Annotated in this window: 42 protein-coding genes; 18 read left to right on the top strand and 24 right to left on the bottom strand. The window is 40.9% G+C overall.

Translation table 11 applies throughout. The features are described from left to right. Positions 1-1,996, bottom strand: a 1,996-nt coding sequence (locus C727_RS19095) for an ATP-binding protein (protein ID WP_155949236.1), incomplete at its 3' end; no start/stop codon positions are given. A 69-nt stretch (positions 1,997-2,065) separates the two neighbouring features. Further along, complete coding sequence (locus C727_RS0112155; RefSeq protein ID WP_017445923.1) at positions 2,066-2,761, bottom strand: SDR family oxidoreductase; 696 nt, start codon at positions 2,759-2,761, stop codon at positions 2,066-2,068. A gap of 178 nt (positions 2,762-2,939) precedes the next feature. Here C727_RS0112155 and C727_RS0112150 point away from each other — a divergent pair, with 178 nt between their 5' ends. Both C727_RS0112150 and C727_RS0112145 read left to right on the top strand, forming a co-directional pair. Continuing rightward, entirely contained in the window at positions 2,940-4,055 is a 1,116-nt protein-coding gene (locus tag C727_RS0112150) for a DUF3083 family protein (protein WP_017445922.1), read from the top strand. Positions 4,056-4,115: 60 nt separating this feature from the next. After that, positions 4,116-5,471 (top strand): phospholipid carrier-dependent glycosyltransferase, encoded by a 1,356-nt coding sequence (locus tag C727_RS0112145; protein ID WP_017445921.1) that lies wholly within the window; start codon positions 4,116-4,118, stop codon positions 5,469-5,471. Positions 5,472-5,513: 42 nt separating this feature from the next. Here C727_RS0112145 and C727_RS0112140 read toward each other — a convergent pair whose 3' ends face one another. From C727_RS0112140 to C727_RS0112110, 7 genes are all read right to left on the bottom strand, one after another. Further along, positions 5,514-6,083, bottom strand: a complete 570-nt coding sequence (locus C727_RS0112140) for a CBS domain-containing protein (protein ID WP_017445920.1) — start codon at positions 6,081-6,083, stop codon at positions 5,514-5,516. Positions 6,084-6,127: 44 nt separating this feature from the next. Beyond that, positions 6,128-6,418, bottom strand: coding sequence for a hypothetical protein (locus C727_RS0112135; RefSeq protein ID WP_017445919.1), 291 nt, complete (start codon positions 6,416-6,418; stop codon positions 6,128-6,130). Positions 6,419-6,473: 55 nt separating this feature from the next. Beyond that, positions 6,474-7,256, bottom strand: a complete 783-nt coding sequence (locus C727_RS18505; protein ID WP_017445918.1) for a 3'-5' exonuclease — start codon at positions 7,254-7,256, stop codon at positions 6,474-6,476. Positions 7,257-7,258: 2 nt separating this feature from the next. Further along, positions 7,259-9,124, bottom strand: coding sequence for a DUF294 nucleotidyltransferase-like domain-containing protein (locus C727_RS0112125; RefSeq protein ID WP_017445917.1), 1,866 nt, complete (start codon positions 9,122-9,124; stop codon positions 7,259-7,261). Between the two features lie 3 nt (positions 9,125-9,127). Continuing rightward, positions 9,128-10,756 (bottom strand): BCCT family transporter, encoded by a 1,629-nt coding sequence (locus C727_RS0112120; RefSeq protein WP_026052698.1) that lies wholly within the window; start codon positions 10,754-10,756, stop codon positions 9,128-9,130. A 95-nt stretch (positions 10,757-10,851) separates the two neighbouring features. Further along, positions 10,852-11,988, bottom strand: coding sequence for a DUF1501 domain-containing protein (locus C727_RS0112115; RefSeq protein WP_017445915.1), 1,137 nt, complete (start codon positions 11,986-11,988; stop codon positions 10,852-10,854). A gap of 15 nt (positions 11,989-12,003) precedes the next feature. Next, positions 12,004-13,383 (bottom strand): DUF1800 domain-containing protein, encoded by a 1,380-nt coding sequence (locus C727_RS0112110; RefSeq protein ID WP_017445914.1) that lies wholly within the window; start codon positions 13,381-13,383, stop codon positions 12,004-12,006. A gap of 282 nt (positions 13,384-13,665) precedes the next feature. Here C727_RS0112110 and C727_RS0112105 point away from each other — a divergent pair, with 282 nt between their 5' ends. The 3 genes from C727_RS0112105 to C727_RS0112090 all read left to right on the top strand — a co-directional run bounded on the left by C727_RS0112105 (position 13,666) and on the right by C727_RS0112090 (position 17,419). Next, entirely contained in the window at positions 13,666-14,103 is a 438-nt protein-coding gene (locus tag C727_RS0112105; RefSeq protein WP_017445913.1) for an FKBP-type peptidyl-prolyl cis-trans isomerase, read from the top strand. A gap of 106 nt (positions 14,104-14,209) precedes the next feature. Next, positions 14,210-16,231 carry a GAF domain-containing hybrid sensor histidine kinase/response regulator gene (locus C727_RS0112095; protein ID WP_017445911.1) on the top strand — a complete coding sequence of 674 codons (2,022 nt, stop codon included), beginning with the start codon at positions 14,210-14,212 and terminating at the stop codon, positions 16,229-16,231. Positions 16,232-16,813: 582 nt separating this feature from the next. Beyond that, on the top strand, positions 16,814-17,419 hold the full coding sequence (locus C727_RS0112090) for a hypothetical protein (RefSeq protein WP_155949235.1): 606 nt from the start codon (positions 16,814-16,816) through the stop codon (positions 17,417-17,419). A gap of 208 nt (positions 17,420-17,627) precedes the next feature. Here C727_RS0112090 and C727_RS0112085 read toward each other — a convergent pair whose 3' ends face one another. Beyond that, positions 17,628-18,452 carry a DUF4198 domain-containing protein gene (locus tag C727_RS0112085; protein WP_017445909.1) on the bottom strand — a complete coding sequence of 275 codons (825 nt, stop codon included), beginning with the start codon at positions 18,450-18,452 and terminating at the stop codon, positions 17,628-17,630. Then, positions 18,452-19,489 carry a PepSY-associated TM helix domain-containing protein gene (locus tag C727_RS0112080; RefSeq protein ID WP_017445908.1) on the bottom strand — a complete coding sequence of 346 codons (1,038 nt, stop codon included), beginning with the start codon at positions 19,487-19,489 and terminating at the stop codon, positions 18,452-18,454. Before C727_RS0112080 ends, C727_RS0112085 begins: the two co-directional genes overlap by 1 nt. 194 nt (positions 19,490-19,683) lie before the next feature. Here C727_RS0112080 and C727_RS0112075 point away from each other — a divergent pair, with 194 nt between their 5' ends. Continuing rightward, positions 19,684-20,571, top strand: coding sequence for a LysR family transcriptional regulator (locus C727_RS0112075; protein ID WP_017445907.1), 888 nt, complete (start codon positions 19,684-19,686; stop codon positions 20,569-20,571). Positions 20,572-20,631: 60 nt separating this feature from the next. Further along, a complete protein-coding gene (locus C727_RS18500; protein ID WP_017445906.1) occupies positions 20,632-21,555 on the top strand; it encodes an alpha/beta hydrolase in 924 nt (307 codons plus the stop codon). Between the two features lies 1 nt (position 21,556). On the opposite strand, the gene C727_RS0112065 is transcribed toward C727_RS18500, so the two are convergent. After that, positions 21,557-23,644: an EAL domain-containing protein gene (locus tag C727_RS0112065; RefSeq protein WP_017445905.1), complete on the bottom strand. Its 2,088-nt coding sequence runs from the start codon at positions 23,642-23,644 to the stop codon at positions 21,557-21,559. 207 nt (positions 23,645-23,851) lie between these two features. Between C727_RS0112065 and C727_RS0112060 the strand changes: the two genes are divergently transcribed. Next, positions 23,852-25,303 carry an FAD-dependent oxidoreductase gene (locus tag C727_RS0112060; protein ID WP_017445904.1) on the top strand — a complete coding sequence of 484 codons (1,452 nt, stop codon included), beginning with the start codon at positions 23,852-23,854 and terminating at the stop codon, positions 25,301-25,303. A gap of 4 nt (positions 25,304-25,307) precedes the next feature. Here the strand turns inward: C727_RS0112060 and C727_RS0112055 are convergent, their stop codons facing one another. After that, positions 25,308-25,979 (bottom strand): phosphoglycolate phosphatase, encoded by a 672-nt coding sequence (locus C727_RS0112055; RefSeq protein ID WP_017445903.1) that lies wholly within the window; start codon positions 25,977-25,979, stop codon positions 25,308-25,310. Positions 25,980-26,143: 164 nt separating this feature from the next. Between C727_RS0112055 and C727_RS0112050 the strand changes: the two genes are divergently transcribed. Beyond that, positions 26,144-26,926, top strand: coding sequence for a DeoR/GlpR family DNA-binding transcription regulator (locus tag C727_RS0112050; RefSeq protein ID WP_017445902.1), 783 nt, complete (start codon positions 26,144-26,146; stop codon positions 26,924-26,926). 114 nt (positions 26,927-27,040) lie between these two features. Next, positions 27,041-27,250: a PsiF family protein gene (locus C727_RS0112045; protein WP_017445901.1), complete on the top strand. Its 210-nt coding sequence runs from the start codon at positions 27,041-27,043 to the stop codon at positions 27,248-27,250. A 47-nt stretch (positions 27,251-27,297) separates the two neighbouring features. On the opposite strand, the gene katG is transcribed toward C727_RS0112045, so the two are convergent. The 4 genes from katG to C727_RS0112025 all read right to left on the bottom strand — a co-directional run bounded on the left by katG (position 27,298) and on the right by C727_RS0112025 (position 33,599). Beyond that, complete coding sequence (katG, locus tag C727_RS0112040; protein ID WP_017445900.1) at positions 27,298-29,520, bottom strand: catalase/peroxidase HPI; 2,223 nt, start codon at positions 29,518-29,520, stop codon at positions 27,298-27,300. Positions 29,521-29,624: 104 nt separating this feature from the next. Continuing rightward, positions 29,625-30,176, bottom strand: a complete 552-nt coding sequence (locus C727_RS0112035) for a sugar O-acetyltransferase (protein WP_017445899.1) — start codon at positions 30,174-30,176, stop codon at positions 29,625-29,627. Positions 30,177-30,301: 125 nt separating this feature from the next. Beyond that, positions 30,302-30,946, bottom strand: coding sequence for a flagellar basal body-associated FliL family protein (locus tag C727_RS0112030; RefSeq protein WP_017445898.1), 645 nt, complete (start codon positions 30,944-30,946; stop codon positions 30,302-30,304). Positions 30,947-31,079: 133 nt separating this feature from the next. Then, positions 31,080-33,599 (bottom strand): glycoside hydrolase family 2 TIM barrel-domain containing protein, encoded by a 2,520-nt coding sequence (locus tag C727_RS0112025; protein WP_017445897.1) that lies wholly within the window; start codon positions 33,597-33,599, stop codon positions 31,080-31,082. A gap of 404 nt (positions 33,600-34,003) precedes the next feature. On the opposite strand from C727_RS0112025, the gene C727_RS0112020 reads away from it, so the two are divergent. Further along, complete coding sequence (locus tag C727_RS0112020; RefSeq protein ID WP_017445896.1) at positions 34,004-34,375, top strand: hypothetical protein; 372 nt, start codon at positions 34,004-34,006, stop codon at positions 34,373-34,375. Between the two features lie 93 nt (positions 34,376-34,468). On the opposite strand, the gene C727_RS0112015 is transcribed toward C727_RS0112020, so the two are convergent. After that, on the bottom strand, positions 34,469-36,091 hold the full coding sequence (locus tag C727_RS0112015; RefSeq protein WP_017445895.1) for a BCCT family transporter: 1,623 nt from the start codon (positions 36,089-36,091) through the stop codon (positions 34,469-34,471). A 238-nt stretch (positions 36,092-36,329) separates the two neighbouring features. Here C727_RS0112015 and C727_RS0112010 point away from each other — a divergent pair, with 238 nt between their 5' ends. Next, positions 36,330-39,440: an FG-GAP-like repeat-containing protein gene (locus tag C727_RS0112010; protein ID WP_017445894.1), complete on the top strand. Its 3,111-nt coding sequence runs from the start codon at positions 36,330-36,332 to the stop codon at positions 39,438-39,440. 92 nt (positions 39,441-39,532) lie between these two features. After that, positions 39,533-40,168, top strand: coding sequence for a thiopurine S-methyltransferase (gene tmpT, locus C727_RS0112005; RefSeq protein ID WP_017445893.1), 636 nt, complete (start codon positions 39,533-39,535; stop codon positions 40,166-40,168). A 64-nt stretch (positions 40,169-40,232) separates the two neighbouring features. On the opposite strand, the gene C727_RS18495 is transcribed toward tmpT, so the two are convergent. Beyond that, positions 40,233-42,743, bottom strand: a complete 2,511-nt coding sequence (locus tag C727_RS18495) for an Ig-like domain-containing protein (protein ID WP_193362572.1) — start codon at positions 42,741-42,743, stop codon at positions 40,233-40,235. A 246-nt stretch (positions 42,744-42,989) separates the two neighbouring features. Here C727_RS18495 and C727_RS0111995 point away from each other — a divergent pair, with 246 nt between their 5' ends. The 3 genes from C727_RS0111995 to C727_RS0111985 all read left to right on the top strand — a co-directional run bounded on the left by C727_RS0111995 (position 42,990) and on the right by C727_RS0111985 (position 50,332). Further along, a complete protein-coding gene (locus C727_RS0111995; protein WP_017445891.1) occupies positions 42,990-43,682 on the top strand; it encodes a DUF4328 domain-containing protein in 693 nt (230 codons plus the stop codon). A 93-nt stretch (positions 43,683-43,775) separates the two neighbouring features. Continuing rightward, positions 43,776-47,747, top strand: a complete 3,972-nt coding sequence (locus C727_RS0111990; protein ID WP_017445890.1) for a hybrid sensor histidine kinase/response regulator transcription factor — start codon at positions 43,776-43,778, stop codon at positions 47,745-47,747. A 173-nt stretch (positions 47,748-47,920) separates the two neighbouring features. After that, positions 47,921-50,332: an alpha-amylase family protein gene (locus tag C727_RS0111985; RefSeq protein ID WP_017445889.1), complete on the top strand. Its 2,412-nt coding sequence runs from the start codon at positions 47,921-47,923 to the stop codon at positions 50,330-50,332. An 88-nt stretch (positions 50,333-50,420) separates the two neighbouring features. Here C727_RS0111985 and secF read toward each other — a convergent pair whose 3' ends face one another. From secF to C727_RS0111970, 3 genes are all read right to left on the bottom strand, one after another. Continuing rightward, a complete protein-coding gene (gene secF / locus C727_RS0111980; RefSeq protein ID WP_017445888.1) occupies positions 50,421-51,323 on the bottom strand; it encodes a protein translocase subunit SecF in 903 nt (300 codons plus the stop codon). Further along, positions 51,316-53,184: a protein translocase subunit SecD gene (gene secD / locus C727_RS0111975; RefSeq protein WP_017445887.1), complete on the bottom strand. Its 1,869-nt coding sequence runs from the start codon at positions 53,182-53,184 to the stop codon at positions 51,316-51,318. The genes secF and secD overlap by 8 nt, the downstream gene beginning before the upstream one ends. A 136-nt stretch (positions 53,185-53,320) precedes the next feature. After that, complete coding sequence (locus C727_RS0111970) at positions 53,321-53,764, bottom strand: hypothetical protein (RefSeq protein ID WP_237742333.1); 444 nt, start codon at positions 53,762-53,764, stop codon at positions 53,321-53,323. Between the two features lie 92 nt (positions 53,765-53,856). On the opposite strand from C727_RS0111970, the gene C727_RS18490 reads away from it, so the two are divergent. After that, positions 53,857-54,105, top strand: a complete 249-nt coding sequence (locus C727_RS18490) for a thiol-disulfide oxidoreductase DCC family protein (protein WP_017445885.1) — start codon at positions 53,857-53,859, stop codon at positions 54,103-54,105. 94 nt (positions 54,106-54,199) lie between these two features. On the opposite strand, the gene C727_RS18485 is transcribed toward C727_RS18490, so the two are convergent. Together C727_RS18485 and C727_RS0111955 are read right to left on the bottom strand one after the other, a co-directional pair. Further along, positions 54,200-54,712 (bottom strand): hypothetical protein, encoded by a 513-nt coding sequence (locus tag C727_RS18485; protein ID WP_017445884.1) that lies wholly within the window; start codon positions 54,710-54,712, stop codon positions 54,200-54,202. A gap of 316 nt (positions 54,713-55,028) precedes the next feature. Next, positions 55,029-55,880 (bottom strand): LysR family transcriptional regulator, encoded by an 852-nt coding sequence (locus tag C727_RS0111955; RefSeq protein WP_017445883.1) that lies wholly within the window; start codon positions 55,878-55,880, stop codon positions 55,029-55,031. A gap of 157 nt (positions 55,881-56,037) precedes the next feature. Between C727_RS0111955 and C727_RS18480 the strand changes: the two genes are divergently transcribed. After that, complete coding sequence (locus C727_RS18480; RefSeq protein ID WP_017445882.1) at positions 56,038-56,706, top strand: FMN-dependent NADH-azoreductase; 669 nt, start codon at positions 56,038-56,040, stop codon at positions 56,704-56,706. Positions 56,707-56,767: the final 61 nt, after the last annotated feature.

Here is a 56,767-nt window from a genome sequence, read left to right as displayed (position 1 = left end):
AGCTTGTTAGGCAGTCGTATAAACTATCTATGTCTATTGGTTTATGTACGATACGGTCAAATCCTAATGCTTCGTATTCTGCTTTTTGTTCGGCGGTGGCATTAGCTGTCATCGCTATAATTGGCAAGTTTGGCTGTGCTTGGCGAATTAGGGTAAAGGCTTCAACGCCATCCATGACTGGCATTTGGATATCCATTAATATTAAATCACAAATTGTCTCATTCACGGCGTCTACCAGCAACCGGCCATTTTCAAAGATTTTTAAATCAGCCTTTGTGGGTTCAAGCATGTTGGCTAGTATAAGTTGATTGATTTCATTATCTTCAGCAGCATAAATAGTCATGCCGCTTAAATCAGGGCTTTTAGGGGGACTGTTTGATGGTGTCGGTCGTTCTAACAACTCACCAGCATTCGTGTTGGGCGCTTCTTCAATATAAGGCAATACTAGGTTTATAATAAACTCACTGCCTCGGCCTTCTTTTGTACTTACTACAATGTCACCATTCATCATTTGTGCTAAGTTTCTGGCGATGGATAATCCCAGACCCGTTCCGCCAAATTGCCTTGTTGTTGATGAGTCTGCTTGCTCAAATCTGTTAAATAAAGTGGGGATCTTATGATCAGCTATGCCGATTCCAGTATCTTTAACTTTTATTCGTATTTCGCCTTTTTTATTCGAGCTCTTTTTGCTGCTGCAATCGATGGTAATGGTGCCTTTATTGGTAAACTTTATCGCGTTGCTTAACAAGTTATTTAATATTTGCAATATACGGTAGGGGTCGCCAAACCAGAGGTCATGCATTTTAGGTGATACCCTCACAACGAGTTGAAGTCCTTTACGTTTGCACGCTTGCTCATGCTGACTACATACATGATCGATTAATGCGCTAATTGAGAGCTCGATATTTTCAAGCTTTACTTGACCAGCTTCTAACTTACTAAAATCCAGAATATCATTTACTATTACTTGCAAAGATCGGCACGAGACTAGAGCGGATTCAACAAGTTGATTTGCAGATTTAGTTGGATTGTTTTTTATTAGCTGTAACGATCCATAAATGCCATTTAATGGTGTTCGAATTTCGTGCGACATATTCGCTAAAAATTGACTTTTTGTTTCAGTCGCAATGAGGGCTTCTCTTTTAGTTTCTGACAAAGAGTAAAGTGCATAAGCAAAAAATAGTGAGATGATTGTTGTTAAAAGAAGAGGAAAATAAAACGAAAACCCGTTTGTAGCGATTTGGATCTCGGGGTTAATGTGGATAATAGGCAGTAGGCATACGAGTAGTGTGTTGCTTAAACACACAGCGATCAGCGAAGGCAGTGATAGGGTTAACGCTAAAATCATGATGACAAACGTTACATATATATAGGGCGTTGGAAAAAAATTTAACACCAAGTAGTTAATAGCTATCGTGCTCAATACAATCAACACAGACCGTTTTTGTAAATTGCCAAAGTTTACGTTTTGCCTAAATTGGGCAAATATCAATAATGCAGGGATAATAGATAGATTACCAACCAAATCACCAATAAACCATTGTGTTAAGATATCGATAAATGGCAACTGCATTTGGTAAGTTAAAATGGTTGAACCAATTAAAGCCCCCATAAATGCAGGTATCAGGCAAATGATACCTGTTAGTTTAAGGATCTCTATGGGCGGCAATTGAGAGCTTTTGTCTAAGCGGTAGTATGAGATCAAAAAACGTATCAAAAGAACAGCCACAAGGTTTGGCAAGGTAAATGAAATTGCTTCGCCCAACGGAGAACCGAAAGTCAAATTCGCACAAAAGTTGGCCGTCACGACCGCTATAGAGGCAAGTATACTTGCCTGGGCGGTTAACCGAGTCATTAAAAAACCTGCAACAGCATTTGGCAACCAAATCATGGCCACCGTATCTGGCTGACGAGCTATAAATAAACAATAACAAGCGATTAAATAATAACTTATAGTTATAATTACGATATTCGTAGAGGGCTTTAAGAACTGCAAAAGCGTTTCTCCAAAAATGAAAGCATGCTGGTATTTAATATAGAAGCCCACCAGCAAAATGCCACTAACTTAATAATTTTCTTCTGCTTGTGGTCTAATTACTAACTCATGTAAATGTGCGCTCGCATTCGTCTTTAGCGTTTGAATTATAGGTTTTGCGACCGCCTCAGCAGATAAATACTGAGGGCGTTCAGCCGCTCTAAAATCAGTGTTTACGCCACCAGGATAAACAGAGGTAAAATGAATGTTGTGAGTTCGCTGTTCTTTGCGCATCACTTTCATATAGGCATCTAGTGCTGATTTAGATGCGGTGTAAGCCGCTATGCCAGGGTTAGAGTACAGACAAACAGTTGAAAGTACATTAATAATACGGCCACTTTTCATTGCTTGCATCGGCGGTAATACGGCTTTACAAAATTCGATTGGCGCATAGCAGTTTATTTTCATCATCCAGTCCAAATCGGCTAACTCTACTTCGTTGCCTAAACCTCGAGCACTATTTAAACCGGCACAATTAATTAAAATATTAACATTACCATTCACTTTGCTTGCTTCGCTTACAAAAGCATGAATTTTATTGGTTTCTGATAAACAAAAAGTATCGGTATAGACTTGGCTATCCGGGGAAAGGTGAAGCAAGGTTTCAGCTAACTTAACTTTATCTCGACCACATAAACTGAGCTTATAACCTTTGCGAGATGCTTCAATTGCAATCGCACGTCCAATGCCAGATGATGCACCAGAAATTAAAATATGAGCCTTCATTATTCTCTCCGGTTAAACTAACAACAATAAAAATAATTTTGAACATTTGCACTAAAGCGTTAACAATGCTATGAATAGTACAGGATTTTCTGTCATTCGTCTTAAATATATGGTGGCAGAATAAAATGCATAAAAAATGACATTCTTTTGTCTAATAAATGATCTTTAAGGTAGCAAAATGCCAATTAATAGAGATAGAAGCGCTCAACATAAAGTTTATATTCCTTCTAACGCACGTGAAAACCAGTATATTTTAGCCAAGTTCGAATTAACCGATGCTTTATTGGCTCGTTTTTCAGATTTGGTAGAGTCAGGTACGGAGTTTCCGTATAACGATTTTTATCATCACTTAGCCGCTGTGTTTCACGACATTTGTGATAAACATGAAATTGATTCAGGGCAGTTTGTCGCTAATGACAAATTTATACGTGTGCGATATAGCCCAGAGAAGATCACTGCTCAAACCGATCAACAAATCGTCTTCTTGTATAGTCCTAAATATCATTCTGGCCATAAATCTTATATTAACGGCAAGCGACGTGTACGTAAGTTAAAACTATTGTTTTTAGCCAATGGTTCAGAAATTCGTCATAACTCAGCTAAATTTCACACTAAAGTGGATGCAGCTATGCAAGAGCTCATTCAAACTCTTGAGTTAGACCCAGGTACTGTGCGTCTATGTGATCATCAACATTTAACGTATGACTTGTTCGCTAAAGAAAAAGGTGTTGAAGGCACCCAAGCACACAAATTAAGATCAATTGTCAATCGGTTCAGCGTGCATGATGTGCACTTAGATGCTAACCAGCTTGACTCGCAAACTTATGCCGTGGTTAGCATGCATCTAAATAAGCGCATGCGCTCGCTGGTCACCATTGATAAAACGGCTGAAAAACCTTACGAGGCGCTTTACACTTATATTAAAGAGGCTTTTATTAACAGCAGTAAAGCAAATGGAGTTGATCAAGGTATTATGATTGCTAACGATTTAGTGCCAGTGGTTCGCAGTAAAACAGATACTGTTATATCCGAAAATGGTGAGTTACAAACCATAGACTTTAACGAGAATAAACCAGAGTACGGATTTACCTGTCATTATTCTCGGCGTAAACTTGTCGATACTGTGCAGTTTGTTTTTGTGGCGGCAAAAGATGACCAAACCAGTTATGGATATGGTAAGTTTTTAAATCAAGTACATGACGCAATGCGTTCATTTGCCAATAAGATGGAATATCAAACAAAAACAGAAAATCTGTCAGTAAGAATTCACCAACACATAGGTTTAAACTTATAGTTTCAGATCACTGTGATAGCTGACCGCGCACAGCGGTCGGCATGCAAGGAAGACACTGCAGTGCTACATACACATAGTCGCCTAATCATTAAATCGTTATACGTTTGTTTTGCATTGTTGGCTTGTTTTTTACGTTTTTATCAACTTGGTGATATTCCAAAACCTGCTTTTGACGAAGTTTATTTTGCCCGTTTTTCTTATTTATACATTCAAGAAACGCCGTTTTATCATTCCCATCCACCGTTAGCTAAATATGTGATGATGGCAGCCATTAAACTGTATTATGCAATGCCATTCACAGAATCGATTGATTTTGCTAACACCGAGTTTGAGCAATTAAATCCGTTGAGCTATCGCTGGATTAATGCAGTGTTAGGTGTACTCACCTGCCTGATGTTAGCTAAAATTGTTCATTTATTATTTAACCAGCATAGCTTAACACTTTTGGTATTTGCATTTACTTCAATCGATGGCAGCTTAGTCGTGGCTTCAAGATTTGCACTTAGTAATGCACATATTTTGTTCTGGGGCGTGCTGTCATTGTTATGGCTTATTTTACTGCTTAAACGGCCTTGCTGGTTTTATTTAATTGCATTAGCGCTCTCACTTGCGGCCGTTGTGAGCGTTAAGTGGAATGGCGCAGTATTTATTGTTATTGTTATCAGTAGCTTGTTATGCACTTATTACGGCCGCTTTAACAGTACTGAGCTGAGTTTAAAAACGATCGCACATAAAAAATTTTGGATCTACCTTATCGGCTTAGTAACCATTATTCCTGTCGTTTATACTCTGGTATGGATACCTGATTTAAAACTTAATCAAAAATATGATTTTATTGAAACTCATCAGCAGTTTTTTAGTTATCATAAAGACAGAGTAAGCACAGACGCACACCCGTATTGCTCAAAATGGTACAGCTGGCCTTTAATGTATCGGCCTATCAGTTATCATTTTGAAAAGATAAAAGATCCTCAGAGCAAGCAAACAACCTGTTTTAAAAATATTCATTCGTTTGGTAATCCATTTTTATATTGGTTTTCTTTTATTTCAGTACTTGCAGTGACTGCTCGTTTAATTTGGCTTGCAGTGAGTAAACCAGCATTACTGAGCACATCAAATAATCATTTTTTACTTTTTGCAACTGGTGGGTATTTTGCGTCTTGGTTGCCTTGGTCAATGGTTTCTCGCTGTACTTTTTTATATCATTACCAAGCAGCAGCATGCTTTTCGTTTATTATTTTTGCTTTTGTTTTGAATCATTGCCTAAGGAGTAAAAATAAAACCGCATATATGATAGCCATTATCCTGTTGGCAGTGATAGGTTGGGCTTTTATTTATTGGCTACCGTTTCAACTAGGGATCCCCGTTAGTAAAGAAGGATTTTATGCAAGAATGTGGTTCAGTCATTGGATATAAAACGGGCTCGTATTTTCGATAGCCCGTTTGTATTATGCCATTCTACATGGTTTGTTTAATTAGCGCCTGATAGATAGATGAAAAGCTAGAGTTGTTCTGCAAGTTAACGGCAACATGCATCTTTCTAGCGATATCACTGGCTGAAAATATGCCGCGGATCTTGTGACTCTCGGGTTCTATCACCAAACTATGCTGACAACCGTTATTTTGTAGGGTGTGCAAAACCTCACCAACCGTCGCATTTTTGACATCGTTATAATTGAGCGCTTTTAGATCTTCTTTTGCTTGCATAAAATCTTTAACCGTTAAATCACTTCGGTTTTGGCCTTGAAAGACCTTCTTGCTCAACTCTTGTTCATTTAAGTCGTCTGAGCTAACAATGCCGATAAACTCTTTTGTGTCGCTGAGGACAATTTTCATACGAACATGAGTTTTTAACATAAGCGCTTCCGCCTCGACGGCACTAATGTTAGCGTCAACTGACAACGGGCGTAAATTTTTAAAGTCGGTAAATACGTCTAACGCTGGAGAGTCCGCTGAAATCGTCTCATTTTGTTCAGGCATGACTAAATTTTCCACATCGTGAATATCATACATAGTAAGTAGTTTCATAAATCCACCTATTTATAAAATTAAACAATTATTTATTTAAATCTTTAAAATAGTGGCGGATTTGGTGGGGCTCGAATGAGTGAAAAAGTGGTTATCGCGGCATTAAGTGCACTTGTATAGCTTTTTATTTTTAAACTAAAGCTTTGTAAGTTTATACTTAAATTTTGGTTATTGAGTATACCGTCAAAAGGATCTAGTTCTTGGTTCTCGTCTAACGTTTGAAGGCTATGAGATTGATTATCTATTAAAGATTTTTGCATAGCAGGGCTCGCCGAACTGGCAGTATGCCCGAGCAGCGCCGTATACAAAATCAATGAATAAATAAGTTTAAACATAACACGCCTAAATGTTTTATCCGATTTTTAAGTATTGGTGGCGATCGCAGTAAAATCAACTATTTGATGGGTTAATATTTTCACTGAGGTGACATAGTTCACGGATACCACTTAAAGTATCAAAAGAGTAGTGGTATTGAGCTTGAAAAAGTTCGGCGCAAGACAGCGCATCAGTTAACGCATGATGAAGGCGGTATACCGGTAAGTGATAGCGTCGGCGACAACTAAACAAATCGTATTGTGGCGTTTTGTTTCTAATTAACCGTTTGTACCAAGGGGTTTTAACTTGATCAGATAGCTTTTTTTGTATTGCCATAGTGTCGATTACCGGAAAGTACAACTTTTCTAAAAAACGAGATTTAAATGCTTCTTTTAAAAAATTGCGTTCAATGCTGGCACAGTGTGCAACAATAATCCGTCCTTGCATAAGCTCTAATAGCGGCTCAGCAATTAGGCTAAAGTCATCTGCTTTTCGAATGTCGGAATGAGTGATTTTATGAATTAAAATTGAGGCTTCTGATAAGTCTTTTTGTGGTTTGACAAGCCAATGTTTAGCTTGGCTTAACTGTATTCTTCGCAGTGTAAAAGGCACCAGACCAATACTGACAATTTCGTGTTTTTTAGCATCTAATCCGGTTGTTTCTAAATCAACAGCAAGCAATGGGCAATCTAAAATCGAGTCGTCAAAACTCGGCAACCCAGATTCATAATAAGCCCTCAATTGGGGATGCTGAGTCTTAGATGCCAATGTATTGAATTTTTGCGGCCAATCTATTTCACGCTCAGTGAATGGCGATTTTTCTGGCGGTGTTTGAATCAATTTTTTATCTATATACATAACTAATTAACTCGGCCAGGCTGATATTTGAACTTTAAGTACTTTTGAGCATTGCTTAATATTTGAAAAGCATCTCGTAAATTTTTACGTTCAAAATCAGATAAATTTTCCGGTTCAATATTATTGTCGGGCTCATTCTGACTTTCAATCTCTAACGCCTGATGGCGAATTCGTACCATGCTGATGAGTTCAAGTGCATCGCGTAAATCGGCACCACGACCACGAGGTAAAACATCAGTTTCCATAATATCATTGAGTCGCTCAAACGAATTTCTGGCTTTAATTCCAGTGGCTAATGCATGCACCCGAATGAGATCTGCTAATGGCGCAGTGCCGCGGCTCTTCATGTTAATAGAGTTGGTATGACGGCCATCGGTTTCCATTACAAAATCTTTAAAAAAGCCCAGTGGCGGTGTTCTCTGTAAGGCGTTGCGTGCCATGCAGGCAATAAAACGTGGATTATTTTGTGCTTTGTATTTAATTAACCGGTTCAGGTCACGAGCCCATTGAGTTTCACCATGGACGCCTTCAAGATCGAAAAATATCGAAGCATCTAATAAGGATTGTGGACTGGGTTCGTCAATCCAGCGGCTAAAATATTGTTTCCATACATGTAGTGGTTGCCGCCACTCACTATTGCTGGCCATGATGCCGCCTTTGCAATAAACGTAACCGCATGCATCTAATCCGTCGCAGACAAAGTCAGCCAACTGTGCAAAATATTCACCGTGCTGACTTGCATTATATTCGTCACTTAATACCAATGCATTATCTTGATCTGTTACAATGAGTTGCTCTTCACGAGCCATTGAACCTAAAGCTAAAAAACAATATTTAATCGGTGCTGGGCCCAATCTTTGTTCGGCTAACTCTAACAAACGCTGTTTGAAACTGCGTCCGAGCAAGGCCATAGCGCCACCAATCATACGCGAATTTGCATCTTGCTGTACCATTCGAACAAAACAGGCCCTAACTGCAGGTTTTAACGCTGTTAATTCATCTAAATTATTGGCTTTAAAAATGCTACTTACAATAAATAAGCTATTTTGTGACTCGTGACGGATCATGTCTGGTAAACACACTATACCTATTGTTTTTTCTTTTTTAGTGACAGGTAAATGATGCACATTGTACCTGAGCATAAGTAACATGGCTTCAAAAACAAATTGCTGATGATCAACTTGTTGAATATCTGGGCTCATAATCTCACTCACTGGCGTGTGATACGGCAAGGCTGGAGTGATTAGTCGGTCGCGTAGGTCCTTATCAGTAACGATCCCAATAATTTGTCCATCGTCATCAGCAATTAGGGCTGCAGAAGCATTGGCATTGGTCATTTCAACTGCGGTCTGATGGCAGTTGGTATTGGCTGTTAGTATCAAAGGTGCTTGGCTAATTAAGCTTTCAATTGGTGCAGTCATTAGCTCGTTGGCATCTTCACGTTGCGCCACCGAGTTGCGTAAGCGGGTGGCGTCTTCTACCTCTACACGGTCAGAAAAGGCATCATATTCATCAAAAAATTGATTAAACAGGGCTTCGGGTAACAGATAAACCAGTGTGTCTTCTAGCGCAACTGTCGGAAAGCGAACCGGACGGTTGTGCAGCAAGCTGAATTCACCAAAATGGCCACCGCTTGTTAAGCGGTTGTACAGGTTGCCGTTTCGGCGATAGACCTCAACCGAGCCACTGCGAATAATATACCAGTCGCTGATCCTATCGCTTAAGCTTAAAATCTGGCTACCTGCTTTATAATAAGCGACATCAAGCTGCTGAACAGCCTCCTCTAGTGCGCTATCTGGGAGCTGGTTATACGGTGAATACTCTTTTAAAAACGCTAAGATTTCTAGCTGTTCAGCATGTAACGACATAAGTTAGCCTTTGGGCTCAGACATCAAACCTTTAATTAAGGATACAGTGGCCAACAATAAAACGATTGTAAACGGAAATCCAGTACTAACGGCCATCGCTTGTAGGGCCACTAAACCACCCCCTAAAATCAACGCAATTGCTATTAAACCTTCAAAGGTACACCAAAATACGCGCTGAGGTGTTGGCGTATCCACTTTACCGCCCGCTGAAATAACATCAATCACTAATGAACCCGAGTCGGATGAAGTAACAAAAAATACGATGACTAAAACGATCGCCACGAGTGAGGTGATGCTAGCTAATGGCAGGGCATCTAACATATTAAATAGCTGCAGTGGCAACTCTGCATTGGCTACGGCCTGATAACCATCAACCAGATATTGGTGGATAGCAGTACCGCCAAAAACAGACATCCAAACGATGCAAGCAAAGGTTGGAATTATGATGACCGAAACTAAAAACTCGCGTACGGTTCGACCGCGTGAAACACGAGCAATGAACATGCCTACAAATGGGCACCAGCTAACCCACCATGCCCAATAAAAGGCACTCCAGCCAGCCGCAAAATTAACATCTTCTCGGGCAAATGGCACGGAGAGTGAAGGTAGGTATTCAAAATAGGCCACAAGAGTATCAAAAATGCCCGTTATCGCAATCAGCGTAGGGCCGACCGCAATAACAAACATTAATAAAGCAATGGCTAACATCATATTGATTTCAGAGAGGCGTTTCACCCCAGCATCCAAACCCGCCACAACAGAAACTAAAGCAACCATGGTTATTATTACCACCATAATGACTTCAGTTAGATCACCGGTTGGCGTGTCAAATAAAAAATTCAGACCGGTTGAGGCTTGTGATGCGCCTAACCCGAGTGAAGTTGCTAAACCAAATAAAGTTGAAAGTACTGCCAAAATATCAATGACATGGCCTGTCCAACCCCAGACACGGTCACCAAAGATTGGGTAAAACACCGAACGTATGGTAAGCGGTAAACCTTTATTAAACGAAAAAATCGCTAGCCCAAGCGCCATAATTGCGTATATGCCCCAAGCATGTAGGCCCCAATGATAAATCGTGGTTGCCATTCCTAAGCGGGCGGCTTCTTCAGGATCGCCATGCGCTCCGGAGAGGGGAGCCCAATCGGTGCGAACACCATTTTCTAACGTGGGTCCACCCAGCGAAGATGTAAAATGAGTCATAGGCTCAGAAACACCAAAAAACATTAACCCTATTCCCATGCCAGCGGCAAATAACATGGAATACCAGGCAGGCAGAGAGTAATCCGGAGTCGCTTGCGTGCCGCCGATACGCACTTTGCCTAGAGGGCTCAAAATAAGACCTAAACAGACGAGTAAAAAGAAGTTTGAAGTTAGAATAAAAAACCAATCTAAACTGTTTGTTAACCAAGCTCTCAAATCGTTAAATATAGGTGCAACGCTGTTTTGAAACGCTAAGGTAATAACGACAAAAACAATGATCAGCGAGGCAGATATTGCAAAAACTTTATTGTGAATATCAAGCCCGAAGGGGCCGACATTAACGAGTATATTATCTTGGCCAACTTGGTAGTCTGTATCAATTTTATTGACTTTTCCGTCCGGGATCATTGGATCCTTTGGATTAGACATAAGGTACTCCCACGTACTAAAACTTAAGTTTATTTTTAATCAAACACTTAAAGTGCTCTTTTAATAATACGCAGGAGTGGTAAAAAAATCCAAAATTAGCCGATAAGAGAGCGCTTTTGCACACTAACTGCCGGAAAAACATTGGCCATTTGTGCATCATTTAAAGACCAGTGTTGCTGCAATGCCGCACCTATCCAGCTACGAATGTCGGATGTTGGCATAAGGTCTCTTTGTTTATATAGCTGGTGGTCGGCTAAACCCGGCCACTCGCCCATAACAGAACCGCCTTTTACTGCTCCACCAGCCAAAAATAGCGCGGAGGCTGTACCATGATCTGTGCCCTGAGTCCCATTTACCTTTACGGTACGACCAAACTCTGTTGCGATGATCACAAGTGTATTTTGCCATTGTGTAGCAAGTGACACCTTTAGCTGCTGCAGTCCTTTGTCTAATTGTTGCAACTGGCGATTTAACCTTGGAATTTGATTATTATGGGTGTCCCAACCACCAAATTCCAACATCGCAGCTTGGGTATCGGTCGTAGCTAGGGTTTCCCCACAGATACGGCATAATTGATTAAAAGGTGCTCGTTTTAAATTGTTTTTTTCACCCATCGTTTGATTAATTTCTAATCCACGTTGAAGTTGCGCTTGTAGTTGCGGATGCTGATCGTACAAATGCATTAATTGACTATAAATATCCTCATCAACAGAGGGTAAACTAGATGGGTACCAAGCTTTTACTGTTTGATTACCGCGCATAGAAATCGGCAAGGCATGTGCAAATGCCAACCCCTGCATCTGTTTTTGTGCGAGTGCACGTGCTAGCCAACCACTCTGATAGTCGACCTGATCATTGCCGCTCTCGAGTAAATCCTGAGAAAAAAAATGCGAGCGGCTGCGGCTTGGTGAGGCCACTGCAACGACAGGCAACAGGCTTTTTTCTTGATACCATCCATATAAGGTTTCTAGGCTTGGATGAAGCCCAAAACCACGATCAAGCGGATTTAATGTATCTATAATAGGTTTAATTAAAGCCGCTCTATGATTTTGCAGATGTTTATCAAATTTAGGTACGACGACATGTAAACTATCCATAGCACCGCGTAACATTATCCAAACTACATTTTTGTTGTGAGAAGCAGGCAGGGCACGGGTAGCTGCATGCGCAGCGGGTGTGGATAAAAATAACAAGCCTGATGCCAGGCCTTTTAAAAAATCTCGTTTTAACATGGTATTAGCTCCTGCTTAAACAAACTGAAATTCAGGACTCATCAACAACAAGCTCATTGCCTGCTGGCGTGATTCGGCCCTTTGAATTGCTTGGCGAGTTGTTTTACTCAGGCGAGTGCCTAAGGCATTTTCAGCCAACGGCATAGGCTCCTGTTTTACTTTTGCTGCAATAAATCCCGACCACTCAACTCTTGAGACTAAAGCTTTACCACCATTCCAGCTGTCAGCAATATCGGCATAACCGGCCGGTGAGCCCGCATTAAATGGCGCTTGTCCCATTTGCTCTAATACACCAGGTGCTGCCCATGCGAGCCAATGAGCGCGCGACGCACGTAATGAAGAAATCACAAAATGACGTGGTGTTTTATACTTTACTGCCTTGACGTCCCAAGCGGACGGGTGGTTTAACATAGTTAAAATAACGGATCTGAGTTCACCTTGCGTTTTCATCCAAGTGGTTGCCATTTGTGTTACCAGATGTAAATCTGGATTGTCGGCAATAAAATGACGAGCTAATTTAAAACACACATGGACCGCAGTATCTGAATGGTTTGCTAGGTCAAATAAGATTCGTTCCCCTTGTTCTATCTCACCAGCCGGATACCGATTCCCCAAAATGATTCTGTTACCGGGTTCATGCGCCCACTTTCTATATTCAAACCCGTAGTCTTTATTATTACGGTTAAAGTTGACCGACCATCCAGAAATAGCTCGGGCTAGTTCTTTTACATCGGTCTGGCTATAAGTTGAATTAACCCCTAACGTATGTAGCTCTAAAATTTCACGCGCTAAGTTTTCGTTGAGGCCTTTGTTTTTTCGTTTTTTTGCAATCGCTGAGCGGTCACCCACCGATTGCTCATTGTTTAAATAATAGATCATCGCCGGATGTTTAATGACAGCCATTAACATGTCACTAAATTTAGCTGACAAATTGGGTGCTATGGCTTCTGCTTCCAGTGTTGGGGCCAATAAACGCATTTTGGGATTTGTCTGAGAAACACTAAAATGGTTGCTGAAAAAGTCCAACAAACGATACTGAAATCCATTGTTTTTTTCTGCTGCTGCTTTGATTACACTAATTTGGCTTTCTTTTGCTAGTTTAAATGCTTGCCTGCGAGCTTTTTGAGATGGCAGGCGCATATTTTTAGCTTGACCCTCATCCATCATGTTCATCATCACGGGTTCTGCCATTACTTTTGAATCTTGCTTTTTTGCCATTCGATAGTTGGCTTCAGCTTGTATGGCGTCTAGTGTGTGCCAAGAATGCGGCATTGTTAGCGGTGTGAGTTGCTCTGCTAACCATTGCAAGGGATCATGACTGATATTTGATAAGTCTTTTTGATTTGCCCCGTAAGCGAAGCGACTAGTGGCAATTTCTGCGGATAGCATTTTCATATCAAAAGCTCCATTAAGCGAATCCTTGATATATTAAACTAGATCTTTACAAGTGAGGGATAAAAATTACAAAAAAATTACATTTGAGGTGGTGTGAGATTTAGTGCACTTTTATTTGATCCAAATACGCCAGTCTCAGGTAACTAATTATGCATTCCATGTTATGCACACGCCCAGTGTGCTTTCGCGCAGGTAGCCAACCCGATCGCCTGCGCATTTTTTTATCCTTCCACATTTTGTTATCATTCCATTCTTATTCAAGCGCCTATGTTAGGAGTAATTTTGGCGAAAGGTAAAAATAAAAAAATAAATAAAGGATCAACAGGGGCAAACCGTAAAAATTCAGCAGCCTTTGTTGAAAAGTATCAGCAGAAGACTGAGGTTCAGGTGCTGGCGTCCGGTTTAATGTATAGAGTGATCGATCAAGCCAAAGCGCCTGTGTTAAAACCAACTATATATGACACAGTTAAAGTTCATCAGCGGATTTTATTAACCGACGGCAGTTGTATCGCAGATACGTATAAAGCAGGTTTGGCCGATGAATTCACTATGGCTGAAGCGATTGAGGGCTTACGCGAAGGTTTGTTGCAGATGGGGATAGGCGACCGTTTTGAGTTTGTAATACCTGCAGATTTAGCGTGGGGGAAAAAAGGTAATGGCAGCAAGATAGGTCCAAACGCTGTAATGATTATGGATGTCCGTTTGTTAGAAATTATTTGATGTTTTTCTGGAGTTCATCATTTTGGCCCACTATGATTAAAATTAAAAATAAAGTGGATAACATTTTAGTTATTACATTCGCATTAACCTTATAAGGTACGGTTAGTTGAGCATTTTCAAGCAGCTTCATTTAATTACTTCTCATCAAGACTTAGCGTTTGAGAAAAAAATAGAAAAGCTATTAAAACTTGGATTAAATACCTTCCACCTTGAAGTGGGTGCTATTTGTCAAGTTAAGGGCCGCGATTATCAAATTAATTATTTGGCTAGCCGGGGTCCCATAGAACTTTCTGTGGGAGATACGTTCGACTTCAAAGATACTTACTGTCGTTTTACAGTGGAACACGGTCAAGCAACTGCCGTTGCGAATGTAACGCACAGCGAATTTGCCGCAACCAATTGTTTTAAAAAATATGGCTTGAATGCCTATATTGGTGTTCCCATCTATGTTGATAAAAAAATATATGGCACGTTAAATTTTTTTTCTAAAACTAGTTGTAAACGTGATTTTACGAACAAAGACCTGGATTTTATTTCGGTCGCGGCCCAATGGCTGGGTGGAGAGCTTGAACGTCGTCATACTCTAAAACGGTTAACCCGTCGCAGTGAAGCCTTATCATCAATCAGCCAGCTGGCGAGCATTGGTTATTGGGAAGTTGACTTAAAAAAATCGCAACTGTATTGGAGTCGACAAACGCGAAAAATACATCAGGTGAGTGAAAATTATCAACCTGAATTAGCTTCTGCAATAAATTTTTATAAAGCAGGAACAGACAGAGACACCATAATTGAAAAAGTAAGCGAGTGCCAGCTAACAGGCTGCCCATGGCAATTAGAAGCGCGTATTATCACGACTCAAGGGCAAGAAAAATGGCTATCGGTTTATGCTAAACCTGTTATGCAAGAGGGGCAATGTATTCGGATATTTGGGGCAGTTCAAGATATCCACTCAATTGTCATGATCCGCAGTGAGCTTCAAAAAAAACGCGTGCAGGCTGAGCAGTTATTAGCGGCTCGCAGCTCTTTTTTGGCGAAAGTTAGCCATGAATTGCGCACGCCTATCAATGGTATTAACGGCATGTTACATGCATTAAAAGATCCTAGTCAATCTGCTCGGTTTGATGAACATATTCAAATGGCGTTAGCCAGTTCGGATACCTTGGTCGCTTTAATCAATGACGTATTAGATTATTCTAAATTAGAGTCTGGTAATTTAACACTAGAATCCCAGCCATTCGATTTGTTTCGGTTGTTTAAAGAAGCGAGCGCCAATTATAAAACCCTTTGTGAACCTAAAGAACTTGAGTTTTTAGAAAACTATACGGCGCTGAAGGGGATTTGGGTTGAATCCGATAAAATACGGTTAAAACAAGTATTGTTTAATTTGTTAAACAATGCGGTTAAATTTACCCAACAGGGATCAGTTAAACTCTCGGGTGCAATTAATTTAGATAGGCGCTTAGAGATCCAGATTTGTGATACAGGCATTGGCATGGAGCCGAGTGTATTACACAACTTATTTATTCCTTATCACCAAGCCGATAGCAGTATGGCTCGTAAATATGGTGGCACAGGGCTTGGCATGTCGATTGTCGCTGAAATTGTTGATTTAATGGGCGGGCAAATTAAGGTTGAAAGTGAACTAAATAAAGGTAGTTGTTTTAACTTAACCTTACCTCTGACTATCATTGAGCATAGGGGGAGGGATGAAGTTGGGGTTGATCTTTATGCTACGCAAAATAATTTTTGTGATTTTGCCGCGCTAAAAGTGCTCGTCGTCGATGACAATGAAATAAATCGTATGGTAATGCAAGCCATGCTTACGAGTATGGAGGTGCAATGTGACTTAGCAGACAGCGGCCAACAAGCCATTAACCTTTGCAAGCAGAGGGATTATGATATCATTTTTATGGATTGTGCAATGCCCGAAATGGATGGGATGCAAGCTTCCGCTTTCATATTGCAGCACAAAAAAGATAAAGCGCCCAAGATAATCGCGTTAACAGCACACACGTCGGCACAAGATAAACAGGCCTGCTATGATGCAGGTATGGTCGGGTTTTTAAGTAAACCAGTCGAACCTGATCAAATCAAACAAGCGCTAATTAATTCAGAAATTTTAAATTAGTAGTGGTATCAAATTAAATTTAATCATGCATGATGTGTGGTTTAAACGTTCATTATAAATGTTTACGGTAACTGTATAGAATGTTTTATACAGGTTCAGCCGGCCAAAGTATCCAAATGAATAACAAGTTATAAGTTGTGCCTGCAGGCGGTTTAAATCAAAACATTATCATCGAACTGACAGCATATATAAGTTACGTGTTGTGGTTTGGGTAAAAGATCAGGGTAAGCCAAAATTTATGGTTGAAAACAGTATGTTAATTTGGTTTAATTGTGGTTAAATATTGTGTCGCCCAAAGTTAAATGGATTGATGGAATTCGAATAAAAGGGAAATAACTTGCAATGCTGGCCATCCTTAAAAAGCAAATTCCTAAAATATAAATCAAACCAAATAACCTTGTCATTTGCCTGTTTAACAGATGATTCATTTGTACAAACTGGGAGTGCATAAGCGCTAGAGTGTTGTCTGCTTAAGTTCAAGCGTGGCATGAACACCTAAAAACGACACAATAGTATGCTTGTGAATGTTAGGTGACATAGTGTTTTTTATTAAATATCAAACAATAAAAATAAGGAATTGCAGTGAAACAATTAATGAGATGTATGATTGCTACAGCGCTTTTTTCTAATTCCGCTGTTGCGACTGAAGAATCCAAATCTGGTGATTGGGAGTTTAGCTGGCTAACAGTTTCTCAACTTTCGCTAACGTCTGAGGCGTTGAAAGAAGAACCGACAATTTCAAAAAACGCAATGGAATATTCCTTCTCTGCAGATTACGAGAGTGGTAAATGGCTTACATCATTAGGCATAGGTCTTCAAGTATACGATGACAGTGATTCTTGGGAACAAGACGTCGTAGATCAATTTGGAAATGAAGATACGGTCGATTCTAGTACGACAGGTTGGTCTGTCAGTGCTGCCTTTGGACCAAGATGGTTTTTAGGAAATAAAGAAGAACATATGCTGGTTGCTCAAGCTGGGTACGCCTATGTTGGAGATGCAAGTCGAGGGGTAGGTCTTTGTACGGATTGTCCGGGGGAAGATATTGACGTAGAAGGCGGTGCTTTTTTTAAAGCCACTTACTTATATAGTTTTTCTGGCATGGCGGTCGGCTTTCACGCTACAAAATATCTAAGTGGTGATAGTTTTGATCAAAGTTTCGGCATAGTGCTTTCAACACCGTATTAATAGGTTTTCGGCTTGATTAATATATCAAGTTCGCCCGAAACCTATCGTAAATAGAGATCAGTTGCGCAATGGCATATTTGATCTCTATTACCAAGCTAAAAGTTGTAAACTAGGTAAACAAGTTAAATTGTTTATTGAGATGAAGTGGGCCTGAACTCAACCTTGACCGGCTGTCGGCCAAGGTTGAGGGTTTTAGCGTTTGTGGGGGTTAAAGAGACAGTACTTCAACAACTAAAGTATAACTGCCGCGACGACTCGTTGCTGGCGCCTGTGCTTTATCATCTTCGTATTCGGCTTCTAACCAGTACAATCCAGGCTCGTCAAATTCAAAGTTGATTTCGCCTTGTTTGTTTGTCGTAAATTTACGTGCACCGGATTCGTCACGATACTTTTCACCATCTTTTACCAGAGTCACCTCAGTGCCTTCGGCAGGTTTACCATCCATTAAAAAACCTAGGGTAATGGGTTCGCTGGTATACAAATCATTAGGATGAGTTTTACCATTCAATTCTAAACCTGAACCGGTCGGTTTTAAAACTGCGGCGGATGGGGCTTGTAAACTGGTATAAACTTCAAGGCGATAGGCATTTTGACTAACAGATAACTCATTTGCATCTTGAGGCACTTTTTTATAAAAATCTTCAGCGGTGCCAATTTCACCTCGACCTGGCCAACGTTGACGTTCGCCGTCTGCATCTTTCCATGAAGCGCGTAATGAGTTTGCAGCAGTGAAAACCTTATAGGTACCTTGTTCGGTCAATTCTAAATCAAAAACGCTTCGGTATTTAAGTTTTTGCACGTTTTTTAATTCAACTTCTTTTTTGTTTGGATCCCATGCAGTTAAACGCTGTACTGGGTATGGAAAATGATCGGCAAAAAAAATGGTATTTGCAACGGCTGCATCAAAAGTCACCCATTCAGTGTCACCAGACGAGAGTGTTGTACTGGGTTTTACCCAAGCCCGGTGGGCTTGTGCAGTGCTGACTAAACTAAGCGCTAATGCTGTGGTGGTTAAAATAGTACGTAGTTTCATTATTTGTTCTCCATAATAAGTTGAATTTTTCCGAGTTCTTTTTGGCCATTTTTGCTTAGTTGAGTGCCTGGTGTGAGCGGCCAATCAAACTCAATATAAACTGCTTCACGCCCACCAAGTTCGCGCGCCGCTTCTACATTTAAGCGATAAGTTCCTGGGGTTAAACTGTTTAGCGCTTCACTTATATCAACGCTGGCAATACCCGGACGTCGGGTTGCTCCGGTTACACCATCAATGGGTAGATCCAAGGTTCGGCCGCCACGGCGCCACCATAAACGCATATCTTTCAGCCATTTTTCACCTTCGTCATCTTTCATTTTATAGTCGTACCAGACAAAGATATTTTGCACATTTTTATGCTTTTTATCGCTGATCCAAGCAGCAACATATGGGGCGTGGTATTCAGATACTTGGATTCTTGGGATCTCTACTTTTAACTCACCGGCATGAGCTGGAATCAAGGCGATTGCAACTGGTAATAAAAAGCTCGCGATAATGAGCGGCCAAGTGGATTTACGTCCTTTAGCGTATTTTTTTAATAAAATTAATCCTGTCACGGTAAATACAATACAGGCAATAGAAAATATATCGATAAACCAGCGCCAAGCGCTGCTGGTATTGCGTCCTTTATGTAAGTCGTTTAAATAAGCAATGTAGCCTCTTTCGGTTGTTTCCATATAAAACTCTCCAGTTTCTAGCATTAAACTAAACCAGCTATCACCGCCTGGGCGGGGCATAGCTAAATAGATTTCACCGGCATTTATCTCTGGCTTTATTGCGTCAGGAATGTTTTGTCCGGTTTGGTTTTTAAACCAGCTTTTAAAGCTGCTGGTTAAGCTTTTTTGTTGCTGTAGCGAACTTAAAATATTTGCAGGAAGTTCAGCTTCATAGGATGTAATTTTGGGTTCAGACTCTATCTCTGCAGCATGATTTAAAGTAATGCCGGTAACTGCAAAAAGCAGCATGCCAGCTAAACAGATTGCAGAACTAATCCAATGCCAGTTTTTTACATTCCATAGTTGTCGCGCCCGAGGCATAATATGCTCCTGTGATTGTTTGTTCTTGTTAAGCGCTCAGTTTAACGGGATTATTATTCGTAAAGTGTAAGTTTGGTGTAAAGTTACTTCGCTCTAATAAAATATACCTTTATGATAATGATTCTTGTTTATGTTATTTTTTAATTACTGTCTTGGCAAGTAATTATTTTTTAAAAGTATTAAAAGAAAATTTTATGAATGCCCGTTTATTAAAGTCGTTACGAGTTTTTATTGAAGTGGCTGACACACAAAGTATGAGTGTGGCGGCAAAGAAGTTGCATATGACGGTCTCTGCCATTAGTCAGCAACTAAAAAAGCTGGAAGATGAAACTCAGATCCGTTTGTTTCATCGGGATACACGAAGTTTAAACCTGACCTCGGCAGGTCAGGTTTATTATACGTATGCCAAACAGATGATGTTAGTTTCGCAAGAAGCGTTGACAAAACTTGAGCAGTTGCAACAACAGCCAAGCGGTGATTTAAGCATTATTGCGCCAGAAGGCTTTGGTGGCGGATTATTAAGCCGACCCGTTGACAGTTTAATTCAAAATTATCCTAAGCTTAAACTCGATCTGACGCTGACCGATCAGCCACTGGATTTACAAAAAACGCCAGCTGATTTGGCAATTTCGTTGCATGAAGTCAACCAAACCGGTTACGTGAGTAGACATTTAGCAACATGGCGAAGAGTATTATGTGTCGCTAAATCTCACCCACTGGCTCAGAAAAGACTGAGCACCCCAGAAGATTTAACATCATATGTGCATGTTGCGCATCAAAGCTCCTTATTCCTAAAATATCGTCACAGTGGTCAGCCACAAGAGATAGCTGTTGCGAGCGCGAATATTTGTGTCAATTCTATGCAAACCTGTATCCAATTGGCGCTAGACGGACTGGGTTACGCTATTTTACCAGAGCCTGAAATACGTCATTATTTATTAGCCGGAGATATGGTGCATATATTGCCGGATTGGTTGCTTGACTCTTATCATGTCTACGCTGTCACGCCCGATGATGATACTATGCCTGCTAAAACGGGCGCTGCGGTTGATCATATAAAAGATTGGTTTTCGCAAATTTGATGTAATCTTAGTGCGAGCGTTTTATAGTAGGGTTTTTCGAGTTATTTAACGGAGCTAAACGTGAGCAGAGGGTTTATCAACAGTGTTACAAGTTTATTGGTTGTCAGTGTATTGGCCGCCTGTGCAAATAAACAATCATCACATCAAGTATCAGACCAAACGAGGCGCATAGATTTATACCGTACCGATATCCCAGGTGCGCTACCCGGCGGGCTCGAAAGTATTAGAGATCCTAAAGCCGAAAATACCTTTATCAAAGGTGTGGTGAAACCCGAGCTAACGATATATCCAGCGCAGGGCGAAAACAAAAAAACAGCGATTGTTATTTGTCCGGGTGGCGGGTATTCAGGGGTTTCTATTGTGCATGAAGGAAGCAAGGTCGCTCAAAGGCTCGCGCAGCATGGTTACACATCCGTTGTATTAAAATATCGAATGCCACAAGCGGAAACTATGCAGGATAAACGTTTTGGCCCATTACAAGATGCTCAAACGGCTTTAGCTTGGGTTCATCAAAACAAACAAGATTTAAAAGTGGAGCGGGTCGGTATTATGGGCTTTTCGGCTGGTGGTCATTTAGCTGCCACTGCGGCGGTACACGCAAGTGATCCTGTATTGATAAACACCAAATCAAGTGAGATTAAAGCCGATTTTCAAATTTTGATTTATCCAGTGATTAGCATGCACAGTGAAATTACTCACCAAGGGTCACGTAATAATTTAATCGGCCCACACTTGTATCCAGAAGATGTGGAGTATTTTTCTGCTGAAAAAAATGTGAGTGAAAAAACGCCGCCAGCGTTTATCGTGCACGCAACCGATGACAAAGCGGTACCAGTGGAAAACAGTCTGGTTTATTACCATGCGTTAAAACAAAAAGGCGTTGATGTTCAATTGCTTATTTTACCAACGGGTGGCCATGGTTTTTCAATGCAACACCCGTTCGATTGGTTTGATAGTTTAACTAAATGGTTGCAGCTGAACTAGCTCAATGTTGTGGTACCTGCTTTATAAACTGTTCAATTGGCAGCGGCTTGGCGTAGTGGTAGCCTTGGCCAATTGAGCAGCCAAGATCGATCAGTTTTTCCGCGTGTTTTTGGCTCTCTATGCCTTCTGCGACTATTTCTAAATCCATTGCATTAGCCATGCTAATAATCGCTTTCACAATGTTTAAACTTTGCTGGTCGTCTAACATGTCAAAAACAAAAGACTGGTCAATTTTTAAGATATTGACATTAAAAAATTTTAGATAGGATAAACTTGAATAACCGGTGCCAAAGTCGTCAATTGCAATAGAGATGCCCAATTCGCGAAATTTTTGCAACAGCTTGCGGGTTTCTTCAAAATCATGCATTAACGCACTTTCGGTTAATTCAAGCTCTAAATAACAAGCAGTTATCTGACTGTCTTTGATTATCTTTAGGGTCTCGGTATAAAAGTCTGCTTGATTGAATTGACGGGCAGCAATATTAACTGATATTTTAAGTGGTGTGCCTTTATCTTCAAGGTATTTGATCATTTGGCAACTTTGTTTTAAAACTTGTCGGCCAAGTTCATGTATCATGCCATTTTCTTCAGCTAACGAAATAAAACTTAACGGAGAGATAAAATTTTCGCCGTGTTTTAACCTGACTAATGCCTCTGCGCCGACTTGCTCGCCTGTTTTTAGATTAATTTGAGGTTGAAAATACAATTCAAGAGATTGATGACTGAGTGCGTTGCGTAGCACACTCTCAACGCTGTGACGGTCAACAAGTTTACGTTCTAATTCTTTTGAAAAATAACAATGCTGATTGCGGCCTTGCTCTTTTGCTCTAAACATCGCAACGTCAGCATGGCGCATTAAGGTTTCTTCATCATTCGCATCATCTGGGTACAAGCTTATACCAATGCTCACCGTTAGTTTATATTCTTGCTCATAAATCACAAAAGGAGTTTGAAAAGACGTTGCGATCTGGTTCGCCACTTGTTCTGCTTGTGTTAACTCGCACAAGTTTGGCAGAACTAGAACAAATTCGTCACCACCAATACGCGAAACAGTGGCAGGGGACGCGGCAAAAGTTTTTAAACGATCCGCTATTTTTTTGATGATAAGATCGCCCACAATATGGCCCGCAGAATCGTTCACATATAAAAAATGATCGATATCAACCAGCATGAGTGCCATGATTTGATTATTTTGTGCTGTTGTATAGATACCCTGACCAATGCGGTCGTGTAATAAAATTCTGTTTGGTAAATCGGTCAAGGGATCATGATTTGCAATGTGATTCATTTTAACCGCCATGGCAATGGCTTCACTGACATCATGAAATACGACTACGGCACCAATCAAGGCATTGTTCAAGATGATTGGGGATGCAGAATCTTCAATTCTGAATACATTGCCGTCTTTGCTTTGCAGTTGGGCATTTAACGCCATCGCTACCCGACGTTTTTCTCGCATGGCATTAAAAACAGGGTTATCCATAGGTTTTTGGGTATCTGCGTGGCGTAAAACCATAATTTTTTCTATTGGTTGTCCCAACGCGTCTTTTTGATGCCAGCCTGTCATATTCTCAGCAACAGGATTCATAAAAGTGACCAAACCTTCGGCATCGGTTGAAATTACTGCATCACCAATTGAGTTTAAGGTAATATTGAGTTTTTGTTTTTGCTGGACTAGAGTCTGCTGGCTTTTAACTAACGCTTGTTTAGTTTTTAATAGGCTTAAATGGTTGCGAATGCGTATTTGGCAGGTATGGCGGTCAATTGGTTTATGAATAAAATCAATAGCACCTGCTTCTAAAGCTGCAATTTCAGACGATTTTGACTCATGAGAGGTGACAAAAATCACCGGAATATCCTTAGTGATAGGATCCGCTTTTAACTCGTTACAAACCTGAATGCCATTTTTTCCGGTCATTTCAAAATCTAACAAAATTAACTCTGGCAATTTTGCAAGAGCGAGTGATTGAACTTCGAAAGGATCAGAGCAACAAATGACTGGGCAGATTTCGCTCACAATGTCATTTATTATATTCAATGCAACCGTTTCATCATCAACTGCAAGTATTAAAAAATGGGCATCTATCAATTTTATAAGCCTAAGTTTTACACTGTTTTTAACACTTTAAACAGGTCTTTTAAATTATTCAATTACATTAAGGGGTTTTGTTACGTTAGCTCACTTTATTTATTACTGATACAGCAGCCAGTAAGATCTAATACACGTGCAAAAGCGTAAAAACTTGAGTAAAGTGAGCAGGTTATTTTAGTAAATATAAAAACAGGGTAAGCGTGTTTGAAAATAGAGCAAAATTCTCAACATCAGGCATCTGATGTGCCGGTTGTCGCTGTTATTGGCGGCGGGTTGGCGGGTTCAGTTATCGCATTAAAGTTAGTTGAAGCAGGTTACCAGGTTAACTTAATTGAAAAAGGCAATGGGTTAGTTAATGGGCCGCCGATATGTCATTTACATGCAGGAGGTAGTTTTTATCGCGAATTGTCGGACGAAAACTGTTTAACCTTGTTAGAGCAATCTATTGATATATTAAAGGTATTCCCTCAATGTGTGAACTTGCGACCAACTGTGATTGCAGTGCCAACTAAAGATGAAAGTGAACCTTTGGATTTGCTGCCCAGATTTAAAAAACTTTCGGCAGCTTATCAAGATTTAATTAAAAAAGATCACAGAAACAAGGTGTTGGGTGATGCAGGTGAGTATTTTATAGAATTTGATCGAGCACAACTAGACGCTTTGGCTCAACAAAAGATCCCAGCAAGCATTCGGCAATTATCCGACTGGTTGATTCCAGTCGCTAAAACTTTGGATTTAGATAAGCTTAAGTATCCACTTATTTTAGTGCAAGAATACGGTTTAAGTGGTTTCCGTTTTTCTGCGTTAGCTGAATTGACACTGAACGCAGCTAGCAACTGTAATTTATACTTAAATCATCAAGTTACGGATATACAAGAGCAAAAAAACGGCTGGCAAATCAATATGTGTGACAGTGAGCAGCATAAATCTAAACAGCTAAACTGTGATTTTGTCGTCAATGCATGCGGTTACCAAAGTGGGCAGCTGGATGATATGTTAGCTGTATCGCGTGAACGCATGTTGGAGTTTAAAGCGGCTTATGTCGCTCATTGGCCAGCAAAAAAAGGCCAATGGCCTGAAGTATTATTTCACGGCAAAAGAGGTACCCCACATGGCATGGCGCAATTGACGCCTTATCCTGACAACTATTTTCAATTGCATGGAATGACACAGGAAATTACACTATTTTCAAATGGGCTGGCACGTAGCACGGCCGATAGCGCACAGCCGAAACTGGCAGCGCCTTTTCAGAATAAACTTGATAAAGGTTGGCCTTTAGAAGTTGTGCAAGCGAGGACATTAAGTAATATAAAACATATTAGCCAATATATTCCTGCTTTTGAATCTGCCAAGGTCGCGGCAAAACCTCTATATGGAGCGCAGCAAATTCCGGGTGATAATCCGGATCTTAGAACGGCAGATGTTTCATTTTATAAAAGTACCTATGCCAGAGCCGAAATTGTTAAAGCCTCGTCAGTATTAGCGGCAAGTCGTTGCATTATAAATGCCTTAAAAAAACATTGTCAGACAAAATTTATCCCGCATGAGGGCGATTTTTATAAACCGACCCAATGTTCTGCGCAAGCGCTGAGTGAAAAAGCGCAGGAAATCGCCAAATCCCGTGGCTATCCACCTGCGCTAGCGAGAGAAATTTAATCAATTAAAAGACTTGGTTTATTTGCGCAAAATGATCAAAACAAAAATCCGGTTGCTGTAAGCTAATATCCTCCCCATAATTGTAACCATAGGTAACGGCGACCGTTAGCATTCCAGCGGCTTTACCGGCAAGGATATCGTTTTTAGAATCCCCCACCATTACACAGTTTTGGGGCGCTTGTTTTAATAAGTCGGCGGCATGTAATAAGGGTTCGGGTGCTGGTTTTTTTTGCGGCAGCGTATCGCCCCCTATGTTTGCTAAAAAGTAATCATCAATCGCCAACCCTTTAAGTAGCGGTGAGATAAATGCAGAAGGCTTATTGGTGACTAAAGCCAGTTTATAACCTTTATTTTTGAGCGCAGACAGCGTTTCTGCTACGCCAGGGTAGAGCGCTGAATCAACAGCTAAATGTTCACTATAATGGTGTAAAAAAAGTTTTAATGCTTTGTCTGCAAGTTGTGGATCGAGCGTAGTTGAAATCGTTTTTTGGCCACTTAACGCTCGTTCTATTAAGACTTTAGCCCCATTGCCAACCCAGTTTCTGATCTTTGAAGTGGTGAAGGGCTCACGTCCGAGCTGAATTAAGGTTGCATTCACCGAGTTTGCTAAATCAGGGGCGCTGTCGACTAAAGTGCCGTCTAAATCAAATAATATGGTCGTTGTTTTTGTCGTCACGAAAAAAATACCGCGTAAATAGAATAAAAATATGAGTTTAACAAATATTTGCTCAGCTCTGTAAGTTTGTTTCGAGCAGGCTTCTGATTGCGTAAATCACTGAACTATGTCAAACTTTTAAAATTCATGATTATTTTTGATTATTTTTTGTTTAGTGGAAAACCATGTTAGAAATTCAACGGCAGCAGCGACTGCTGGATATATTAGAAGAAAAAAAATTTGCGACAGTTGCTCAGTTAACTGAATTACTGCATAGCTCTGAAGCAACCATTCGCCGAGATCTGGTAAAGTTAGACAAACAAAACAAAATCACGCGCGTACATGGGGGTGCTAAAGTACTAACATCGGCCAGTGGGGCGGACAACGAAGCCGCACGTCCAACGTTAGCAAGCCCGACTAACTCCGCAAAAACACCGCAGCAAATTAATCGAGCATTAGCGCAAAAAGCGGCAGCATTATGCGAAGATGGCGAATCCGTTATTATCAATGGTGGTATGATCACCGATTTAATGGGCGATTTTTTACGTGAGCGAAAATTAAATATTTTGACTAATTCGTTTGCCCTTGCTCACGACTTGGTAACCAATAGTCGTAATCAAGTTTCATTGCCCGGTGGTGAAGTCTACCGTGAACAGGGCATTGTTTTAAGTGCTTTTGATAATGATACAACGCAACATTATAGCGCTTCAAAAATGTTTATTGGCACACCGGGCTTAAGTGAGTTCGGTGTTACTGAATCAGATGCTTTATTGGTTAGAGCTGAACAGAAAATGCGTAGACAGGCTGAAAAACTGGTCGTGTTAGCCCCATCTACGAGTTTGGAAAAGCGTAGCAGCTTTATTTTTTGTTCGTTAAATCAGATAGATATATTAATCACAGAACGTAGTACCGATAACGCACTATTGCAGCGTTACCGTCAGCACGGGTTAGAAATCGTATTGGTGTAAATTTTTTATCGCTAATGTAATTTTATTGTAAATTCGCTTGCAGCTTTACCCGGTAAGCGCAAAATGCCTGTTGCAAACAGCAAGTTTGTATTTTATTTACCGAGGTAAACTTTCATGAAAAAAGGCATTATTTTAGCTAGCGTGATTGCGCTTTCTTTATCTTCTGTTGCAGTGCAAGCTAAACCTTCTAAAGAAGAACGTCAAGCAGCACGCGAAACCTGTAAAGCGCAAGCAAAAGAGCAAAAAGTGGCTAAGGATGAACGTAAAGAATGGATGAAGTCTTGCGTTAAATCGTCTTTACAAAAAAGCGCTGAAAGCGAATAAATGTTCTAACACACGAAACCCGGCCGACACGACCGGGTTTTTGCATTTTATTTGAGATCAAATCTATCGTTGATCATCACTTTGTGCCAAGCAGCTACAAAATCTGCGATAAACTTGCCACCAGCGTCCCGCGATGCATACACTTCGGCAATTGAACGAAGTTCTGAATTAGCACCAAATATTAAGTCAACTGATGTTGCTGTCCATTTAGTGTGTCCAGTTGCTCGGTCAACTCCCTGGTAAACACCGGCTTCGGCTGTTTTTTGCCATTTAGTTTTCATATCTAACAAATTAACAAAAAATGCGTTATTTAATTGACCAGGTGTATTGGTTAATACGCCGTGTCGGCTTTGCTCAACATTCGCCTCTAAAACACGTAAACCACCAATTAACACTGTCATTTCAGGAACCGAAAGTGCGAGCATATCAGCGCGGTCAACCATGGCTTCCAATGGTGGCCAGAAACTTTCATCGCTGTAGTAGTTTCTAAAAGCATCCGCTTTAGGCTCTAACACCGCAAATGACGCTATGTCAGTTTGCGCTTCAGATGCATCCATTCGACCTGGAATAAAAGGCACTTCAATTGTATATCCAGCCGCTTTAGCCGCTTGTTCTATCGCTGTGCCACCAGCTAATACAATGAGATCCGCAAGAGATATTTTGGTATCAGCATACTTGTTATTAAATGATAGCTGAATACGGCTTAATTCATCTAATACTTTAGCAAGTTCAGTGGGTGAGTTTACTGGCCAGTCTTTTTGTGGTGCTAGACGAACTCGTGCCCCGTTGGCTCCACCTCGCATATCAGTATCACGGTAGCTGGCTGCCGATGACCAGGCGGCTTTGACTAATTCAGAAATAGTTAAATCGGTCGCTAATATCTGCTCTTTTAACGCTTTAATTTGCTTTTGATTGACCAAAGTATGGTCTACTTCTGGAATCGGATCCTGCCATAACAAGGTTTCCGAGGGCACTAAATCACCCAAATATCGAGCTCTAGGGCCCATATCTCTATGATTTAATTTGAACCAAGCTTTGGCAAAAGCCAGCTCAAACTTTACTGGATCCGCTCGAAACGCTTCTGCAATTTTTCTAAACTCAGGATCTTCTTTTAACGCAATATCTGTTGTAAACATAATAGGGGCATGACGTTTACCTTTAATGTGGGCATCTGGGACCATTTGCGCAGCATTTTTATCATCAGGTATCCACTGGATAGCACCTGCCGGGCTGCGTGTTTGCACCCAGTTAAAAGAAAATAAATTGTCTAAATAATTAGTGGTCCATTGGGTTGGCGTTACTGTCCACGCGCCTTCTAATCCAGAAGTGAAAGTATCTTCTGCATTACCTTTACCACAGTTATTTTTCCAACCCAGGCCTTGTTCTTCTATCTCAGCAGCGGCTGGCTCTTTCCCAACACACTTGGCTTTTTTAGCACCGTGGGCTTTGCCAAAGGTGTGGCCACCGGCAATTAATGCAACTATCTCTTCGTCGTTCATTGCCATGCGACCAAATGATAAACGAATGTCCTCTGCAGCCGCGAGAGGGTCAGGCTTCCCATGCGGACCTTCTGGATTAACATAAATCAATCCCATTTCAACTGCTGCTAACGGACCTTTTAATTTACCTTTTTTATCGCGGCGCTCATCGGTCAACATTTCACTTTCAGGGCCCCAATATACATAATCGGGTTCCCAATCATCTTCACGGCCACCAGCATATCCGTACGTTTTAAAGCCCATAGATTCAAGTGCGACATTTCCAGTTAGCGCAATTAAATCAGCCCACGAAATATTACGGCCGTATTTTTGTTTAATTGGCCATAATAACCGACGTGCTTTATCCAAGTTAGCGTTGTCTGGCCAACTGTTCAGTGGATCGAACCTTTGTTGGCCGCCACCCGCGCCACCACGACCGTCAAATACTCGATAGGTGCCTGCTGCGTGCCATGCCATACGGATAAAAAACGGACCATAATGACCATAATCTGCTGGCCACCAATCTTGTGAATCTGTCAGCACCTTTTTGATATCAGCTTGCACTTCATCCAAATCTAATTGCAGAAATGCTTCACGATAATCAAAATCTTCGGCGTAGGGGTTTGACTCTGCCCCGTGGGCTCTTAGTGGGCTTAAATTAAGTTGCTCAGGCCACCAAAATTGGTTTGACTGAATTGTAGTGGACTGATTCTGGCTGGACTCAGACGCAGCAGCATTTGCCGATGTGGCTAATATGGCCGCACTGATTAATGTAATGGTACGTTTTAACATAATGATAAACTCCTCTTGCATTGAGGCTTTTATCATAGGCAGATGTTCATAATTGGTATAACTGATTAAATAGATGAGTCTGTTCGATAAAATAGATTAAACAATTAAAGGTGTTTAATTATCTTGGCAGGATTACCGGCGATGACTAAGTTATCAGCAAAACTTTTAGTGACGACTGCCCCCGATCCAACAACAACATTATTACCTAGAGTAACGCCTGGATTAATTACCGCACCACCACCTATCCAACAATTGTTGCCAATAGTCACAGGGCGTGCACTTTCTATTCCTGTGGCTCTTTGCTCTGCATCTATTGGATGAGTTGCGGTATAAATACCGACTTGGGGCGCAATAAAACAATTATCCCCAATGGTTACTTTCGCTGCATCTAAAATAACGCAGTGGTAATTTGCATAAAAATTTTCGCCTACCGAAATGTTTTGACCATAATCACATTTAAAACTGGGTTCGATATAAATATTATTACCGCAGGCTGCAAAGAGTTGTTTAAGTAATTTTTTTCGTGTGCCTAACTTACGAATACTGGTGGCATTAAAATCTTCGCACAAGATCTGAGCGTGAAAACGCATCTTTATCAGAGTTTTATCTAGAGGGTTATATGACTCGCCAGCGATCATTTTATCATATTCAGTCATTATTTTATCGTTTTTGTCGTTAGAGTATAATGCGAACTATTGTAAAAGGATTTGCACGGTAAAATAAGATCAAGCGGTAAAAAAAGACCTGGGCAGCAGTACCTCAGGCCTTTGAGGAGAACACTTTATTTAACTTCGTAAAGGCGCACATTATCAATTAATAATACGCCGGTTTCTTTTCCTTTAATGTTGTCTATATGCATGTTCAATGGTTTGCCATTTTTAAGGTGTTTACCATCAATGGTCGTACCAACCACTTGCCACTGAGTGACATTTTTAATCGGTGAACGTAGCCAAGGTGATTTATCTACTTGAGCGAAAAATTGTGCATTGCCCTCTAATAAAAAGGCATCAAATTCAAAACGATATTTTTTGTTAGCATCAATTTGGTTACGTAACCGCCAAATACCGTACTGTACTTTAAAATCACCTTTTGCAAGCGATATGCCTAAGCCATTTTTACCACTTTTAGCTGCTTCTTGCATTGGGCCAAATTCGGCTTTGTTAAGTTGTGATTTTTCGGCTCTTGGTTTCGGGAAGTTACCGTCAAGAGGTTGCTCAAAGCCGGGGTTAGCATAGGCTAATAGGTTTTTACCCATTTTTTGGTTTTGGCTAGGTTGTTTTTTTACTTGTTTTTTAGCAGTTTGTTGGGTTTTTTGTTGGTTTTTAGCGACTGACTTATTTGCCTGAGGCTCTGCATTAGACGCGCATCCCATGATGACGGCACTCGTCACTATAACAAGCAATAAAGATAAGTTTTTTAACTTCATGTTGGCTCCGATAATTTAATAATTGTTAATTAAATACAATTTATAAATAACATTAAACTATCATTTTTCTAATTGCAAGTTAGAGTTTAAATATGAATGGAAAACGGGCTTCAAAGCCCGTTTTGTTAGCGGATTATTTAGCATTGATATAGACTGGTTTGCTGAGTTTGCCTTGCCATTTAGCTTGCACTTTTATTTGCCCAGGTTGACCATTTGATTGCAATAACAATGCTGCGCGCCCACGATCTGTCATTAATCGATTGCTCAGTACATTTTGCACATTATATTCCGAGCCATTATCGACCGCCATCAGGTTAGCGGGGCCTTCAACAATAAACTCAACTTCTTGTTTGGCATCTGAGATCCAAGTTCCGTCTTCATCTTGAATGTGCAAATAAACAAAGCTGGTATCATAATGATCCGCTTTAATTTGTTCACGCTTGGTTGTCAATGTAACCTTACTCGCTGGTTTAGGTGTGTTTAAAACCGCCTGACTAACAGGTTTACCTTGCTGGTAACCAATAACTTTAAGCTCACCGTCTTGGTAGGGGACTAGCCATTTAATGATTTGATCGTCAAAATCTGCCAATTGTTTTTTACCCAAAGAGCGACCATTTAAAAATAACTCGGCACTTTGTGCATTGGTATAGGTTTGCACTACAATGTTTTCATTTTGCTGATAGCGCCATAAAGGTTCTACATCGTACCACTCCCACATACGTAGTTTGTCCCACATGTTGGGTGCGGGTTTACGCGGTGTAAATGACCACTCGTTATTATCATTTAAGCTAAATTCAGACGTTTTAACTGGTGTTGTTCCCAACCAAATTTTGGGTTTTTCTGTCCACAGAGCTTCAAAAAAGTGGCCTCGAGGTGTTTTAAATCCTGCAAAGTCAAACAAAGAGATGTTCAAACCCATGCGCGGCAGTGGGCCTGCTTCGCCCTTGTATGCAAATCCGGTCCAAATAAATATGCCAGCGATATAATCTTTATTTTTTACATCGCGCCATTCACGCCATGCCCCCCAGTTTTCAGACCCATAAATGACTTTGTCAGGATACGTTTCATGTGCTTTTGCATATGCAGCCGCTCGGTAATTAAATCCAACCAGATCCAGTGCATCGGCATAACCGGTCGCAAAACCGACTGATGGGTGAGTTAGCCCTGCAGTAACTGGACGTGTTGTATCTGTTTCTTTAACCCAAGCGGATAACTGGTGTGCGATTATCGCTAAATTATCTACTTGATCTGGATTAAACTTCTTAATATTGTTCATGATACGTTGACGATCAAAATCAGGTGCATCTTCATAGTAGCTGGTGCCGTCTTCGTGATGAGATACTGATTTTGGATAATAAGGGTAAGTCCATTCAACTTCGTTTCCAATGCTCCACATGATAATGGAAGGATGGTTAAAGTCGCGTTTAATAAAGTCTTTAAGGTCGCGCTCCGCCCATACATTAAAATGCTCAGCGTATGAATCAGCCATGTCTCCTTTTGCAGCATTGTCGCCTAAATAAACTTTGCTTTTTCCTTTGGCCCGGTCCCAGTCATCAAAAGCTTCTGCATTGACTACAAAACCCATTTCGTCAGCCAGTTCCAATAATTCAGGGGAGTGTGGATTGTGCGACAGCCTTAGTGCATTTACGCCAACGGATTTTAATTTAGCTAATCTATCAGCCCATACACTCTTAGGCACAGCAGCCCCTATAGCGCCTGCGTCATGATGCAAATTAACCCCTTTAATTTTTACGTTTTTATTGTTCAGCCAAAACCCTGTGTTTGAATCGAACCTTATACTACGGATACCGAACCTTGTTTTATCGTGGGCTATTTGTTTACCCTGGTGATTGATTGAGACCTCTGCAATATAAAGATTTGGATTCGTTAGCGACCATAAGTTAGGGTTAGCCACTGTTAATTGCTGCTGATATTGGCCGTTTATATCAAGTTTTATATCTGTCTGCTGTGTTGCCACTATTTGGCCTGATAGCGTTTGTATTTTAATTTGTAGATTGGCTGTCTCGCCTAAGTGTTGTTTTGCTTTGACCTGAGTTTTAACCGTCACTTTAGCCTGCTTTGTATCCACTTCTGGGCTGGTGACTTGAATACCCCATTGAGGAATATAAACTGTATTTGCTTTCACGAGGCGAACATTACGATAAATGCCAGATCCTGTATACCAACGCGAGTCAGCAAAAGCTTGGCGGTTGACTTTAACCGCCACTAAGTTTTCTTGCTCACCAAAATATAAATGGGGTGATAAATCAACGTTAAAGCTTGTGTAACCATAAGGACGCTCAGCAACAAAATGACCGTTTACCCAAATTTCTGCATTATTGTAAATTCCATCAAATTCAAGCCAAATGACTTTATGTTGATCTTTGCTTGGTAATTTAAAGGTTTTTCGGTACCAGCCAGTTCCCCCCAATTTAAAACCTGTGCTGGCAGCCCCTTTTTCGGTATAAGGCAAGGCAACTGACCAGTCGTGCGGGAGCCTAACTGTTTGCCAATGACTGTCGTTGTACGCCAATTGGTGGGCAGCCTGTTGTTTATCTAACGAAAAACGCCAATTAAAATTAAAATCCTCAATTGTTTTTGCGTTTGTTGCCAGCGTTGCTAACAGCGCTAGGGTTAGGATAGCTAATCTCATATTTAAATTTCCAAGTGAAAATATTAAATCAAATATAAAATTATTTGTGTGCTTAATCTAACGTATCATTGCTGAAAAGTATCATGATTTTGTTATTTGCTGATATTGTTTATTAATTTTGTTAAATAACTTTTTTTAAGATTTGTGAATTTTTTACCGTTTTTAGCGTCTTAATGTTAGATGAAACGAGACTTTAATCAAAAAACAGAAAAATTAAAATAAATTTAAACTTTTTGTTTACATATTTGGTTTTTGTTTTATCATGAAATCATACAAGTTTTTAGGAGAAGGTTTTACACGCTTTTTACTAGCTTGCTTTATCGATAATAAATGGACTTGATTGTATTTAAAGGTACTTCTCGTATCGCCTTTTTACTTTTAACAAATTCTTTTTGGAGCCATTTATGGAATTTTTTTATATTATTGCACTAATTGTCGCTTTTAATATGGCGGTATTAATTTACCAATATATTTATTTTAGAAACTCCCCAGTTTTTGAATCAGAAGGCGCCTGCGTTCGAATTAATTTAACTCCTGAAGTTAGATTTCACATAGAACTGCCTAAATATTTGCAAACTGATAGTATTGTAAAATTACGATTGGCTGGCAATTGTTTAAGTTTGGTGAATGAAACAGGTAACAGCTATGACTTGTGGATAGAGCCGAGTCACCTTAAGAGCATTACAGCTCAAGCTGAAAAAGCTTTTGTAAACGCTGAACTCTGTTGTACAGAGCAAGATGAAACCAATTATTCTGTCATGCATCAACACGCGTGAGTTAATTAATGTTGTAAAAAACGGATATACGCATAAAAAAAGCCCGCTGATGTTTTGATTAGCGGGCTTTTTAGTTTAGGGAAGCAACACCCGTTACCTTGGCTCCGACATCAGCCCTTTGACTGTTGCGGCAGCCGCTGCCAATAAAACGAGTGTAAAGGGGAGGCCAGTTGAAACGGCCATCGCTTGCAATGCGATAAGCCCGCCCCCCACAATTAATGCTATCGCCACTAAACCTTCAAAGGTACACCAGAATACTCGCTGTGGCGTTGGCGCATCGACTTTACCGCCTGCAGAAATCACGTCAATTACTAACGAACCTGAATCAGATGAGGTGACAAAAAAGACAATCACTAGGACTATCGCAATAAACGAAGTGACTTCTGCCCAAGGGAGTGCGCCCAACATATTAAATAATTGCAGCGGTAGCGCTGAGTTCATGGCTGTTTCATAACCCTGATTAATGTATTGATCAATTGCGGTGTTTCCAAATGCCGACATCCATAAAACGCAGGCGGTTGATGGCACTAAAAGCACTGAAATAATAAACTCTCGAACTGAACGGCCACGTGAAACTCGCGCAATAAACATACCTACAAAGGGGCTCCACGAAATCCACCATGCCCAATAGAAGGCCGTCCAACCAGAAGCAAAGTTAACATCTTCACGACCTATTGGGTTTGCAAGTGCTGGCAGGTAAGTCACATAAGCCAGCAGGTTATCAAAAAATCCGCTAAAAATGGCTAGGGTGGGCCCGACTACAATAACAAACACTAATAATAAGGTAGCTAACCCCATATTGATCTCTGATAGACGTTTAACCCCGGCATCTAAACCAGCCATTACAGAAACCAGCGCGACCGCGGTAATACCTATCACCAACAAAATTTGTGTGGTATCGCCAAGCGGAATATCAAATAAATAATTTAAACCGGATGCTGCTTGTGAAGCACCTAACCCCAACGAAGTTGCTAAACCAAATAAGGTGGCTAACACGGCTAAAATATCAATAATGTGGCCGGGCCAGCCCCACACACGCTCACCAAGTAACGGATAAAATACCGACCGGATTGTTAATGGCAGGCCTTTGTTAAACGAAAATAATGCCAGCCCGAGCGCCATGACCGCATAAATTGCCCATGGATGTAAACCCCAGTGATAAATCGTAGCCGCCATGCCTAAGCGCTGAGCTTGTTCAGCATTATTTTCGGCGCCGCCAAGCGGGGCCCAATCGGTGCGCACACCGTTTTCAGTGGTGATACCTGCGTATGAGCTGGAAAAATGTGAAAGGGGTTCAGACACACAGTAAAACATCAAACCTATGCCCATGCCAGCCGCGAACAGCATTGAAAACCAGCCAAGGTACGTATAATCAGGTTTGGCTTGGGTTCCGCCTAATCGCACCCGTCCCAACGGAGTAAAGATTAAAACAATACAAAGAACAACAAAAATATTTGCCGCACTAAAAAAGAAACCACTTAAATTCGTTGTAAGCCAGCTGCGTATATCGCCAAAAAAAGCTTCTGCACTGGTTTGAAAAAGAATGGTTAAGACTACAAAAGCGATAACCGCTATACCTGAAATGGCAAACACCCGATTATGAATGTCTAAGCCGAACGGCCCTAAGTTAACCACTATATTATCTTGTCCGACTTTGTAGTCGGTATCTATTGGGTTTACTTTACCGTCCGGGATCATTGGATCTTTTTCACTCATGGTGATATCTCCCGTTGTTATTTTTTGGTGATTGAATCGACTGATTTTTACGTTTTAAGTGCTTATTTAGTTTGCTTTTTAGGGTAACAGAGTGACTGCAGGGGTTAAACGTTTAAGTTGTGGGATTTTATAATAGATATCAAAATGTAAACAATTAAATATTAAATGTATTTTAATGTTTGTGTGTTTGATGTATATTTTTTGCTAAAAGATGATGTGATCATGCAAGGATATTTAGATGAAGCTAAATAAAAAATATACTAATACAACAATTGCAGCGGCTTTTATTGCGTTGCTGACCGGTTGTAGTAGCCAAGATACAAGTCAATACGAAGCGTCCATCCAGCTAGATGTTCGCAGTTTAAAAACCGTACCTGTTACAGTGACGGGCCATTTGCAAAAGCGACTGACTTTCACTGTGAATAACCCAGGGACCTATGCAAACTTAACACTATTTGCCGATGGCAAAAAGATTATAGACAGTTTAAACATACCTGAATCGGGCACTCATACCATCAATGCACTGGTTAAATTTTCAAAACAGGGGACGCTTGATCTAAAATTCCTCGCTCAAAACGCAGATCTAACGGTTATCGATTTTAAAATGACGGATGTCACTGAAATTGATTTGCCAAGTTTTAAAGATATTTCAGTCGCCGCTGGTTTAGACAAAGTTGATTCTATTAAATACGGCGGCCCGACTATAGCCGATTTTGATAATGATGGTGATTATGATTTTGTCGTGAATAACCACAATCTAGAAAGTAGTAAACTTTATTGGAATCAGGGGGATGGTACTGTAAATAAACACCATAAAAATCTTTCCCGTTGGTTTATGAATGATTTGCATGGTACAGCGGCCGGTGATTACGATAATGATGGTGATTTAGATTTAGTAGTCACCCAAGGGGGGGGTGTTGGCAAAAATCCTTCGACGGCAAATTTTTATCAAAATAATAATGGCGAACTTGTTTTAATGACCGGAGATGTCGGCATCACAAAAGGCGGACGAGGGCGCGGCGCAAAATGGTCGGATATGGATCTAGATGGTGATTTAGATTTATTACTATTTAACGAAGCCAGTTTGTATGGGGACAAACCACAGCATTATTTTTATGAAAACCTCGGTAACGCAAAATTTAAATTAAAATCAGTGCCAGGGATTCAAAATGTTCATCCGTCACGCGCAATAGTAACAGATTTAAACCAAGATAATATTGACGATATCATCTTATATAGCCCCTTGTCGGTTTGGTTAGGAAATGGCGATTTTACCTTTACTGAGATCACTGACAGATTTCCAAAACAGATTGCTGAATCAAAAGGCGTGATTGCGATTGCTGATATTGATATAGACAATGACGGCGATCTTGACCTTTATTTAACCGGTGGCACAACATACGGGCAAGATCCTGACAATGCACCCATGTTAGATTTTGACGCACTTAATCAAAAAATGTCGTTACGTAGTGAAGGCAAACCGGGTAAAGAAGCCTTTGATTTTAGTGGCGGTGAGCAGATCACCTTAACCGACTATGATCATTCCGCGCGCGCAATCCAGCGTAATAAAGATTATCCGATTTTTATCGGTCAGGACAAAAAACGTTTTGATGTTAAAAAGGGAGAAGATTTAATCATCAACGCTAAACATGCAAAAGGCTGGCCGCAAGATACCTCACAAAGTGGTGTTTATTTTGGTTATCTGGGTAATGGTGAATGGCGAGCACTATTAGTTAGAAACAAACACCTGTTTTGGAACTACAGCTTTTCTCTTAACGGTGTTAGCCATGTAAAACCTGAGTTTGCGCCACAAAACCGAAACCAAGCAGACTATTTACTGAGAAATGATGGTGAGCAATTTATTGATGTCTCTAAGCAGTGGAATATTCCACTCGGTGGAAAAACCAATGGGGTGACTGTAGGGGACTTTAATAATGACAGTTACCAAGACCTTATGCTTTATCGTTGGGGAAATATCAGCAGTAAAGTGGCTGAGCTGATGTTGCTAAATACAGGCAAAGGTTATTTTGAAATCACCAGTGCGCATGGGGCTGTGGCTGACGGCACTAAAGGGCATGGAGATATGGGCCAAGCCTTTGATTTTAATTTAGACGGTCAACTTGACTTATTAAGTGGTGACGAGTCCGGTCAGTGGTATTTGTATCAAAACCAAACAGCTAACAAAAACGCACATACGTTAGTTAGAGTTGGGTATTCACCGAACGAAAACGTGGATCCAATCTCGGCTCGCGTGACAGTTACCACTGATGAAGGTATTTATACCAAGCGGGTAGGGTCTGCTGGCGCTGTATTTTCGCAAAGTTTATTAAACATAGTGCATTTTGGTTTGGGTGAGGCGAAACAAATTAAGTCGGTTGTTGTGCGCTGGCGCAACGGTGAAACTATGCAATTTTCGCAAAAAGCCGTTAATCAGCTGTTAGACACTGACAAAGCTGATCCAGCAAAAATGGCATTACGGCCAAAAAACTTTGAAATCAGAGAGGGTACAGAGCGACAACTGACGGCTCAATTTACACCTGATAATGCAAATAATGCGGTAGTGTGGAAATCAAACAATGCAAACGTGTTAACAGTAGATGAAACAGGTTTAGTGTCTGCTGTGGGGCAAGTCGGCGAGCAGGCAACAATTACAGCGCGCAGTTTAGCGAATAATCTAGTGGCTAAATCCATCGGCACTATTAAAAAATGGCAAGCAGTGTCTGCCGAGCGTATTCGCATTGAGAATAAACTAGATAAACTCTATGTTGGCGATAGCACTCAGTTAACTGCGCAAGTGACACCTGATTTTGCCGACGATAATCAAGTTATTTGGTTTAGCAGTCAAAATAAAGTGGCGCAAATGAGCGCAAATGGACAGCTGACAGCAATAGCGCCGGGGCGCACAGTGATCACAGCGATGACAGGCACAGATAAAAAGGTCACAGATTCGTTTACGGTCAAGGTAGAAGCACCCGTTAAAGCCAGTTTAAAAATAATAGATGCGGATAAGTATCAAAATAGCGAGTTGAAAACATCGGATACATTAACGGTTAAAGTCGCGTTTCACGCAGGTTCAGATAACCAAGTGATCAAAGCCGATCAAGGTGGTATTAAATATTGGTTACGTCATTTTGAATCTGAATGGATACCAGTAAAAGACTACACTTATATTGATAGTGACCTAGTGGGCAAAACATCTGGCGTTAGCCAAATGCAAATTCCTTTGTCGCAGCTGAAACCGTCGGCGGACTTGCCAAAAGGTCACTTTTATCTGCTGGGCGTTTCGTTTGCCTCTAGCAACGGAAAAATTTACAAAGAGCAAATTTATCCACTGAATATTGTTAAATAAACGGGTTGCGATTTGATAGGGAGATCGATTCGCTGAGTTTTTGTATACTGCCTGTGTTAACTTGCGTCAAACCGCACAGATAGGAGCAAATAATGCAGGCAGAATTTTGGCACAACAAGTGGCAGCAAAAACAAATAGGTTTTCATTTAGCACAAAGTAACCCGCTTCTTTTAAAACACTTTCACACCTTAGCACTGGCCAAAAACAGCCGTGTTTTTGTGCCTTTGTGTGGTAAAACCCTGGATATTCATTGGTTGTTGGCAAAAGGTCATCAAGTGGTTGGCTGTGAATTAAGTGAAATCGCAGTGCGCGAATTATTTAACGAATTAAAGCTAGAGCCCGAGTGCAGGGATATGGGGAACATCAAACATTTTTATGCCAATAACCTAGATATTTTTGTTGGCGATATTTTTAAGCTCACTAAACAGCAGTTAGGGCAGGTGGATGCCATTTATGATAGGGCAGCATACGTGGCTTTGCCCGAAACCACTAGAGCCAAATATGCGGCTCATTTAACTGAACTAAGCCAGCAAGCACCTCAGTTATTAATTTATTTTCAATACGATCAAAGTCAATTAGAGGGTCCACCTTTTGCTATTTCGGATAGCGAAATTAAAAACAATTATCAAAGCAACTATCAAATAAACTGGTTAGATAGGCCAGCAATTGCCGGTGGCTTTAAAGGCGTGCCAGCGACCGAAGTGGTGTGTCACTTAACTGCAACTTAAAGCTAGAGACATTCGGAGGTGACGCTAGCGCAAAGTGCCAACGTCATCGCCGATACTTTATTTTCTAAAAATAATTTGGAAATTCGTTTTTATTAAGTTTTGCACCCGCATCGAATACACGCTCTTTTTCAGCCAGGCTATCGCCTTCCCATGCCCCGAGTTCCACTGGCTGGCCGCCGGTGATGCCCTCTATTGGGATGCCCGCTGAATTTGCGCTGTGTTCAGGCCGCAATCTAAAATCATGCTGAGTAATATTTTGATAAGCTTGTGGGCTTTCGCTTGCTGAAAACTCTAAATTATGGCTCTGTTCAATATGATAAAAGTAAGGCGCTTTGGCAATTTCTGCCAAATAAGCTGCTAAGCTGTTTTTTTCGATTTTAGAAATTGACCCGGTCGCTGTTGTTGCGTGCTGAGGTAAGGTCACCTTGACATAAGTGCCGTTGAGTTTATGTGCCTTGTTCGCGACCATTAAGTTATTCGTAAATTGGCCATTGCTAATTAATCCTTTAATATCATTAGAGTTATCAGCTAAATGCCAGATATTCATAAAGCTATCATAGTTGTAAAAGGTATTATTGTAATAATTAACCGGGCGCGTCATAGACCTTGTTCTTGGCCCTAAATAAATAATACTGCCGTCAGCGGCGACCGCTGTGCCAGCCGTGTGCCTTTGATAACCTGCACCACTGATGTTATAGACCAAATTATGATGCACGCTATAGTTATCTACATCTTCTAAATAAAAGGCTTTAACGGTTTGCCGATTATAGTTGGGTTTGGTATCCATAGCTGGAATACCAGAAATGTCGTGAATATGATTATAAGCAATTTGAGTGCCTTTCAAGTCTAAATAATCTGTTTTGCCGGTGCTTGTCATCATGATGGCACCTGCATCTTCGCCCATCGACATGGCTTGATACATATGATTGTCTATGATGGTTGATTTAACTGGTGCTGTGGTTCTGATATGAAAACGAGCGGCAGCGCCAAACGTATTTTGACTGATTTGGGTATTTTCACCCTCGTTAAAAACGGCCACTGTGAATTGTCCTAACCAGCCGATATCCTCAATAATATTGTTGTGAATGGTATTATTATTGCCCGAATTTAAAATAATGCCGCTGCCCCAAGTATGGGCAATTAAATTGTTTTTATATATACCTGCATCTGAGCGATCAATGACGATACCTTCTTTTAACACCCCATAATTGCGACGATATAAAAAAGGATGCATAAACTGAAAAGAGCAGTTATCAACAATAAGTCCATCAGAGTCATCAACTGACATGGCGGCAGCTTTAATATGCAAGTTTTCGAGCCGTATATTGTTGGAATTATCAACGGACAGCGCCAATTTTCGCGTTTTGATCTCTATGGTCAAATCCTCAATATTTTGAGTTTTAGGGTAATAATATAGGGTGTTTTGGTTGCGACTATAAAACCACTCGCCTGGGCGATCTAATACGGCTAAATCAAAAATATAAGCAAAACCTTCCGGCAAACTATAAGCAGCCTCTTGACTCCAATAACCATTATTAGTGCCTAAAAAACTAACCGTTTGATCGTCTTCTCGCTGGATGTTGGCACCATCAGACGAAGCCGAAAAAATGTTATTTCTTAATTTTCCAATTAAGCCACGGATCACAGCTTCGTCGCTAAAGGTGACTGGGGGTAGTGGCCCAATCCCACCATATTGATTAAAAGTAACACGGCTGCGAGCAGACGCGCCTTCTGGTTTTACGGCGTTGGTCACCAGCGCATAACCGGATTTAGGATCCAGTGGCGACATCATTTTGCCGTTTAAATTATCGGGAAAGCGCGCCATTTGCTGAAACTTACCATCAACAAATACTTGGGTGTAATCAGTTTCTATTTGATTAGCCGCAAACTCTGTTTTATAAACGCCAGGGCGATCATTATCTGGCTGCCATTGGCTTGTGATAATATCTGTGCCCGAAATAACTACAATTTCGTCCTCGTAAGCTTTTATTTGTAGGTTCTGTTTATTGGTAATTTTTACATGCTCACGATAGCTTCCGCCGCGAACTAAAATCACATCACCTGCGTTCGCCTGATCAACGGCATAACTTAAACTTTTATAGGGTTGTTGCAAGCTACCTGAATTGGCATTGTTGCCATCAACGGCGACATAAATAGTGCGGCCTGTGCTTTGTTGCGTTACATTAAAAGTAACTTGCGCAACGTCAGATTGTGCACCTTCTGAGTCTGTTACTTGATAACTTAGGGTGTCAGTACCAAAAAAGTCTCTATCGGGCTGATATGTCCAGCCACCGTCGGTTTTATTAAATTGTCCACTTTTGGGCGGCTCAATAATGTGAGTGCTAGTGATATCATTATCAGGATCAAAAACGTCTAACTGAATACTAATTGCTGTGTTTTGTTGCGTATTAGCGCTCTGAGCTTTTGCAATCGGCGCTTGATTGCCCGGTGTTGGGCTTGGCGTTGGCGTCGGAGTTGGTGTTTGAGTTGGCGTTGGGCTCGCAGTCGGAGTCGGCGATGTATCACTCGTGCCACTCCCGCCACCGCAGGCGGCCAGCGGTAAACAGGCGGCCATTATTAAAACCTTAATTGAAGTCCCATATTTAATCATTAAACAACCTTAATTATTTTATTTGGATTTTTGTTATTAATTATTGTGTCTAATGTTAAAGATTGACACTTGGTGATGGTGTTTATTGTCGCCGCTAACCTACATTAGCGCTTGGTCGCTAGAACAAAATATAATTGCGTATTTATATTAATTTAACGATAATCTAACAAATGTATTTAAATTAACAGCGCGTTTGCGGGAAGATTATCTATGACTAACACGGAGAGCAGTTTTCGAGATACCAGTCGTTTAACAACTTTGGTGAAATACGCCCTTTATGCACAAATTATTATTTATTCAATTTCTTTTGTTTCAAACCTTTTTGAATATCAGTTGTTATCCAGCTACCAAGACGGAACTTATACTTCCTATGAAGAGGCTGCAGCGGCTGGGGATGCAAATGATTTAAGGCAAGGGATCATTGTTTATGTTTATTTGGCGATTTTTGTTGTTTCGGGTTTTTTGATTCTGCGTTGGATCTATTTTGCAAACTATAATGTTCGTAAGCTCGGCGCGAGCGATCTCAAATTTAGCCCTGGCTGGTCGATTGGTTTTTATTTCATCCCAATTTTAAACCTTTGGAAGCCGTATCAAGCAATGAAAGAAATTTGGCGTGCCAGCCATCACCCAAACGATTGGCAGTCAAAAGAGGGTACTAGTCTGCTGGTGGTGTGGTGGGCTATTTGGATAATCTCTAATACGATAGACCGTTTCGTATTTCGTAAGAGCTTAAACGCTGATGAGTTACAAGAGATGATACATCTTAACTTGTTGACGCAACTGTCTGATGTGATTTCAATTGTGCTCTCAGTGGTTTTTTTACTCATCGTTAAGCGCGTATACGCCGCCCAGCAGGAGAGTTACCAAAAGTTGTCGCTTGAAGCAGAATTAACGAGAACTTGAAGACTTATTTGCCGTAAACTATCCCATATATGCATTGTTTATTCCGAACAGTGAATATTTACGCCGTAAAACTTAAATGAAAACCTAGGATATATGTTAGCTTTGGTAAAGTGGATAGTTTGCGTTTGGTTGTGGCTTTTTGTTGCTAGCGGTGCCGCGCAAGACACCACCTTGCACGCGTTAATGACCAGCAGTGAAAACTGGCAAACTCTGAGTTCGATTTCTAACTCAGAAATTAGCAGTATTGAGCTAGATGGAGATGCAGGCATATGGCTGGGCTACCATAATTTAGTTCAGTACTATGATGGCTTGAACAAGCATGCTTATCCAATACCGGCAGGCAACGATTGGGGTTACGTAAAGTACTTTAAACGGCTTGCGCCAGCTAAGGTATTGGTGTTTTTTGAACAGACCATAGTACTGCTTGAAAACGGCCAGTGGACTGTTATTGCTGACAACATTGGTATTATATCTGGCGATAAAGCAATAACAGATTCATCCAATCGCATTTGGTTTATTACACGTAATCAGCTAGGTTGGATTGAGCAAAATCAAGTCCATAAAAGTCGCGTACTCGGAACAGATCTGCGTGATTTTTTATTAGATGAGCAAGGTTTTTTTTGGTTGGCAGACAGCAAGACAGGCGACATCAGCCAATTTCAGTTTGCCAATAACCAGCTTCAACTTAAATCTAAATGGGCGGGTGTGCTAGACCCAAATAATACGGGCTGGTCGAGGTATCGTTTAATCCAAGATAAAGCTGCGCGTATTTGGGCGATAAGCACCGGCTATTACAACCCACCCGTTTATGCTGAATATAAAGATTTGCAGACTCCCTCCCAATCAAACACTCAGCCAGTTTGGCAGCAAGCGCAGTTTTTTGATGAGATAGATGATAAAACGCACCACGCTATTAGTCTGACTGAAACCGGTGAGATTCTTATTATTGGCACCCGCCAAATGTATAAGCGGGATCAAACGGGTGATTGGCAGTATTTTCCACATCCTTTTGGAATGGCACAAAGTTTTAGTGAAAAATATCAGCTTAAAGCAACTGGTCACCAACTCTTTTTATTAAAAGAGCGTTTTGCAGTTAAAAGATTGAATTTTGATACGGCTAAAATCACTGTTATGCAGGACTTAATTTACGGGTGCCATGATGATGAAAACAACCGTTATTTTATAAGTAAAAGTGGTAACATAAAACGTTGGCAAGCTGCTACCAATAAGTGGCAAAACTTAGCGAAAAATAAGGCGATCATAAGTGACCCTGTGGCCTTGCATTGTGAAAATGGCCGCCTGTATGCTTTTGGTGGTCATCAAAACCAAGCGGCGCTAAGCGTGTTTGATGGAAGGCAATGGGCCACTCACCTGTACCCTCAATTGGGGCAATTGATTCATTTTGAAAAAATACTCTTTACCAAGCGTGCCATCTACGTGGGTGGCACCGCAACGAATCATTCGGTTCGTTTAATCAAGTTAGATTTACGCGGTCAAGTGTTAGAAGAAATAACACAGACCAGTAAAGAACGCATGATAAGACAAGGGCCTAAAGGTATCATTGCAGTTGCAAAGGATAAGCTGTACCAGAACTATGCGGTCAGTCATTCTGCGCAAACACTCATTAGGTTAAAAAAAGGCCTTGGCTGGGTAGCCGACGTTAAAACAGACAAAACAGGCAATGTCTGGGTGGCTAGTTGGGATCAGGGTTTATATCAAATTAAACAAAGCCATTGGCAGCCAATGGTCACTGACTTAGACAACAGACCTAGTCAGATTGCAAACTTATTGATAGGTGATCAGGGAGACGTCCGCGCTTTAAGTAGTAGGGGGTTATTAAGTTTAATTGATGGACAGTGGATAACTACACGAATACCACTGGTTCGTGTTGAACGGCAAAATAACCAAATATTGCAAGATCCTGATGCAAGTTTTTGGCTTAATCAAGCAGGCAGAGATTGGTTTTTGCGGCGTCATGGTTACCTTAATCGTACAATCTCTTTTTTTAGTTTAAACTACAAAAATAACGGATTGGCACCAGACACTAAAATATCACTTACTCAAGCAATCTCTGCCGGTGCTGAATCAGTCACAGTTAAATTTAGCGCTGTCGATTATTGGCACGAAACCGCAACAGAAAATTTATTGTTCAGCTATCGAGTTAATGGACACTCGTGGTCTAGTTTTAGCGCACAACCCCAACAAACAATCTTTGGATTAACACAGGGCGAAGATCATCTCATTGAAGCTAGAGCCATAGATCAAGATGGCAATATTGACCGCTCACCGGCACAAATATCGGTGCATATTAGTATTGTTTTTTGGCAAACGCTCTGGTTTAAAGTGTTATGTGGGGTAGTCGTCTTTGTTATTATTAGCTTAATTGTGCTCTTGTATGTGCAACGCTTTCGCCACGAGAGTATTCAAGAGCAATCTAAACTCAGGTTTTTAACGCAAATTACGCATGAACTTAGATCGCCGCTATCCATGATCATTGGCCCGCTAGAGCATATGAATGCAAAATTGTTAGATTCTAACTTACAGCAACAAGCCCAATTTGCGTTAAAAAATAGTCACCGTCTTGCCAGCTTAATTGAGCAGATTTTGGATTACCGGCAATTACAAAAGCAAAATTTAACATTTAAAACGCAGCTAAATGATTTACTGGATGCGAGCTATTCAATATGTTGCAATTTGAGTGTTATCGCGGAACAAAAAAATCAAAAGCTCATCTTTATAAGCAACTGTCAGCGTTTCAAAGCTGACTTTAATCAAGAAGCTTGGCAAAAAATTCTTGATAATCTAGTGATTAATGCGATGAAGTTTTCTCCGGAAAACAGCCATATTTTTATTGGTTTATTTGTTATAAACAATACACAGGTAAAACTCTTGGTGCAAGACCAAGGGCGCGGGATCCCAGTGGCTGATCAGGCATATATTTTTGAGGGTTATTCTGCCAATGCTAAACAGCCAAGCCTTATTGCAAAGCAAGGACCACCGGCAAGTTTGAAGCAATTTAAAAGTTACGGTATTGGTTTGGCGTTGGTTAGCGAATTAGTTCATAAAATGAATGGTCGGATTAAAGTTACCAGCCCTGCAAGTATGGACGAATTTTTTAAACAAGTTAAACATCTAGCCGCTGATTCTGATGGTTTTAATTGGCCGTGGTTTGATTGTCGACACCGCAGTAACCAAGGGTGCTTATTTAGTTTGCACTATACGCCAGAAAAGATCATTGATTTAGAGCTCAAGTTTTTCCAATCGCAATGCCACTCTGTGGTTGATTCACTCGAAAGAAATACCGTAACTAACAATAAAAAAACGGGTCTAAAAAAAGCTCACTTGCTCATAGTTGATGATAATGAGGCGCTGGTGGACTATCTCACTGAAAGTTTTGCCGATGCATTTTATATTAGCCGAGCTGAAAACGGTTTGCTTGGTTATGAAGTCGCCAAATTGCAGTTACCGGATGTTATTTTATCTGACATTCATATGCCACAATCGAGTGGCTTAGCAATGTGCAAAAAACTGCAACTAGACAAAGCAACCGCCCACATCCCCATTGTATTGATGAGTTCGGATGATAATTTGCAAATTCAAGTGAATGCGTTTATTTCAGGTGCGATAGATTATATAAGTAAACCTTTGTCTATTAGGCAATTAACGTTAAAGGTAAATAACCTAGTCACTAAACAGCAGCGGTTGTTTGATAGATACCAAGCGGGTCATGATGATAACGCCAAAAACAATTTGTTTATTTCCCAAGTTGATAAATTGCTCATTAAGTACCTTGCCAACGAGGATTTTACTATTGATCAATTAGCGCAAGAAATGGCAATGAGCCGGAGCGCGTTTTATCGAAAATTTAAAGCCGAAATAGATCTGTCTCCAGCCGAGTATATTACTCAATTTAGACTCGAAAAGGCGAAAGAAAAATTAAAAGATGGTTGCTCAGTAGCAGAGGTAGCCTTGAGTGTTGGTTACTCTGACAGCAGTACCTTTGGTCGGATATTTAAAAAATATAATCAATGCTCGCCGTCACAATTTAATCAACTCAGTCAATAATCACCCTAACAGGTAAAAATGACCTTTGGTCAAAATACATTAGCTTTTGATTTTAAAATATTATTTTAGATTTTAAATTGACTTGAACAGCAGGATTTTTGGCACAAATAAACTAATAAAAATGCTCAATTACGGACTAACATAAATAGACTTTTAATATCTAGGAAGCCGTTATGAAAAGACTATTGATAGCCCTGACACTTTTAATTTTTAACGTCTCGGTATTTGCTGATTTACCTAAGTTAGAACATAGGTTTGGCGAGGCTTATGTTCTTGCCGATAATGATACATTGATTGTTTCAACCGGTCGCTTTGAGCGCCAATGGCAATTGGTAGATACAGGATTAGCGACGCGTCTAGTTTCGTTTGGTGAGCGTGTGCAAACAAGTCAAGCAACGACAGCAGACTGGAATTATCCAGGATGGATCACGGCAGAGACTAAAGCCGATTTAGTGTCTTTAACGGCCGAGATCAGTGACGACGATCAATTTACCAGCCCGCATATAAATCTTATCGCCGAATTTAATTATCCGAGCATAAAAACCCAAATTCGCTATCAAATCTGGGTTTATCCTGATGCCGAAGGGGTACGCACTCAATTGTGGGTAAAAGGTCAACCGGTCGTTGCCAAGCAGACCGAAAAAGGCCCACAGTTAAAATTATTAAAAGGCAAACAAATAGAACATGGATTTAGAGCCAAAAAACAGTTGGCTATTAGAATTGAAGAGCTCGCCGCTAATCAGTACTATCGGGCAAAAATATTTGCATCAGAACAAGTGGATGTAGCGCAATCCATAGTGTTAACCAGTCTAGATAATGAGTTTAAAATTGAACCCCCAGAAAAGTTAAACCCGGGGGGTAGCTTGGCACTCGATTTACCTGAAGCGCTTAGACCGGACGGCACAGTCACCTTGTTAGTATCATCATCCAAGCAAGCAACTACCGCGATTGACCGGATAGAAATTGAAGCATGGTCAGCGGCCAATACCCAGCGGAAAAAGTATACTTTTCCGTCTCGTTCGATAAATAACACATTTGACAGAGAGCAGCGTTCGATGTCAGCTCGTGTTGATTTTGTCCCAGTGAGCGGTCAGCAGATCGTGGCAGCAGGTTATTATAATGATACTCAGCATAGACACACATTAAATACACCGCTTATTAAGGAACAACAACTAAAAAATAACGATCAGGTCGATTGGGCAAGCTTATTATTTGTTGAAGATCACTCAAATGGATTTGCATTAGTTAAAGAATCGCCAAAGTGTGTTAATCAGCCGAGTGTTGATACCGGACGTTTTGTGGTAAACAAGCGGGGTGTTGAGACCACGGGTTGGGGCATTTCGCGAGCAAATATCAAAAAAAATGAGTGGCGTTGGGCGTGGGCAACTTGGAATATTTCGTATGCTGCATCTAGCCAAGCAGCGCGAGAATTAGCTTTAAAGCAGTTTCATCGAACACGGTTTCCGGTGGATGCCAAGTTAGATTTATATACCAAAGCCAATACATGGGGTTCTGGAAACGGCGGCACTGAATCTAAGCAATTTGCTAAAGAAAGCGAAGTGTTAGCTGAAATACGATCAGTTTCAGCGTTAGGGTTGGACGCCTTGCAAATTGATGACGGCTGGCAGACTGGCAGAATGCCCAGTTTTAATGGGCAACAATCAGCGTGGCAAGTTAGACCCGATTGGTATCCGCAAGGTTGGAAGAATGTGGTTGCACAAGCTAAAAAATACCAAATCCAGTTAGGTATTTGGCATGCAGCCAAAGCACCATTAAAAGATTTAAAACATAATTTTGACCAGGCCAAATTTACCACTTGGAAATTGGATTTTGCCAATTTATCTAAGTATGAAGGAGCCTATAATTATCTTAATAAAGCGCGTCAACTTATTCGCTACAGTGATCATCAATTGAGAGTTAATTGGGATGTAACCGAAAATGCGCCTAGGTTTGGCTATTATTGGGCGTCTGAAGCCGGTAACTTATGGCTTGCTAATCGCAAGCCAGAAACGCCGGTTAACGTCATTCCTAAACCGTCATTGATGCTGCGGGAGGTATGGCAAATTGCTCGATATTTAAACTTAAATAAAATAGAACTACCTGTGGTTAATTTTGCCATGGTTAATCAACAAGCCAGTGATGCTTATTTGCACTCGACGGAATACGCAACCGCGTTAGGTTTACCTGGCATTCCTGTTTTTTTTCAAACCACACGATTATTAACTCAGCAGCAACGTGACGAGACTAAAAAGCTATTGAATGTTTACAAAAAACATCGTAATAACTTGTTTAATGGCTACGTATTCCCGCTTGGGAAAACGCCAGACGGCAAATCAATTACCGGATTTCAATGGTTTAATCCTGTTAAACCGAACGAAAGTTATTTGCTTTTATTTAGAGAGCGTTTGAGTAAACAAGCACAAACGCAAATTGAGCTAAACTTTTTGCCTAAGCATTCAAACTGGCAAGTAGAAAATTTGTTAGGCAAACAAGCACAAAAAATAACCGTTAAGCAGGGTAACGCCAAAGTGTTCATTAAAGAAGCTGGCGACATTGCTTTTGTTAGATTAGAGCGTGCTTTATAAAAGAGCTAAGTCATTCTCCACACTATGATTTTTTCAAACAATCAAGTGGTGTGGAGAAATCATAAAATTTAAATTAACTCAATAACAACTAGGGCTCGGCAAGTTGTTTGAGCGCTTCGTCGCTTAATTTTTGTTGGTAGTTTTGATAACTGAGTCCTAGCCATTGTGGCAAGGTTGCGCTGACAAAAATTGATGACCAAGTACCAAACACAATCCCAATAAAGAGCGCGCTGGCAAAACCATGTAAGCTAGCACCGCCCAACAACCAAATAGCGCCTATCGTGGTTAGTGTGGTTGATGAGGTAATCAAAGTGCGGCCTAAAGTGCTTGCTAGTGCTTGGTTGATGGTATTAGCGACTGGTTGATCGGCGTGTGTGCGTATCAGCTCCCTGACTTTATCCCCGATAATGATAGAGTCGTTTAATGAATAACCTATGATTGCTAATAAAGCCGCCAAAACGGTTAAATCAAATTCCATACCGGTAACCGAAAAGCAAGCAAGTGTCAGTATTACATCATGTAGCAGCGCAACACTTGACGCCACTGCCAGTCGCCACTCAAACCTTATAATAAGGTAGCTAGCGACCAAAATTAAACTAACGAATAACGCCAGCCCACCTTGTTCAATAAGCTCTGCGCCAACTTGTGCACCCACATAGCGGCTGTCTAATATTTGCAAGCCAAGTTCATCGGGCAACTGAGATTGCCAAGCAAGCGGCTGCTCTATATTATCTTGCGGCGGTTGAAATAGTTGCCATTGCAATGCGCCTTGGTTGGACAACTTAAATTCACCATTTAGATGGGGATTTATTTGAGCTTGTAGGGCACTTTTGTCTAGATCTTGCACAATAACAAACTCAGTGACATAGCCCCCGGTAAAATCTTGCCCCAGCTGCAAACCGCGCTGCGCAATTAAAAAACAACTGAATAAAACAGCAATAATGCTGATAACTAAGCCCGTGGTGCGTACTTTTTTCCATCCGTTAGCCATGTTGTACTCCTTGGTTTTTGTTTGCGGCAGTTGATATTAATTGTTTGGATGCAGGTTTTATTGACGGTAATCGATAAAACCACTGCGACAATTGAGCAGACACGACCACGCCACTAAACATGCTGGTTAAAATGCCCAGCGCTAAGGTGATAGCAAAGCCTTTAATCGGGCCATAGCCGATTGACATAAGTACAATAGCTGTGATCATTGTGGTTAGGTTGGCGTCAATAATACTGCTTTGTGCTTGTTTATAGCCACGCTGTAGGGCAGCCATCATGCTGCTTCCTTGTTTGCGCTCCTCTTTTATTCGCTCAAATATAATGACGTTGGTATCTACCGCCATGCCGATAGTAAGTACTAAACCAGCAATACCGGGTAAGGTTAAAACGACACCAGGCAGCAGTGACATTAAACCTAACAAGCAAATTAAATTTGCAAATAAGGCAATGCTGGCAATCACACCTAGCTTGCGATACCAAAACAACATAAAAGCCAGCGTGAGCGACAAACCCAATGCTAACGCTTTAAAGCCACTGCTAATGTTTTGCGCGCCTAGCGTTGGCCCTATGGTGCGCTCGGTAACTATTTTTAACGGTGCATCTAATGAACCCGCGCGTAACAATAAAGCTAAATCTTGTGCTTTTTGCCAAGAGTCGAGATTAGTAATGCTAAACCTTTGTCCAAGCACTTGTTGGATCCTGGCCACTGAAATAACTTGGCTGCTTTCATGAATCTCGCCTTGGCTGTCGGCAATATATTCGCTGTATAAAGTGGCCATAGGTTCGCCCACATTGTCGCGGCTAAAGTGCAGCATTTTTTTACCACCTTGCGGCGATAAACTGAGTTGGACCAAGGGTTTACCATATTCATCTCTGCCAGCTTGCGCATTGTCGATATCGGCACCACTAAATATGGCTAACGGGTTTAGGTTAACAGTGCCATGTTCGGCTGCGACCCTTTTTCCGCCCACCTCTTGCAACGCATGAAACGACAATTGTGCGGTTGCACCAATAATACGCTTGGCTGCGGCGGGATCTTGCACGCCGGGCAGTTCTATTCGAATATAATTTTGCCCTTGGCGTTGGGTGACTGCCTCTGTGATGCCTAACTCCTCAATGCGCGATCTCAGGGTGGTTAGGGCTTGTGTCATGGTTTGTTTATTAAATTCAGCGAGACCGGCTTCATTATAGCTTAAGGTCGATAGCGTTAAACTGCCTTGCTGCTGAGTTTTTACCATTAACTGCGGAAAGAGTTTTATTAATTCCTTTTGCAATTGTTCTAAGCCTGCTTGCGCGTGCGATGTGGCAGCTAATTGCAAGCCGCTTGCTGTGCTTTGCTCTATTCGCACGCCGTGGAGTTTGTTTTTTACTCGAATTGATTGCGCTTCTAACGCAAGGTTTTCCATTCGTTTTTCAAGTGCTTTGTCGGTATCCACTTCAAGTACAAAGAGCACACCGCCGTTGAGATCTAACCCCAGTTTAATTGGCGATAAACCCATTTTTTGTAACCAGAGCGGGGCGGTTTTCTGCTCTATGACCTTAATTGATGCCTGTTCGCGTAGCGCTTCTGAGAGCATTTGTTGCGCTGACGCTGAGTCTGTTTGTTGAGTCAGTTCGACTAATGTATTGTCGGCCGAACTGATTTGTTTAACATTAAACTGGTTTTGTTCTAATAGTCCTTTAACCAAGTCATTGCTAGGTAAAACCTGCTGGTTGTTCAAAGGGCTAATACTGATTAGGGTTTTATTTTGGTATAAATTGGGTGTTGCACAGAGTCCCAGCACTATAACAATAGCGGCGACAATGAAACGCTTGATCCTAACTTGCCAAGAGGACGGCGCAGTATTTTTGTTGGCAAACATAAGTATTTACTCACTTAGCTGCCGCGTAACCTATAGCTACCCGGCCAGCTTTAAACTAATAAAAAATTTTAATGCCAAAAACAATGCCCTTATAAAGAGTCGGGCATAAGCTTTTGGCGCTGTATAAAAGTTAATATCAGCTAGTGTGAGCGAATGTCAGTTGTGAGCGGTACGTTAGGTTAGCCGGTCGGCAATTATCAATAGCGCCGGTGCGTGGCCTAGAGGTACACTGATACCAAGGTGGTTTTATCGGGCTTTTTAAACGATAACGCTCAACAGGTGGAATATCTGGCTCGGCTATCGCATAAAAAAGTTGGTAATCGGGTTGTTGCTCAGTATCAAGAAAATGGCTTGGCTGGGTGAGCCGACTGCTTTGCGGAGATTCTGCGGGGTATTGAGCAGGCACTTTATCTACTAAACCTGCCTGAGTAGAGGTTAGCTTATTATCGCCTGTAGCATCCGCAGAGATTTGGGTATAAGCTGACTGCATCTGCAAATTATCGGCAATAGCTGTCTGACTACCTATATTCAGTAGCATAAATGAAGCTAATAAAATAACCGACAAAAATGCTTTTGTCACTTTTGCATACACCTTAATTTTCATCTGGGAAAGATATGTGCAATCTAGCTGTTTTTCAAGCTTTATTGATAAAGTATTTAATTGGGTGACTCATGGACAATCGTCAGGTAATTATTTTTGATGGGGTTTGTAACCTATGTAATGGCGCGATAAATTTTATTATTAAACGCGACCATGCCAACAAGTTTGTTTTTGCACCATTGCAAAGCCAAAGTGCAAAGGCGCTTATGGCTCAGTATAATGTGCAAGATAAGGCGACTGATACCTTTATATTAATTAAAAACAACCAGTGTTATGTTAAAACGAATGCAGCCCTTGAAGTGATAAATCTGCTAGATTAAGGGATTCAGAGGCGCGCCCAACATATTGGCAAATGAATAAAAGAGATGATGTTAGATCAAATGCCGTGCCGTGGACGCTTACCTCTTGGTATTGTTAGCATTTTGATTCTGCTAGAACCTCAAAGTACTCTTTTATTATTTTTAATTTTCCCTCTTTATTAAATTTCACGATCTGATAAAAGCTGGAATCTGTATAGCATAATTTTACTGAGTACCGATCGGCAGTAATTCGAAATCCATTATCAACTTTTATAAAGTTTGCATTTGAGTAGGTAATTTTGTCACCAGTATTTCTTGACATCCAAATTGCCGCGCTCGCTGATTTTTTCCATTCTTTACCTGTAAGCTCTGCAAATTTTTTTAAACCGTGAGCGTGTTTTGTATACCCCAATATTTGTGCACTATCAGAATATAGTTCAATGACTTTTTCGTCATACATCTGAAGTAATAACGCATACCGTCGAAAAAACTCCACTGGGTGCTCATCGGCTATATCTGGGTTGAAACCTCTATATTCATTGTATTCATTATCGCTTAACTCCTTAGAATTAACAGCAATTACAGTAAAGATGGATAGGGCGATAGTGCTTTTTATATAAATATTCATGATGAATCATTCTTAATGATGACGCCTTAAACATTGGCGCTTTAGCACGTCTACACCGGACGGCGATTTTGCCTTGTTTTGTGTAGACCCGATATGGACATTAACTAAAAAGGTGAAAGTCCAGTGTATGAAGATCACCGATGAAATAACTGACTCTTATTGAACGACAACTACTCGCGAATGGCAAGCGCAAATCCGCGCGGCTTTGTATAGAGGGAAGATATATTGTTCCGGAGCAAAGTGAGAAGCTTGAAAAAACTAGGTGTGCATGTTTTTAACCTCATCAATCTTGCCGCATGTGGCGGACGAATTGAAATTACCCGCGAAGTAACATAGTAAGCCAGTTTAAAAACCTATGCGTATTTCTGCTCTCAAAGCTGGGTTTATCAGGTATGTAGTAACATAAGTCAGATTGCATGGGTAAGGTCCCGAAGTGCTGCAACAAATTAGCATTTAGAAGTCGCTTCGTCAGGATTGTCGAGCAAAAGACCAGACTGTTTTCTGACATGGCTTGTTGTATACAGAACAATTCCTGGTCAAATTTTTTGAATAAAATATTTGCTCTGTCTAAGCCATTAGCAGCCAGCCAGGCAGCTAATGGTGGTGCGGGCAAGGTGGAATTTTTCCATTCAGTGGTAAAAAGTACGATCGGTTCAGTAGACCAGCTTGGCGGCTTCATGCCACTAGCACCAAATACGTCGAATTGCTCATGGCTGAGAATATCGTTAGGTGCAACGACTGTAGAGTCGCCGTAGCGAATAGGAATGATATATGGTTGGTTTACCACAGCTTCACCTGTTGTCACTTCAACAGGAATATTCGGATAGGTTTGCGAAAATTCTTGCATCGCAGGGATTAATAACATTGAGGCCAATGATGATGTCGTTGTTACCCTCACCATGCGACCTGCTGTTTCAACTTCTAACAATGCGTTCTCGATTTTGCGAAAGCCATCAGATGTTGCTTTTGCCAGAACTCTGCCAGTTTCGGTCAATACTATCTGCCTTGTTTGTCGATGAAACAAATTAACATTTAACCTGTTTTCCAGATTTTTGATGTGGTGAGACACCGCAGTTGGCGTGAGCGATAGCTCTTCCGCTGCGAGCTTAAAACTGCCGCGGCGCGCTGCTGCTTCAAATGCTTTGAGCGCCTGTAACGATACCTGCAATGTCAATCTCCTAAATGCTGGTGTTTTGCTCGAAAGTATACTCTATAGATGATTTTTACTCATCTATTAGTGAATTCTTCTCGTTTGTGCTTATGCCACATTCAATACAAGATAGCTCTGTTGATAACACACTTTTTAACTAACGAAGGTAATGAATATGAGCACTGTATTGCACATAGATTCGAGTGTCAGAGCGATTGATAACCCAAACCCGAAGCATAATTCTATATCCAAAAATGTTGCGCTGAAGTTTATTAATACCTGGCGTCAGATTCGACACACAGATGAGTACATTTATCGTGATGTAGGCATGAACCCGCCGGGTTTTATTACTCAGGAGTGGATTGGCGCAGTGTTTACACCGGATGAAAAAAGAACCTCGGCACAAAAAGAAATTTTAGCGTTATCTGATCGTTTGATAGCTGAGGTCGCCAAAGCGGACATCATAGTTATTTCCACCCCAATGTATAACTATGGTATGCCAGCCCAGTTAAAATCTTGGTTCGATCAAGTTGTGCGGATAAATAAAACTTTCGACTTCGATCTGGCCCGCGGCGACTTTCCACTACGACCTTTATTGTCTGGTAAGGTTCTAGTTACAGTGACCTCCAGCGGCGAGTTTGGCTTTGAAAAAGGGGGCATCAGAGAATGTTCAAATCATCTACAACCTCACATGCGCACGCTCAGTAAATATTTGGGGGTAGAAAAAATCTATGAAATAGCGGCCGAGTATCAAGAGTTTGCTGATGAGCGACATCGAATGTCGGTGAGCAACGCCAACAAGCGGGCGCACAGCTTAGCGACAGAACTCGCAAACTCCGTCTAAGCATCATCATCAACGGGGCGTACAAAAGAGTTAGAGAATATATTTAATTGAAAAGCAATAG

Origin of the sequence: Gayadomonas joobiniege G7 (assembly GCF_000300815.1) — a bacterium.
In the GTDB taxonomy this organism is placed as follows: Bacteria; Pseudomonadota; Gammaproteobacteria; order Enterobacterales; family Alteromonadaceae; genus Catenovulum; species Catenovulum joobiniege.
Note: the sequence above shows the minus strand (reverse complement) of the source record. Positions and strands in the feature narration are given on the sequence as shown.

Bases quoted from the DNA above. Each gene is read 5' to 3' on its own strand.
- C727_RS0112155 (WP_017445923.1), bottom strand. From the start codon at position 2,761: ATGAAGGCTCATATTTTAATTTCTGGTGCATCATCTGGCATTGGACGT.
- C727_RS0112150 (WP_017445922.1), top strand. From the start codon at position 2,940: ATGCCAATTAATAGAGATAGAAGCGCTCAACATAAAGTTTATATTCCT.
- C727_RS0112140 (WP_017445920.1), bottom strand. From the start codon at position 6,083: ATGAAACTACTTACTATGTATGATATTCACGATGTGGAAAATTTAGTC.
- C727_RS0112135 (WP_017445919.1), bottom strand. From the start codon at position 6,418: ATGTTTAAACTTATTTATTCATTGATTTTGTATACGGCGCTGCTCGGG.
- C727_RS18505 (WP_017445918.1), bottom strand. From the start codon at position 7,256: ATGTATATAGATAAAAAATTGATTCAAACACCGCCAGAAAAATCGCCA.
- C727_RS0112125 (WP_017445917.1), bottom strand. From the start codon at position 9,124: ATGTCGTTACATGCTGAACAGCTAGAAATCTTAGCGTTTTTAAAAGAG.
- C727_RS0112120 (WP_026052698.1), bottom strand. From the start codon at position 10,756: ATGTCTAATCCAAAGGATCCAATGATCCCGGACGGAAAAGTCAATAAA.
- C727_RS0112115 (WP_017445915.1), bottom strand. From the start codon at position 11,988: ATGTTAAAACGAGATTTTTTAAAAGGCCTGGCATCAGGCTTGTTATTT.
- C727_RS0112110 (WP_017445914.1), bottom strand. From the start codon at position 13,383: ATGAAAATGCTATCCGCAGAAATTGCCACTAGTCGCTTCGCTTACGGG.
- C727_RS0112085 (WP_017445909.1), bottom strand. From the start codon at position 18,452: ATGAAACTACGTACTATTTTAACCACCACAGCATTAGCGCTTAGTTTA.
- C727_RS0112080 (WP_017445908.1), bottom strand. From the start codon at position 19,489: ATGCCTCGGGCGCGACAACTATGGAATGTAAAAAACTGGCATTGGATT.
- C727_RS0112075 (WP_017445907.1), top strand. From the start codon at position 19,684: ATGAATGCCCGTTTATTAAAGTCGTTACGAGTTTTTATTGAAGTGGCT.
- C727_RS0112050 (WP_017445902.1), top strand. From the start codon at position 26,144: ATGTTAGAAATTCAACGGCAGCAGCGACTGCTGGATATATTAGAAGAA.
- C727_RS0112045 (WP_017445901.1), top strand. From the start codon at position 27,041: ATGAAAAAAGGCATTATTTTAGCTAGCGTGATTGCGCTTTCTTTATCT.
- katG (WP_017445900.1), bottom strand. From the start codon at position 29,520: ATGTTAAAACGTACCATTACATTAATCAGTGCGGCCATATTAGCCACA.
- C727_RS0112035 (WP_017445899.1), bottom strand. From the start codon at position 30,176: ATGACTGAATATGATAAAATGATCGCTGGCGAGTCATATAACCCTCTA.
- C727_RS0112030 (WP_017445898.1), bottom strand. From the start codon at position 30,946: ATGAAGTTAAAAAACTTATCTTTATTGCTTGTTATAGTGACGAGTGCC.
- C727_RS0112025 (WP_017445897.1), bottom strand. From the start codon at position 33,599: ATGAGATTAGCTATCCTAACCCTAGCGCTGTTAGCAACGCTGGCAACA.
- C727_RS0112020 (WP_017445896.1), top strand. From the start codon at position 34,004: ATGGAATTTTTTTATATTATTGCACTAATTGTCGCTTTTAATATGGCG.
- C727_RS0112015 (WP_017445895.1), bottom strand. From the start codon at position 36,091: ATGAGTGAAAAAGATCCAATGATCCCGGACGGTAAAGTAAACCCAATA.
- C727_RS0112010 (WP_017445894.1), top strand. From the start codon at position 36,330: ATGAAGCTAAATAAAAAATATACTAATACAACAATTGCAGCGGCTTTT.
- tmpT (WP_017445893.1), top strand. From the start codon at position 39,533: ATGCAGGCAGAATTTTGGCACAACAAGTGGCAGCAAAAACAAATAGGT.
- C727_RS18495 (WP_193362572.1), bottom strand. From the start codon at position 42,743: ATGGCCGCCTGTTTACCGCTGGCCGCCTGCGGTGGCGGGAGTGGCACG.
- C727_RS0111995 (WP_017445891.1), top strand. From the start codon at position 42,990: ATGACTAACACGGAGAGCAGTTTTCGAGATACCAGTCGTTTAACAACT.
- C727_RS0111990 (WP_017445890.1), top strand. From the start codon at position 43,776: ATGTTAGCTTTGGTAAAGTGGATAGTTTGCGTTTGGTTGTGGCTTTTT.
- C727_RS0111985 (WP_017445889.1), top strand. From the start codon at position 47,921: ATGAAAAGACTATTGATAGCCCTGACACTTTTAATTTTTAACGTCTCG.
- secF (WP_017445888.1), bottom strand. From the start codon at position 51,323: ATGGCTAACGGATGGAAAAAAGTACGCACCACGGGCTTAGTTATCAGC.
- secD (WP_017445887.1), bottom strand. From the start codon at position 53,184: ATGTTTGCCAACAAAAATACTGCGCCGTCCTCTTGGCAAGTTAGGATC.
- C727_RS18490 (WP_017445885.1), top strand. From the start codon at position 53,857: ATGGACAATCGTCAGGTAATTATTTTTGATGGGGTTTGTAACCTATGT.
- C727_RS18485 (WP_017445884.1), bottom strand. From the start codon at position 54,712: ATGAATATTTATATAAAAAGCACTATCGCCCTATCCATCTTTACTGTA.
- C727_RS18480 (WP_017445882.1), top strand. From the start codon at position 56,038: ATGAGCACTGTATTGCACATAGATTCGAGTGTCAGAGCGATTGATAAC.